53 protein-coding genes and 1 pseudogene (1 of these 54 running past the window's edge) are annotated in these 56,426 nt (G+C 61.8%); 24 read left to right on the top strand and 30 right to left on the bottom strand.

Annotation, left to right across the window (positions count from 1 at the left end; genetic code table 11):
- From HFK74_RS15475 to HFK74_RS15460, 4 genes are all read right to left on the bottom strand, one after another.
- A protein-coding gene (locus HFK74_RS15475; protein ID WP_257230335.1) for an acyl-CoA dehydrogenase family protein crosses the window boundary here: on the bottom strand, positions 1–92 show its beginning. It extends 1,051 nt beyond the left edge of the window; the window shows 92 of its 1,143 coding nt (coding positions 1–92); its start codon is at positions 90–92; its stop codon lies beyond the left edge, outside the window.
- A 33-nt stretch (positions 93–125) separates the two neighbouring features.
- Positions 126–1,271, bottom strand: a complete 1,146-nt coding sequence (locus tag HFK74_RS15470; protein WP_180204267.1) for an acyl-CoA dehydrogenase family protein — start codon at positions 1,269–1,271, stop codon at positions 126–128.
- 149 nt (positions 1,272–1,420) lie between these two features.
- The gene (locus HFK74_RS15465; RefSeq protein ID WP_180204266.1) at positions 1,421–1,918 is read right to left on the bottom strand and encodes an RES family NAD+ phosphorylase; all 498 of its coding nucleotides are present in this window, start codon (positions 1,916–1,918) and stop codon (positions 1,421–1,423) included.
- Positions 1,918–2,493: an antitoxin Xre/MbcA/ParS toxin-binding domain-containing protein gene (locus HFK74_RS15460; RefSeq protein ID WP_180204265.1), complete on the bottom strand. Its 576-nt coding sequence runs from the start codon at positions 2,491–2,493 to the stop codon at positions 1,918–1,920. Before HFK74_RS15460 ends, HFK74_RS15465 begins: the two co-directional genes overlap by 1 nt.
- Positions 2,494–2,641: 148 nt before the next feature.
- On the opposite strand from HFK74_RS15460, the gene gfa reads away from it, so the two are divergent.
- Entirely contained in the window at positions 2,642–3,220 is a 579-nt protein-coding gene (gene gfa / locus HFK74_RS15455) for an S-(hydroxymethyl)glutathione synthase (RefSeq protein WP_180204264.1), read from the top strand.
- A gap of 140 nt (positions 3,221–3,360) precedes the next feature.
- Entirely contained in the window at positions 3,361–4,689 is a 1,329-nt protein-coding gene (locus HFK74_RS15450) for a DUF1214 domain-containing protein (RefSeq protein ID WP_180204263.1), read from the top strand.
- A 366-nt stretch (positions 4,690–5,055) separates the two neighbouring features.
- Here HFK74_RS15450 and HFK74_RS15445 read toward each other — a convergent pair whose 3' ends face one another.
- The 9 genes from HFK74_RS15445 to HFK74_RS15405 form a co-directional block, all read right to left on the bottom strand.
- Complete coding sequence (locus HFK74_RS15445; protein WP_180204262.1) at positions 5,056–5,241, bottom strand: hypothetical protein; 186 nt, start codon at positions 5,239–5,241, stop codon at positions 5,056–5,058.
- Positions 5,242–5,261: 20 nt separating this feature from the next.
- Positions 5,262–5,621 carry a DUF6124 family protein gene (locus HFK74_RS15440; protein ID WP_180204261.1) on the bottom strand — a complete coding sequence of 120 codons (360 nt, stop codon included), beginning with the start codon at positions 5,619–5,621 and terminating at the stop codon, positions 5,262–5,264.
- Positions 5,622–5,850: 229 nt separating this feature from the next.
- The gene (locus tag HFK74_RS33490; RefSeq protein WP_180204260.1) at positions 5,851–6,147 is read right to left on the bottom strand and encodes a LuxR C-terminal-related transcriptional regulator; all 297 of its coding nucleotides are present in this window, start codon (positions 6,145–6,147) and stop codon (positions 5,851–5,853) included.
- Positions 6,148–6,217: 70 nt separating this feature from the next.
- Positions 6,218–7,279 carry an RHS repeat-associated core domain-containing protein gene (locus HFK74_RS15430; RefSeq protein ID WP_180204259.1) on the bottom strand — a complete coding sequence of 354 codons (1,062 nt, stop codon included), beginning with the start codon at positions 7,277–7,279 and terminating at the stop codon, positions 6,218–6,220.
- Positions 7,280–7,394: 115 nt separating this feature from the next.
- On the bottom strand, positions 7,395–7,538 hold the full coding sequence (locus HFK74_RS15425) for a helix-turn-helix transcriptional regulator (RefSeq protein ID WP_180204258.1): 144 nt from the start codon (positions 7,536–7,538) through the stop codon (positions 7,395–7,397).
- A 70-nt stretch (positions 7,539–7,608) separates the two neighbouring features.
- The gene (locus tag HFK74_RS15420) at positions 7,609–8,637 is read right to left on the bottom strand and encodes an RHS repeat-associated core domain-containing protein (RefSeq protein ID WP_180204257.1); all 1,029 of its coding nucleotides are present in this window, start codon (positions 8,635–8,637) and stop codon (positions 7,609–7,611) included.
- A gap of 115 nt (positions 8,638–8,752) precedes the next feature.
- Positions 8,753–11,434 carry a LuxR C-terminal-related transcriptional regulator gene (locus HFK74_RS15415; RefSeq protein ID WP_180204256.1) on the bottom strand — a complete coding sequence of 894 codons (2,682 nt, stop codon included), beginning with the start codon at positions 11,432–11,434 and terminating at the stop codon, positions 8,753–8,755.
- A gap of 341 nt (positions 11,435–11,775) precedes the next feature.
- Entirely contained in the window at positions 11,776–12,918 is a 1,143-nt protein-coding gene (locus tag HFK74_RS15410; protein WP_180204255.1) for an acyl-CoA dehydrogenase family protein, read from the bottom strand.
- A gap of 118 nt (positions 12,919–13,036) precedes the next feature.
- A complete protein-coding gene (locus HFK74_RS15405; RefSeq protein ID WP_180204254.1) occupies positions 13,037–13,726 on the bottom strand; it encodes a TetR/AcrR family transcriptional regulator in 690 nt (229 codons plus the stop codon).
- Positions 13,727–13,919: 193 nt separating this feature from the next.
- On the opposite strand from HFK74_RS15405, the gene HFK74_RS15400 reads away from it, so the two are divergent.
- Complete coding sequence (locus HFK74_RS15400) at positions 13,920–14,363, top strand: thioesterase family protein (RefSeq protein ID WP_180204253.1); 444 nt, start codon at positions 13,920–13,922, stop codon at positions 14,361–14,363.
- Between the two features lie 504 nt (positions 14,364–14,867).
- Here HFK74_RS15400 and HFK74_RS15395 read toward each other — a convergent pair.
- Positions 14,868–15,731, bottom strand: coding sequence for an MBL fold metallo-hydrolase (locus HFK74_RS15395; RefSeq protein ID WP_180204252.1), 864 nt, complete (start codon positions 15,729–15,731; stop codon positions 14,868–14,870).
- A gap of 316 nt (positions 15,732–16,047) precedes the next feature.
- Between HFK74_RS15395 and HFK74_RS15390 the strand changes: the two genes are divergently transcribed.
- On the top strand, positions 16,048–17,370 hold the full coding sequence (locus HFK74_RS15390; RefSeq protein ID WP_180204251.1) for a DUF1329 domain-containing protein: 1,323 nt from the start codon (positions 16,048–16,050) through the stop codon (positions 17,368–17,370).
- On the opposite strand, the gene HFK74_RS15385 is transcribed toward HFK74_RS15390, so the two are convergent.
- The gene (locus tag HFK74_RS15385; protein WP_180204250.1) at positions 17,367–17,993 is read right to left on the bottom strand and encodes a dihydrofolate reductase family protein; all 627 of its coding nucleotides are present in this window, start codon (positions 17,991–17,993) and stop codon (positions 17,367–17,369) included. The two genes, HFK74_RS15390 and HFK74_RS15385, sit on opposite strands and share 4 nt — an antisense overlap.
- 194 nt (positions 17,994–18,187) lie before the next feature.
- On the opposite strand from HFK74_RS15385, the gene yghU reads away from it, so the two are divergent.
- The 10 genes from yghU to HFK74_RS15335 all read left to right on the top strand — a co-directional run bounded on the left by yghU (position 18,188) and on the right by HFK74_RS15335 (position 28,474).
- A complete protein-coding gene (yghU, locus tag HFK74_RS15380; RefSeq protein ID WP_180204249.1) occupies positions 18,188–19,027 on the top strand; it encodes a glutathione-dependent disulfide-bond oxidoreductase in 840 nt (279 codons plus the stop codon).
- 521 nt (positions 19,028–19,548) lie between these two features.
- A complete protein-coding gene (locus HFK74_RS15375) occupies positions 19,549–20,316 on the top strand; it encodes an ABC transporter ATP-binding protein (protein ID WP_180204248.1) in 768 nt (255 codons plus the stop codon).
- A complete protein-coding gene (locus HFK74_RS15370; RefSeq protein ID WP_180204247.1) occupies positions 20,300–21,022 on the top strand; it encodes an ABC transporter ATP-binding protein in 723 nt (240 codons plus the stop codon). Before HFK74_RS15375 ends, HFK74_RS15370 begins: the two co-directional genes overlap by 17 nt.
- Positions 21,023–21,078: 56 nt before the next feature.
- Entirely contained in the window at positions 21,079–22,344 is a 1,266-nt protein-coding gene (locus tag HFK74_RS15365) for an ABC transporter substrate-binding protein (RefSeq protein ID WP_180204246.1), read from the top strand.
- Between the two features lie 21 nt (positions 22,345–22,365).
- Positions 22,366–23,253 (top strand): branched-chain amino acid ABC transporter permease, encoded by an 888-nt coding sequence (locus HFK74_RS15360; protein ID WP_180204245.1) that lies wholly within the window; start codon positions 22,366–22,368, stop codon positions 23,251–23,253.
- Between the two features lie 4 nt (positions 23,254–23,257).
- Positions 23,258–24,241, top strand: a complete 984-nt coding sequence (locus HFK74_RS15355) for a branched-chain amino acid ABC transporter permease (protein WP_180204244.1) — start codon at positions 23,258–23,260, stop codon at positions 24,239–24,241.
- Positions 24,242–24,270: 29 nt separating this feature from the next.
- Positions 24,271–26,235, top strand: coding sequence for an AMP-binding protein (locus HFK74_RS15350; RefSeq protein WP_180204243.1), 1,965 nt, complete (start codon positions 24,271–24,273; stop codon positions 26,233–26,235).
- Positions 26,236–26,237: 2 nt separating this feature from the next.
- Positions 26,238–26,996: a 3-hydroxybutyrate dehydrogenase gene (locus HFK74_RS15345; RefSeq protein ID WP_180204242.1), complete on the top strand. Its 759-nt coding sequence runs from the start codon at positions 26,238–26,240 to the stop codon at positions 26,994–26,996.
- Between the two features lie 5 nt (positions 26,997–27,001).
- On the top strand, positions 27,002–27,763 hold the full coding sequence (locus tag HFK74_RS15340; RefSeq protein ID WP_180204241.1) for a MaoC family dehydratase N-terminal domain-containing protein: 762 nt from the start codon (positions 27,002–27,004) through the stop codon (positions 27,761–27,763).
- A gap of 24 nt (positions 27,764–27,787) precedes the next feature.
- Entirely contained in the window at positions 27,788–28,474 is a 687-nt protein-coding gene (locus tag HFK74_RS15335; protein WP_180204240.1) for a nitroreductase, read from the top strand.
- Between the two features lie 86 nt (positions 28,475–28,560).
- Here HFK74_RS15335 and HFK74_RS15330 read toward each other — a convergent pair whose 3' ends face one another.
- From HFK74_RS15330 to HFK74_RS15290, 9 genes are read right to left on the bottom strand one after another with little or no spacing between them, the layout of a single operon-like run.
- Positions 28,561–29,742, bottom strand: a complete 1,182-nt coding sequence (locus HFK74_RS15330; protein ID WP_180204239.1) for an acyl-CoA dehydrogenase — start codon at positions 29,740–29,742, stop codon at positions 28,561–28,563.
- Positions 29,743–29,776: 34 nt separating this feature from the next.
- A complete protein-coding gene (locus tag HFK74_RS15325) occupies positions 29,777–30,979 on the bottom strand; it encodes a 3-oxoadipyl-CoA thiolase (RefSeq protein ID WP_180204238.1) in 1,203 nt (400 codons plus the stop codon).
- Entirely contained in the window at positions 30,976–32,496 is a 1,521-nt protein-coding gene (locus HFK74_RS15320) for a 3-hydroxyacyl-CoA dehydrogenase (protein WP_180204237.1), read from the bottom strand. Before HFK74_RS15320 ends, HFK74_RS15325 begins: the two co-directional genes overlap by 4 nt.
- A gap of 10 nt (positions 32,497–32,506) precedes the next feature.
- Positions 32,507–33,436 carry an electron transfer flavoprotein subunit alpha/FixB family protein gene (locus HFK74_RS15315; RefSeq protein ID WP_180204236.1) on the bottom strand — a complete coding sequence of 310 codons (930 nt, stop codon included), beginning with the start codon at positions 33,434–33,436 and terminating at the stop codon, positions 32,507–32,509.
- Positions 33,436–34,185: an electron transfer flavoprotein subunit beta/FixA family protein gene (locus HFK74_RS15310; RefSeq protein ID WP_180204235.1), complete on the bottom strand. Its 750-nt coding sequence runs from the start codon at positions 34,183–34,185 to the stop codon at positions 33,436–33,438. Before HFK74_RS15310 ends, HFK74_RS15315 begins: the two co-directional genes overlap by 1 nt.
- A 30-nt stretch (positions 34,186–34,215) precedes the next feature.
- Entirely contained in the window at positions 34,216–35,358 is a 1,143-nt protein-coding gene (locus HFK74_RS15305) for an acyl-CoA dehydrogenase family protein (protein WP_180204234.1), read from the bottom strand.
- A gap of 11 nt (positions 35,359–35,369) precedes the next feature.
- Positions 35,370–36,566, bottom strand: coding sequence for an acyl-CoA dehydrogenase family protein (locus HFK74_RS15300; protein ID WP_180204233.1), 1,197 nt, complete (start codon positions 36,564–36,566; stop codon positions 35,370–35,372).
- 49 nt (positions 36,567–36,615) lie between these two features.
- On the bottom strand, positions 36,616–37,476 hold the full coding sequence (locus HFK74_RS15295) for an enoyl-CoA hydratase/isomerase family protein (protein WP_180204232.1): 861 nt from the start codon (positions 37,474–37,476) through the stop codon (positions 36,616–36,618).
- Positions 37,477–37,527: 51 nt separating this feature from the next.
- Positions 37,528–38,304, bottom strand: coding sequence for an enoyl-CoA hydratase (locus HFK74_RS15290; RefSeq protein WP_180204231.1), 777 nt, complete (start codon positions 38,302–38,304; stop codon positions 37,528–37,530).
- A 229-nt stretch (positions 38,305–38,533) separates the two neighbouring features.
- Here HFK74_RS15290 and HFK74_RS15285 point away from each other — a divergent pair, with 229 nt between their 5' ends.
- From HFK74_RS15285 to HFK74_RS15260, 6 genes are all read left to right on the top strand, one after another.
- Positions 38,534–40,129, top strand: coding sequence for an AMP-binding protein (locus tag HFK74_RS15285; protein ID WP_257230331.1), 1,596 nt, complete (start codon positions 38,534–38,536; stop codon positions 40,127–40,129).
- Between the two features lie 45 nt (positions 40,130–40,174).
- Positions 40,175–40,942 carry an SDR family NAD(P)-dependent oxidoreductase gene (locus HFK74_RS15280; RefSeq protein ID WP_180204229.1) on the top strand — a complete coding sequence of 256 codons (768 nt, stop codon included), beginning with the start codon at positions 40,175–40,177 and terminating at the stop codon, positions 40,940–40,942.
- 31 nt (positions 40,943–40,973) lie between these two features.
- Entirely contained in the window at positions 40,974–41,756 is a 783-nt protein-coding gene (locus tag HFK74_RS15275; protein WP_180204228.1) for an enoyl-CoA hydratase-related protein, read from the top strand.
- 59 nt (positions 41,757–41,815) lie between these two features.
- A complete protein-coding gene (gene aliB / locus HFK74_RS15270; protein WP_032831823.1) occupies positions 41,816–42,955 on the top strand; it encodes a cyclohexanecarboxyl-CoA dehydrogenase in 1,140 nt (379 codons plus the stop codon).
- 73 nt (positions 42,956–43,028) lie between these two features.
- Positions 43,029–43,508, top strand: a complete 480-nt coding sequence (locus tag HFK74_RS15265; RefSeq protein ID WP_008062357.1) for a MarR family winged helix-turn-helix transcriptional regulator — start codon at positions 43,029–43,031, stop codon at positions 43,506–43,508.
- 119 nt (positions 43,509–43,627) lie between these two features.
- Positions 43,628–44,929 (top strand): OprD family porin, encoded by a 1,302-nt coding sequence (locus tag HFK74_RS15260; RefSeq protein WP_180204227.1) that lies wholly within the window; start codon positions 43,628–43,630, stop codon positions 44,927–44,929.
- A gap of 61 nt (positions 44,930–44,990) precedes the next feature.
- Here HFK74_RS15260 and HFK74_RS15255 read toward each other — a convergent pair whose 3' ends face one another.
- The 3 genes from HFK74_RS15255 to HFK74_RS15245 form a co-directional block, all read right to left on the bottom strand.
- Positions 44,991–46,751, bottom strand: a complete 1,761-nt coding sequence (locus HFK74_RS15255; protein ID WP_180204226.1) for a SulP family inorganic anion transporter — start codon at positions 46,749–46,751, stop codon at positions 44,991–44,993.
- Between the two features lie 63 nt (positions 46,752–46,814).
- Complete coding sequence (gene ppk2 / locus HFK74_RS15250) at positions 46,815–47,636, bottom strand: polyphosphate kinase 2 (RefSeq protein ID WP_180204225.1); 822 nt, start codon at positions 47,634–47,636, stop codon at positions 46,815–46,817.
- A gap of 57 nt (positions 47,637–47,693) precedes the next feature.
- Complete coding sequence (locus tag HFK74_RS15245) at positions 47,694–48,356, bottom strand: hypothetical protein (protein WP_180204224.1); 663 nt, start codon at positions 48,354–48,356, stop codon at positions 47,694–47,696.
- Positions 48,357–48,563: 207 nt separating this feature from the next.
- Between HFK74_RS15245 and HFK74_RS15240 the strand changes: the two genes are divergently transcribed.
- Positions 48,564–49,838, top strand: a complete 1,275-nt coding sequence (locus HFK74_RS15240) for a flavohemoglobin expression-modulating QEGLA motif protein (protein WP_180204223.1) — start codon at positions 48,564–48,566, stop codon at positions 49,836–49,838.
- Between the two features lie 268 nt (positions 49,839–50,106).
- Here HFK74_RS15240 and HFK74_RS33425 read toward each other — a convergent pair.
- Both HFK74_RS33425 and HFK74_RS15235 read right to left on the bottom strand, forming a co-directional pair.
- A pseudogene (locus HFK74_RS33425) lies at positions 50,107–50,193 on the bottom strand (outer membrane lipoprotein carrier protein LolA); the annotation flags it as partial.
- Between the two features lie 92 nt (positions 50,194–50,285).
- Entirely contained in the window at positions 50,286–51,503 is a 1,218-nt protein-coding gene (locus HFK74_RS15235; protein ID WP_180204222.1) for a DUF3422 domain-containing protein, read from the bottom strand.
- A gap of 259 nt (positions 51,504–51,762) precedes the next feature.
- Here HFK74_RS15235 and HFK74_RS15230 point away from each other — a divergent pair, with 259 nt between their 5' ends.
- The 3 genes from HFK74_RS15230 (at position 51,763) to HFK74_RS15220 (ending at position 54,635) form a co-directional block, all read left to right on the top strand.
- Entirely contained in the window at positions 51,763–53,343 is a 1,581-nt protein-coding gene (locus HFK74_RS15230) for a sensor domain-containing diguanylate cyclase (protein WP_180204221.1), read from the top strand.
- A 133-nt stretch (positions 53,344–53,476) separates the two neighbouring features.
- Positions 53,477–53,920, top strand: a complete 444-nt coding sequence (locus tag HFK74_RS15225) for a hypothetical protein (RefSeq protein ID WP_180204220.1) — start codon at positions 53,477–53,479, stop codon at positions 53,918–53,920.
- Between the two features lie 130 nt (positions 53,921–54,050).
- Entirely contained in the window at positions 54,051–54,635 is a 585-nt protein-coding gene (locus HFK74_RS15220; protein ID WP_180204219.1) for a hypothetical protein, read from the top strand.
- 72 nt (positions 54,636–54,707) lie between these two features.
- Here HFK74_RS15220 and HFK74_RS15215 read toward each other — a convergent pair whose 3' ends face one another.
- Positions 54,708–55,790 (bottom strand): AI-2E family transporter, encoded by a 1,083-nt coding sequence (locus tag HFK74_RS15215; protein WP_180204218.1) that lies wholly within the window; start codon positions 55,788–55,790, stop codon positions 54,708–54,710.
- Between the last annotated feature and the right edge of the window lie 636 nt (positions 55,791–56,426).

Genomic DNA, 56,426 nt, shown 5'->3' with positions numbered 1-56,426 from the left:
GCATGGAACGGGTTTACTTGCTGCTCCAGGAAGCGGCGGCAGGCGCGTCGAAACTCATCGTGCTCAGTGCTGAACAAGGTACGGGGTATCAGGTATTCCATGGGGGTAGTCCTCTGCAACCTTGATCAGAGCGTGCGCCCGACCAGATCTTTCATGATGTCGTTGGCGCCGCCGGCAATACGCAGGACGCGGTGATCGAGGTAGTGACGCGCAACCGGGTACTCGAGCATGTAGCCATTGCCGCCATGCAGCTGGACGCATTCGTCCACGACCTTGGTGTAGAGGTCCGAGCACCACAATTTGGCCGAGGCTGCCGCTTCAGGGCTGAGGGTGCGGGCCAGGCATTGCTCCATGCAGCGGTCGACGTAGTTCTGCGACACCGCCAATTGCATCTTCAGGTCGGCCAATTTGAAGCGGGTGTTCTGGAAGGCGAAGATCGGCTTGCCGAATACGTTGCGGCCCTTGGTGTACTCGAGCGTGCTGTCGAGCACCGCCTCGGCGCCGGCGACGCTGCTGATGGCGATGGAGAGCCGTTCCCAGGCCAACTCCTTCATCAACTGGATGAAGCCCTGCCCCGCCACGCCGCCCAGCAGGTTTTCCCTGGGCACCCGAACGTTGTCGAAGAACAGCATGGTGGTGTCCTGGGCGTGCAGGCCGACCTTGCGCAATGGCTGGGATCGGCTGAAGCCTGCGCGGTCGGCCTCGACCAGGATCAGCGAGATGTCCTGGGCGCCTTTGCCGGTATTACCGGTCTTGGCGACGACGACCACCAGGTCGCAGTTGGTGCCGTTGGAGATGAACGTCTTGGCGCCGTTGATGACGTACTCGTCACCGTCCAGTACGGCGCGGGTCTTGACCGCTTGCAGGTCGGAGCCGGTATCGGGCTCGGTCATCGCCACCGCGCCGATGGCCTGGCCTGCCGCCATCTTCGGCAGCCAGCTGTGCTTTTGCTGTTCGCTGCCGAAATTCACCAGGTAGCCGGCGACGATGTCATGCACGCCGAAACCGATCAGGCCGGACGCTTGGCCTGCGCGGTAGATTTCCTCGGTGGCGATCATCGAGAAACGCCGATCCAGCCCCAGCCCGCCATAGGCTTCGGGCGTGGTGGCATTGAGCATGCCCAGCGCCCCGGCCCGCTCCCAGATGGACCGCGGGACCCGATGGTCTGTTTCCCACTGTTCGAGGCAGGGAGCACATTCCTGAGCCAGGAAGCGCCGCACGCTGCTGCGAAACGCCTCGTGCTCATGGTCAAACAGGCTGCGCGGTATCATCGGTGGTTCTCTCCTTCGGTCGTCAGTCGGCCACCTTTGAAGGGGCTCTGGATCGATCATAGGAGCAGGTATCGACGATACGCCCCCTCGGGGAGGGGGGGATTGAGCGCAACGCTAGCTGAACACAGGGAGAGTGGGCAGAACCGTTTTCAGGACAACGGCTTGTTAAGGCGCCCATCAAGGGCGAAAGGCTCCTGCAACACCAACTCGTACAATCCGAGAGCCAGTTGCGGGTTCATCGCTAAATTCCAGCTATGCGGCGAAACACTGGAAGGGACCAGCACAAAGGGATGCTGGCGCAACAACTCAGCACCGAACTGTTGCTGGCTGCGGCTGGGGGTACCCGGTACCAGCCAGTTGGAATTGGCAATGCTTTGAGGCTGCACCACAAAGATCTTCGACCGGTCGAGCACGAGGACCTGCGTCAGACGATGGGGCTTGCAATCCAGCGCCTCGAAACCCTTATGCACCGCCACTTCAAGAATGGCCGTAGAAGCATCCAGGGCGGCATAAACGGTGGCCATACCTTTGGGGTTCCAGCGCCCACCCACCTTTTCAGCCCCCACGCCCGAATTCCAGGTGGCGGCATGTTCAGCAGGATCAAGGCGCCAGAAATGAATCTCACCGCTCAAAGGGTCTTTAGCCATCAATAGACCCCGTACTCGATACGCGTCAGAAAGTCAGTCACCAACTCATACCCGACTGAATTTGAAATCAGGTCGATGGGTGTCTCACCATCCAGCCCCCGAGCGGGCTTGACCATCCACTGCTCGGCAAGCTCACGCGAACCCAGCACATCCGTGGCTTTTTCCAGGACCTCGGCATAATTGAGCGCGCGCGTGCTTTGCTCCGGGGTCAACGCTTCATTAGGCGTTTTCAACCGCCGCGCAAGCGTACGATCAGAGGTGCCTACGATCTTCGACAGCACACCGCTTTGCTTGTACACCGTGCTGTTTTCGATCATATCCAGCACCAACTGCAGCGGGAAACCGTGTTTAACGGCCCTGTAGATGTCCATGCGATCATCGCTGGCTTTCCCGGAAAGCAAGACCGCAACCATCGGTGGCACGCGGCTCGAGCGCGCCATTGCCACCCCCGCCGGATGCTCGCCATAAGTAAGGACATTGGCACTAACCTTAGGGGGGCGTGGCTTGACCTTTCTTTCTCGGCTGGCATCTTTGGCAACCTCATCGACTACAACATCTTTCTTCCTGGCGCTCATGGCGACCTCCGTCGCTCCGACATCTGGCATTAACTATAGTGCCAAATGGCAGAAAAGCCTAATCCAGCACAGAGGAACGCTTCGAATGTCGCGCTATGCTTTATCTGGGGGTATTCATCTGGGGGCAGCCTGAACAGGAGGAGCCAGCATGGCCACCTTGAAACTTCACCCTGCACTGGACAACGGTATCCAACCCGCCGCCGCGAACTTCAGCGGTGGCACCCTGCAATGCCTGTGCGCGAGCGACAAGGTCGAGGTCCGGATCGACGCACAAACCCTGCATAACCACGCCTGCGGCTGCAGCAAATGCTGGAAACCGCAAGGCGCGATATTCGCCGTCATCGCCGTGGTTCCCCGGGATAAGGTCAGCGTTACGGCACACGGGGAAAAGCTGGCGATTGTCGACGAAGCCGCCACCATCCAGCGTCACGCCTGCAAGCAGTGCCACGCCCATCTCTTCGGGCGCATCGAGAACAAGGAGCATCCGTTTTACGGCCTGGACTTCGTCCATACCGAGCTCTCTCCCCAGAGCGGTTGGGCGGCGCCGGGCTTTGCCGCGTTCGTGTCCTCCCTCATCGAAACCGGCACACCGCCTGCGCAAATGCCGGCTATCCGTGAGCGCCTGCGTTCGCTCGGCCTTGAGCCCTACGACTGCCTGTCCCCGGATTTGATGGATGCAATGGCCACGCATGTGGCTAAAAAGAAAGGCCTGCTGCGCGAGGCCTGATCGGTCGGTCGCCGCGGTTTCTTCACCAGGCTGCGGCCCGGATGACCACCACTCCAAAGGAGGGGGCGCGCACTACGTCGGATGCAGGCTAACTGGCCATGACCCTGAGGTCATTTCGACTGCATTCGACGGAGATCTTCATGTCCTTGCGTTTACCTTTCACACGGGCCGCGACCGCTGCCTGGCTGATGACGGCCTGTTTACAGGTGCCGGTCGCGCTTGCGCAAACCCCGGTTATCACCGACCAGGCTATCAGCGACGCCTATATCTACCTGTACAGTCGGTTGCTGGTAGCACGTCAGCAGCAGTTGGACTTCAAGGCTGGCATGCAGTGGAACACCTTGAGCCATCACCAGCCCGGCGCGGTGGATTGGCCCAACCCTAACGTGGATGTGGCTTACTCCGAAGCCTGGGTAGCGGTGGACGAGAACAGCTGTACGCTGATTTCGGTGCCCGAGATCCGTGGCCGCTACTACACCGTGCAATTTCTCAACGGCTGGGGCGAGACGCTGGCCAACATCAACGAACGTGTGTTCCCCAAGCATCCGCATGGCGAGTTCGCGGCCTGCCTGCAAGGTTCCAAGGTCAAGTTGCCTGCCAACACCCAGCGAGTCGACCTTGCGGCACGCACGGCGCGGGTCCTGGCGCGCGTCGAGCTGGGCAGCGACTGGAGCGAGGCCGAGCGCTTGCAACACGCCTTCAAGATGCGCCCGACTGGCACGCCACAATTGCCGGAGATTGCGCAGACCCTGATGTTCCCTGGGCAGCAATTGCCCGGCGTAGAGGCGTTCGATTCTGCCACCTTGGCGCTACAGGAGCCTGACCTGAACCCCGGGATGGAACCCTTGCAAGCCAAGGTCCGCGCCATCGCCGCCGCCATCGCCGATCCTTTGGAGCGGGCGCGTATCGACAAATCGATCCGCAGCCACACCTTCGCCGATCTCGCCAAGGCCGCGCCGTTGATCGGCCACGGTCGTGTCAACAATGGCTGGGGTCGCCCTTCCACCTCCGGCACCTACGGCAGCGACTACCTGACCCGTACCCTGGTGAACCATGGCGGTATCTGGGCCAACACCCAGCAAGAAGTGGTCTACTACCGAGGCGGGCTGGACGAAAACGGCAAGCCACTGGAGAGTGCACAAAGCTATTCGATGACCTTCCCCGCCGACCAGTTGCCCGCGTCGATGGTGAATTACTACTGGTCGATCACCGCCACCGACGCCAGGCACTTCCGCGTCCTGCCCAATGCGCAGAACCGCTTTGCGATCAACAGTCACTCGCCGCTGGCCTACAACAAGGACGGCTCCCTGACCCTGCACTTCGCCCCCACAAAACCGCAGGAAGTCGCCGACGGCAACTGGCTGCCCACCTCGCCGGGCCAGAACTATCGCCTGGTCTTGCGCTTCTATGGGGCCAAGGGTGGGGCGACTGCGGGTGAATATTTCCCGCCGGTGATCAAGCATTCCTGATTATCTGCCGGCAGCCACTCTGGACTTCAGGGTGGCTTGCCCATCCCCCCCTACAAGGGTTGGTTACCAAATTGAAACCGGGGATAGACTGACCCGGCGAAACCCCAGCGGGCGAAGTGAATGGCGCGTCCACGCAACGCGCCCTTTCTTCGCTGCGCTGGTGGTTCGCGCTTAAGATCCAGCAGCACTGAGCATTTTGTGGTGAGGGGATTCATCCCCGTTGGACTGCGCAGCAGGCCCTCTTTTGGGGCCGCTTCGCGACCCAACGGGGATAAATCCCCTCGCCACAAGTGGAGTGTCAGGCTAATCAGACGGCTCAATTTGATCCAACACACCCCCAGGCGACCGAGTGGGACGGACATTGGATCAACCCAGGCGGGCCTCCAGAACGACGACAATAAAGATCGTTAGAGCGAACGCAGCACCGATACAGAAAGGCAACAGAAAAGCGCGTGCCATTGAGGGGGCTGGCCTGTCCATTTCTTCGGCCAGCTCAGCCATTTCACGCTGCAACTGCTCAATGTCGGCTTGCCGGGTAGGTTGTGGGGGCATGCTGCAGGTTCCTGTATGGGCTAGCCAGGCGGATCAATCTGATCCAACACCCGATTCGCCGTGATTTCCGCGAGCATCACGCTGTTGGAAATGCCCAGCAGTGCATTGCGCGACCCACCGTCCAGATGATCGACCAACTGGTGCACCATCACATCGACCGAGGCCAGTGTCTCGACCAGATAAACCATCAGGGTTTCGCGCGTGGCTTGCGGGTCGACGGTAAACAACGTGCTGGGTGTTCGCGGCGCGGCCTTGATGTCGGCGGTCGAGGGGAAGTGGTAATCGAGGGCGCGTTCGGCGGCCTTGTTGAGTTTGTTTGAGTCGGGTTCGTAGGGGGATGCTGGATCGGTGTCCGGGGGATTGGGTGTGACCTTGAACATAAGCTAGATCCTTACATGGAGTGCCCCTCTCTCGCGACTAAACGAAAGGGAGGCAACTGTGCGCAGGTTAGTCGACCGGGGATCTAGCAAACCGGCGCGCCCGAAGGCGCCCTGCGCACAGCTACCATCGAGTGCAGGCATGGGAATACCTGACTGATAGAACCTATGCACCTCACTAAACCACCGGGCGACTAAACCCGATCACTGACAATCAGTGACCCGAACAAAGTTACCGAGCAGCCCCAAGGCGCACAAGCCGGCGGATTCTGGCGTACCCGTAGGCAACGGCGCAAGGTCTTGTAGCTTTCAGGAAGTAATCTGTAGGGCGTTTAAACAAGCAATCTTGAGCGCGTTTAAGCAGTGCCCCACTGCTGCTTAACCCCGACTCAATCAACCCATTCTTGCGCGCCCACGACACCTCATCATAACGACTCGAAACCCCCAGCTTGGAGTAAATGTTTTTCAGGTTCCACTTCACCGTTTCCAGCGAGATGTTCAGTGTCAGGGCTATGCGCTTGTTGGCCATTGCAGCGATAGCGCTCAATGGTGCGCTGTTTGTCCAGCGCACAGTCGATTGTGCATCTCGTGGGTAGTCATTACTGTCGGATGTTGTTAGCGGTGTCACTTGGTGGTGGAGGCGCGAAAGGATGGTGTGTTGAATAAGGAGGCAGAAGGTCAGACTGAGCTCTCGTTAATTCCATGATTTTATCTTGAGCCACTTGTTGAGTTTCTGCACCCCAACGCCTAAATTCGCGCTCCCACACTTTCCGTCTAGCACGAGTTTCCGCATCAAGAAGCATAGTATGTTTTTTTAGCTTACGCTCAAACCTTTGAAGTTTGCTTGTTTTTACTGCGGCCAAAGAATTTCTATGGATCACCTCACCAATATTGGTCGATCTATCAATCATTCTCTTGTATCCCCTGAAAGATTCGTATGAGCCGTCCATCACCTCATTGACGGCTTTACTGAATAGATACGTATCAGGGGTAATGCGAGCCTTAGCTGCCGCTTTATTTATTTTTTTAGTGCCACCCAACACTTCTTTAACATACTTTAATGTAGCAACAAAGTTACCATCGATCCTGAATGCATCATTCTGAGCCACTATATTCACGACTCGTTTTAATACGTGCCCCGTTGGATCCGTCCTGTTAATTGGGTCTCCCGCACAATATGCATAAGCATTGATTCCCCCCTTCCCAAATGGACTCCAACTGTCCGGGCTGTTAAACCGCATCAACACAGGGTTGAATTGGCGATAGCCATTACCCAAATGATAATGACCTGTCACCGGATCCGGCCGTTCGCCGTTGAAACCGAGCAGGCTGAGCAAGCCGTTTCCCACAGGGCGGTGGCCGTAAGGTGTGTAGGCGACGGAACGAGGTGGCGTTGCGTCGAGTGCGTTCAACACCGAGCGTTGTTGATCGGTGAGGAGCAAGGTTGTGGCTACGGTGCCACCCTGACGCTGGCGCTGCGCCAACAATTGATTGTCGGATTGAAAGATTGAATGCTGCACCCAGTCCTGGATCTCGGTGGCCAGGCGGTTTTCCTGATAGAAGCGCCCGGTGCTAGCCTGCTCCGCTGGCGTACACACGGCCAGGCGATCCAGTGCGTCGTAGTAGTAGTGGCAGAGCGGGGTTTCGCGGTTGGTTCGCATGGGGGCGGGCTCCCTGAAAGGTCCGTTGCTTCAGGCGACTACTCTCGCGCAATTGGCCCGCGCTGCCTACTAGCAGAACTGATAGTGTTCTGTCTGTGAAACAAGCCTGTAGGCATCACTCAATCAACCCATTCTTGCGCGCCCACGACACCGCGTCATAATGACTCGAAACCCCCAGCTTGGCGTAGATGTTTTTCAGGTTCCACTTCACCGTTTCCAGCGAGATGTTCAGTGTCAGGGCCACAGGTTTGTTGGCCATTGCAGTAAAAGCGCTGAATGTTGCACTGTTTGTCCAGCGAACAATCAATAGCGCGGCTAATTTGCAGCCATTACTTTCGGATGTTCCTAACGGCGTCGGTTGGTTTTGGAGAGGCCGAAGCAATGTTCGCCAAGGCCACTATTCTATCAATACCCATTTGTTTACTTTTACTCTCGACAGCCAAAATATCAGTTGACATCGACTGCATTCTTGCCCACGCTTTATTATTCACTAGATCATAAGTGGACACCCATTCCTTGAATCGAAAATACCTCTCTACCTCTACTGAGATATTAGAGCTAGCGTCCATTACAATATTAGCGTTGGCGGCCTTGGCAATCTGATTCTGATAGGTATTTATGTCCGCTAATTTATCACTCAGGTGCTTGTTGACGGTTTTATTGAAGAGATAGCTCTCAGGAGTCACTTTTTTTTTCGAATTTGCCGCTTTCATTACTGCTTCACTGCCGCCCAATGCTTTATCCATTTTCTTTAAATCACTTATAAACTGAGAACCCGACGGAGTGAGTTTGGCTTTACTTTGCAACGTTTTCACGAGTGCATCCAATACGTGCCCCGTTGGATCCGCCCTGTTGATTGGGTCTCCTGCACAATAGGCATAAGCATTGATTCCCCCCTTCCCAAATGGACTCCAACTGTCCGGGCTGTTAAACCGCATCAGCACGGGGTTGAATTGGCGATAGCCATTACCCAAATGATAATGCCCTGTCACCGGATCCGGCCGTTCGCCGTTGAAACCGAGCAGGCTGAGCAAGCCGTTTCCCACAGGGCGGTGGCCGTAAGGTGTGTAGGCGCGAGAGCGAGGTGGCGTTGCCTCGAGTGCGTTCAACACCGAGCGTTGTTGATCGGTGATGAGCAAGGTTGTTGCTACTGTGCCACCCTGACGCTGGCGCTGCGCCAACAATTGATTGTCGGATTGAAAGATTGAATGCTGCACCCAGTCCTGGATCTCGGTGGCCAGGCGGTTTTCCTGATAGAAGCGCCCGGTGCTAGCCTGCTCCGCTGGCGTACACACGGCCAGGCGATCCAGTGCGTCGTAGTGGTAGCGGCAGAGCGGGGTTTCGCGGTTCGTTCGCATGGGGGCGGGCTCGCTGAAAGGTCCGTTGCTTCAGGCGACTACTCTCGCGCAATTGGCCAGCGCTGCCTACTAGCAGAACTGCTAGTGTTCTGTCTGTGAAACAAGCCTGTAGGCATCACTCAATCAACCCATTCTTGCGCGCCCACGACACCGCGTCATAGCGACTCGAAACTCCCAGCTTGGCGTAGATGTTTTTCAGGTTCCACTTCACCGTTTCCAGCGAGATGTTCAGTGTCAAGGCCACCCGTTTGTTGGCCATCGCCTGGCTGATCAATTCCAGGATCGCCAGCTCCCGTGGCGTGAGCATTGAAGAAGCGCCATTGGCCGCTGATTCGCTGGAACGACCGACGTTTCCAGGACCAAAGCGCTCAAGCAGCCCTTTCAAGTAAACCTCATCCTCACTGGGCAGCGGCTTGCTCGACAGTGCCACGAGCATCTTGCGCAGCACCTCACCTTCGTCGAGGAAGGTGCGCACCAGCCCCAGGCGGCGGCCCAGGGACAAGGCTTCCAGCAAGTGCGCTTGCGCCTGTTCCGGCTGCAGCAGGTCGCCTTTTGCGCACGCCTGGAGCAACTGGCCGGTGACCAACAATTGCCCGCGACTGAACTTCTTCGCGTAGGAGCCCAGGATCGCCAGGGCTGCGAGGGCTTTGTCCGGGTAGTTGGTGGCCAGCAGCAGACGCGCTTGCGCCAGCGCCGCGATCGCCGGGATGTCTGCCTGGAAGCCCGGGGACTCGCGGTGTTTTTCGGCCAGTACCTGCAGTTTGGCGACCCGGTCGGCGGCCAGTTCCTTGTCGTTCTCCAGCAAGGCGATGCGGGCCTGCTCGGCCAGGCAATGCGCCAGGGCGCGATCCTGGTTGATGGTGCGAAAGTGCCGTTCCTGGCGTTCCAGAAAGGCCATGGCCACGGCGGCACTGTCCTGGAGCAGGTCCAGGCGTGCCCGACAGATCGTCGCACGCAGCATGGTGTCGGGCATGGCCCATTGCAGCAGGCCATTGCGGTTGGCGAGGATCTCCCGCGCTTCGTCGGTACGGTCCACCTCGCGGTAGACCTCGGCGAGCGTGGCAGCGCCCAGATAGGCACTGGCGGCACGGTGCCCGTGCACTGACACCGCGCGGGCCAGTTGTGCCGAGCCGATCCGCTCGGCCTCGCGCATCTGGCCGGCCTGCAGGTAACACAGGGTGCGGGCGCCTTCGGCCACCAACGCCATTTCGCCATTGCGCTCGGCTTCCGGGATGGGGTTGTCATCCAGGCACTGCAGCGCTTCCTCGATGCGTCCCGCCGCCAGGTAAGCGATGGTCAGCAGCGCCGGCGCGCCGAAACGCGTTACGGAATAGTCATCCGGCAATGCCTGGAAATCCTTGAGCAAGCCAATGATCGGCTCGGTGCGATCACGCTGCACTTCGATGGCCGCCTGCACCAGCGGCAGTCGATAGGCGACGTCAGCGTGCTGCGCCGCGCCACTGCGATGGAATTGCTCCAGCCACACCTCGGCCTTGGCCGGGCGAGCCGTGAGTGCATAGGCCAGGCACCCGAGAAAGAACAGGCGCGGCCGGGAAAACAGGATGTCCTGTGGCAAGCGATCGAGCAGGCGTAGCAGCGGGCTGAGCTGACTCAGGCTCCAGGTGGCCGGGGCTGCCCTTTCGATCAGTTGCGCAGCGAAATCCAGGTCGCCCGCCAGGGTGGCGTGGCGTACGGCCTCGGCCAGCAGTTTGCGCTCGGCGAACCAGCGGGCGGCCCGATTGTGCAGTTCGGTCAGCGCTGCGCTGTCGCGACGCGCGAGCCGCGTAGCCAGGAAATCACCGAACAGCGCATGAAAGCGGTACCACGGTTGACGGTCATCGGCTTCGACGCGAAAGATCAACAGGTTTTCTTCATCCAGGCGCTTGAGCATGGCTTGCGCCGAGTTGACGCCGGTAATCGCTTGCGCCAGGGAGGCATTGAAGCGCCGGCAAATACTCACGCTTTCCATGAACTGTGCCAACTCGGGCGGCAGATGGGCCATGACGTCTTCGGCCAGGTAGCTCTGCAGGTCGTCGGAACGCCAGCCCATTTCACGCAGGGCACCGCGCGAGTCGGGGTCGCTGCGCAGCAGGATGATCACCAGTTGCAACGTGGCGGGCCAACCACTGGTGAGCTCGTGGATCTGATGGAATTCCTCGGGGCTGAGCTTCAAGGCCGCCAGGCTCTGTTCGAGAAAGGCGCGGGATTCGGCCAGATCGAACGGCAAGGCGGCGCAATCGAGTTCCAGCAACTGCCCGCTCAGGCGCAGCCGGCTGAAACTCAGCGGCGGGCCTACCCGGGACGAGATGACGAAGTGCAGGTTCTCGGGGCTGTGGTCCAGCAGCTTCTGCATGAGCTGATGGGAGCGCGGGTCGCTGACGTGCTGGTAGTCATCGATCACCAGGAACAACTCTTTGTTGATGCTGGCGGCCCCTTCGACGATGGTCGCCACCACCTCGTCGATGAACTCCGGTCGCGCCCCTTCCAGCGGCACACCGCTGTCCAGGACGATGCCAAGACGCTGCAATGCACCGCGTAGATAGGCGAAGAAAATCGGCACGTGCTTGTCATCGGCGCTGAGTGCCAGCCAGGCGACCTCCGCCCCGGAGCGCATCATCACCTGCCGCCACTGGGCCAGCAGCGTGGTCTTGCCGAAACCGGGGCTGCCGGTCACCAGGCCCACGCGGCATTGCGCCATGCCGCGCAGATCCTCGAGCAGGCGTTCGCGCAGGATGGTCTGGGTACCAATGCGCGGTGGAGCGAATTTCGTCGATACGAGCAGCTTGTCGGTATGCATGTCCTGCCTGGTCTCCGATCCCGGCAAATCCGCCGCAACAGCGTGGCGCGCGTTGCACGACGGATCGGCGAGGTGTGGCCACGTTCTGGCGATGGTCGGATTATTTACCCGAACACCGCTAAAAGACAGCGAGTGTCATGGTTGCGCGCAGGATTGTGGCGGGGAAAACAGACAACCCACCCCCCACAATCGAGGGGGGGGGTACCTTGTAGGAGCGAGCCTGCTCGCGATGGACCCGGGAACGCCGCGGGGTGTCAGGCTTCCCGCGTAATCGTTGACGACCATCGCGAGCAGGCTCGCTCCTACAAGGGGCTGGGTACATCCGCAGGTGTCAGGCCGATTCAGAGGGTTCGCGCTACCAGTTCGCGCATGATGTCGTTGGCGCCGCCGTAGATGCGGTTGACGCGGCTGTCCAGGTAATGCCGGGCAACCGGGTACTCGAGCATGTAGCCGTTGCCGCCGTGCAGCTGCACGCACTGATCCACTACCCTGGAATACAGCTCGGTGCACCACAATTTGGCCGCCGCTGCTGCCTGCGGGCTCAGTTCGTGTTGCAGGATGAGTTCCATGCAGCGATCGGTGTAGGTCTGCCCGATGACGATTTCGGTCTTGAGATCCGCCAGCTTGAAGCGCGAATTCTGGAATTCGATGATCGGCGTGCCGAAGGCCTTGCGCTCGCGGGTGTAGGCGATGGTCTGCTCGAGCACCGCCTGGCTTGCGGCAATGGCCAGGATGCCGATGCTCAGGCGCTCCCAGGCCAGCTCCTTCATCAACTGGTAGAACCCCTGGCCTGGCTCGCCCCCCAGGATGTTGGCCTTGGGCACCCGCACGTCCTGGAAGAACAGCATGGTGGTGTCCTGGGCATGCAGGCCGACCTTGCGCAGAGGCTTGGACTTGGTCACGCCGACCCGGTCGGCCTCCACCAGGATCAGCGAGATGTCCCGCGAGCCTTTGCCGGTATTGCCGGTCTTGGCAATCACCACGATGAGGTCGCTGTTGGTGCCATTGGAAATGAACGTCTTGGCCCCGTTGATCACGTAGTCATCGCCGTCGAGCACGGCGCGGGTCTTGACCGCTTGCAGGTCGGAGCCGGTATCGGGTTCAGTCATGGCCACGGCAGAGATGACTTCGCCGCTGGCCATTTTCGGCAGCCATTGCTGTTTCTGTGCTTCGGTGCCGAAGTTGATCAGGTAGCCGGCGCAGATGTCGTGCACGTTGAAGCCGTTCAAGCCGGAAAGCCCGGCGCGGGCCACTTCCTCGACGGCGATCATCGAAAAGCGTCGGTCCAGGCCCAGGCCGCCATATTCCTGCGGGGTCGTGGCGTTGAGCATGCCCAGTTCACCGGCGCGCTCCCAGACCTGCCGGGGAACCCGATGGTCCTCTTCCCACTGTTCATGGAACGGCGTGCATTGCTGCGCGAGAAAACGCTTCACGCTATCGCGGAACGCTTCATGTTCATGATCGAAGAGAGTGCGCGGGATCATTCAATTACCTCCTAAAGATGGGCTCTGGCGATGCACGCCTTTACGCCACCTTAGGACGACTTGCGCCCGCCCTGCCCCCTCGAAGCGGGTAGGCACGTGTTTGTCTGCGTTGGCGACGTCACTGCGCATCTGCCGTCGTCAGCAAGGCATGGAGCATGCGCGCCAGCATGCGCACGGTGTCCTCTTCCAGCAGGTAGTCCGGTTTTTCGATCAGCAGCGCACGGGGCAACGCCGTGACCGCCTGGTAGGCAAGGAAGCCCGCCTTCTCGCGATCACGCACCCGAACCTCGTCGCAAAATCGCTGCACCAGGGCTGGCATGACCTTCGAGATCCAGAAACGCTCCGGCTTGACGATCTCCAGGCGCACCAGCTCGGCGTAGTAAGCGGCCTTGATGCTCAACTGCGAGTCGATTTTCTCCCAGCGATGCAGGGCTGCAAGACCCGTGCGCAACACCAGTTCGATGCCGTCATACAGCGTCGCCGAGGCCGGCAGTGCGTGGATGTCGACGATGATCTGCTGGCGGGTATCGGCGCGGTAATCCTCGAAAATGCCGGCGATCAGCGATTCGATCGTGGGGAAATATTCGTAGATGGAACTGATCGCCACCCCGGAATACTCGGAAAGACGATAGATCGACAGCGCTTCGCGCCCTTCCCGCTCAAGAACGTCGCGCCCGGCTGTTTTCAAGGCTTCGACCAGGGCCACCGAACGTGCCTGCTTCGGTTGCTTGCGCGGCCTGGCCGGCAGTTTGAGCACAATGTCGTCATTGGTGTCCAGGCCAGGAGCGGCCATGTCCGAACTGCGCATATCGACTCCTTCAGAGTGGAATACGTCCACTGCTTTTCGCCATTTTGCACAGGCTATCTGCAGGGCGATCCGCTCGCCCCCCCTCTCTTTGGGGGGAGCCCATGCCGGTGCTGCGCCGATAGCATCCAGCCCTTGAGTGCACAGGAGCAGGCGGATATCCGCGTGCGCCGCATGAAGCAGGAGGCTTGAGGCCATGGGCAAACCCGTACCGCAGGAACGCAACGCCTATCCCTACCTGAGGGACATCACCACCCGCTGGATGGACAACGACGTCTACGGTCACGTCAACAACGTCATCTATTACAGCTGGTTCGACACCGTGGTCAACGGCTGGCTGCTGGAGCAGGACGTGCTCGACTTCGAGCGCAGTCCTGCGGTCGGCCTGGTGGTCGATACCCATTGCAGTTATTTTTCCTCCATCGCTTTCCCCGACCTGGTGCGCGCTGGCCTGCGCGTGGCGAGCCTGGGTAATTCAAGCGTGCGTTATGAAGTCGGGCTGTTCGCCAACGACAACACCGAGGCTTCGGCGCAGGGCCATTTCGTCCACGTCTATGTGGACCGCGTGACGCGCCGGCCAGTGGCGCTACCTGAATCCTTGCGCCGCGCGCTGGAGAGCATCCGCTTCACCGATCACTAAGGGCAGCCCTCCTGCACGGCCGGTCGCGCGGCGTTCATCACCGGCCAGTATCCGATTCGCTCCGGGATGACCACCGTGGGTCCTTGTCGATCGGAAGAACGATAACGCGGTTCACCTGACACACCACAGCGCCTGGTTCACCTGTAGGAGCCAGGCTTGCCGGCGAAGAACGATAACGCGGGTCACCAGACACACCGCGGCGCCTGGTTCGCCAGCAAGCCTGGCTCCTACAAGCGAAGAACGATAACGCGGTTCACCAGACAGACCGCGTTGCCCGGTTCGCCGGCAAGCCTGGCTCCTACAAGCGAAGAACGGTAACGCGGTTCACCAGACAGACCGCGTTGCCCGGTTCGCCGGCAAGCCTGGCTCCTACAAGTGAAGAACGATAACGCGGTGCAGCAGACACACCTCGGCGTCTGGTTCTCCGGCAAGTCGGACCGCCGCACCGCTGGCTCCTACAAGCGAAGAACGATAACGCGGTGCAACAGAGGGCGAGAGAAACCATCAACACTCAAAACGGCTCAACGTGGTGTACGTATCAAACGCCTGATAACGCGAATGTCGATCACGCATGATCTTGATCATCGCAATCTGCGGATCACTGGAGAACACCAGGCGCCCACCGCTGGCCACCAGGTGGTCCAACAACCTTTCTTTCTCCCCCACCAACCCTTCCGGATTGCGATCGTTGGCCGTCGTCACATCCAGGCGCAACCAATGGGTTCCGGGTATCAGGTCGCCGGCAAACACTACTGGCCCGCCGGGCATGGCGATTTCCGGGATCAATTGTCCTGGGGTGTAACCATCGCTGAAGTGGAACTGCCAACCGTCACCGAGCTCATCGCAGCGCGCGTCATCGACCAGCACCAGCCGACCACTGCCCTGCAGCCTGCGCACGATCTGGCGGACGAACAAGGCGCGATCATGGGGATGGTTGTGAAGCGCACGGGACCAATGGCGCTCCCCGGTAATGTAATGTGCAGCAGGAAACAGCAAGCGCGGTGTATTGCCCTCTTCGATCGCCGCACTCAGTTCGGGCGTCAGTTGCGCATGCAAGTGCGTCAACACCACCGCACTGATGTCGCCTTCGGCCAGCCCCTGTTGCGCCAGGCTGTCGAGCAATCCCGGGGGATGTTTCTGGCAGCTGCAGGTCCGCCGCAGCGGCGCCAGCAAGGCACTGGCACCGGCCAGCACCAGGATATTCTTGCCCCCTTGCTGCACCAACAGGCCTCGCGAGGCCAGGTCCACCAGGTTGTCCTGGTCAGGCTTGATCCAGTCAGCCCACAACTGCCGCGGCGTATTGCCGAACATCACGCCACCATCAAGCTTGCGACTGCTACCGGCCAGAGTGGATAAACAACGGTTCACGACAGACACCTCTTCGAATTCGCCCCACCCTTGCAGAACGTGCGGGTTTTATGAGGCCTGAAGGATAATCCGCCTTCACCTCCACGCCCCCACCCGTGTGGAGTGGGTCCCGGACGTCTCACTGGCCAACAGGTTCCACATCCTCGCCAAATCTCTGGCCCTGTCATCAATAGCCAAGCAACTGTCGTCAAATGCGAAGCGCCCCCCGTTCGCAGGCTTTTTAATAGCGCTACAAACTCTGGCAATTGCGCCGACGGATGCAACCGTGGCCTCTGAGTCACGAGTTGCCTGGTACGCCTGGCAGGAGCATAACAAGATGAAATTCGTGAAAAGTCTTCTGGCCGCCATCCCCCTCGTGGGGCTGGCCATCGATGCCCAAGCCTATGTATCGAGCCAGGAAGCCGCCCGGCTGGGCACCAGCCTGACGGGAGTGGGTGCCGAGCAGGCCGGCAATGCCGACGGCTCCATTCCGCCTTACAGCGGTGGCCTGACCACAGCCCCTTCCAGTTTCAAGGCCGGCGACAGCATGCGCCCGGACCCCTTTGCCCACGAAAAACCGCTGCTGGTGATCAACGGCAAGAACGTCGATGCCTACAAAGGCATGCTGACCGCCACCACCGTCGCGTTGGCCCGGCGCTACCCCGGCTTTCGCGTCGACGTGTATCCGACCCACCGCACCGCTTCGTTGCCACAGGCGGTGCTGGACAACAGCCGCACGAATGCCACCAACGCCCGCGCCCTCGACGGCGGAACGGCCATCGACAATGTAATGCCCGGGGTGCCGTTCCCGATCCCGCAGTCGGGCGCCGAAGCCATGTGGAACTTCCTGCTGCGCTACCAGGGCGTCAACATCCATTCCAAGTACGACTCCTGGAGCGTCGACACGGCGGGCGTACCGAGCCTGGCGGTCACCGGCGAGGCCTATGTGTCCTTCCCGATCTACGAGAACATGTCGAAGCCGTTCAGCAGCTCGGACATTTATTATCAGTTGAAGCTGTCCTATACCGGGCCTGCACGCCGAGCTGGCGAGTCGATCATGCTCAAGAACGCCACCAACGCCACCGAGTTTCCTGGCCGTGCCTGGCAGTACCTGCCCGCCCAGCGCCGGGTCAAACAGATTTCGATCCTGGCCTACGACACGCCCAACCCCGGCACCGCCCGTGCACTCGAGTTGTACGACTGGACGCTGGTCGGCAAGCAGGAAATGATCGTGCCCTACAACACCTACAAACTCACCTACGCCCGCGAAGCCAAATCCCTGACCACCCCCGACTTTATTGCCCCGGATTACGTGCGCTGGGAAAAACACCGGGTCTACGTGGTGGAGGGCAATCTCAAGCCCGGCGCCAAGCACATCTACCAGAAGCGCCGCTTTTACCTGGATGAAGATACCTGGGCCGCAGTGGCCTCCGACCAGTACGACACCAGAGGCCAGCTGTATCGTGGCTCCTTCGCGTTCTTCAGCCAGAGCTATGACAAGCAAGTCCCGGATGCCACCCCGTTCATGACGTACGACCTGTCGCGCGGCACCTACAACATCAATGGCGTGGTGGGCCCCCATGGCGGCATCCGCTACATCGAGCCGTTGTCGACGGCGCAGTGGGTGCCGGAGTCCATGGCGGGGACCGGTATTCGCTAGGTTTCAACATCGTTGAACGATCCCGTGCGCACCTCGCCGCTGCGCACGTAACGGCTGATCAACACGCCGCCAGGAGTGCTGGTCGAATGCGCCAACGTGAAGGCGCAAGCTTGTGCGTTGTCATCGAACAGACGCTTACCGTGCCCGAGGACGACGGGAAACGTCATCAGCCGAAGCTCGTCCACCAACCCCGCTGCCAGCAGTTGGCGCACCAGATCGGCGCTGCCCTGGGTCAACAGGTGGGCGCCGTCCTGTTGCTTGAGCGTGCGTATGGCGTCGACGAGGTTGCCCTGCAGTGCATGGCTGTTGTGCCATTCAAGCGTATCGGGGTGATGGGTGGCCACCTGCTTGGGCACGGCGTTGAACAGATCGGCGATGTAGTTGTGCGCCCCGGCGTTTATCTGCGGCCAGTACGCCGCGAATATGTCGTAGGTACGACGCCCCAGCAGCAACTCGAAGGGTTGTGAGAACAGATCCCGTATGGCCTGGCCAGAAACCTCATCCGAGTAAGGCACTATCCAGCCACCGAAACGGAATTGGCCGCTGGTGTCTTCATCCGGCCCGCCGGGTGCTTGAATCACGCCATCAAGGCTGATGAACGCGGCAACGATGAGCTTGCGCATACGCTTCTCCTGATTCGTCCTGGTGAAAGTTCTCGTTCAGGGAACGTCGACCCCAATGCATTCCCTGCCCCATAGTCGAACGAGACGCTGCGAAATCGACAGCAGTTGCTCGTAGCGCTCGCGCGACTTACTGTTTCAACCCTGAGCGATCGTAAGCGGTCAACGCCATCACTACACACTATGGGGTCCATCTCGTGAGCAAAGCGTCTTATGTTCCTCCCAAGGTCTGGAAACACAATGCGCCCTCTGGCGGCGAGTTTGCCAATATCAACCGCCCTGTTGCCGGCCCGACCCATGACAAGACGCTGCCGACAGGCAAGCACCCGTTGCAGCTGTATTCGCTGGCGACGCCCAATGGCGTGAAGGTGACCATCCTGCTGGAAGAACTGTTGGCACTTGGGCATACCGACGCCGAATACGACGCCTGGCTGATCCGCATCGGCGAGGGTGAACAGTTCTCCAGCGGTTTTGTCGAGATCAACCCGAACTCGAAGATCCCGGCGCTGCTGGACCGCAGCGTGGAGCCGCCGATTCGCGTCTTCGAGTCTGGTTCGATCCTGCTCTACCTGGCGGAGAAATTCGGCGAATTCCTGCCCGCCGATCCCGCAGGACGCACCGAAACCCTCAACTGGCTGTTCTGGCAAATGGGTTCGGCGCCCTACCTGGGAGGCGGTTTCGGGCATTTCTACGCCTACGCGCCGGAGAAGTTCGAATACCCGATCAACCGCTTCACGATGGAGACCAAGCGGCAGCTGGACGTCCTCGACCGCCGGCTTGCGCAAAGCCCTTACCTGGCCGGTGACCGTTACACCATCGCCGACATCGCGGTCTGGCCCTGGTACGGCCAGTTGGTGCGCAACAACGTGTACTCGGCTGCCGAGTTTCTATCGGCTCACCAATACACCCACGTACAGCGTTGGGCGCAGGAAATCGCCGATCGGCCTGCGGTCCTCCGTGGCCAGCGCGTCAACCGCACGTGGGGGGACGAGGCAAGCCAGGTGCCTGAACGGCATCAGGCCGCTGATCTGGGCTGAAGACCTGTCCGGCGTTATCGACGCCGGACGCCCCGCAAAAATCAGCACGGCCAGTCGGCGCAAGGTCGACTGGCGTCTTTCATCGTATCGCCTCTCCCCTCCTTTACGGTTACCTGATTGCAGGACCCGACCACTGCGGCCTCACAGTCGAAGCAGTGCGGGCGATGTCGGCTGCATATCGCCCTTCAAACAAGGACAACATATTGACATTAATTATTCGCCGAGCGTATTGTCTGCTCCATCGACAAAGCCTTCACATCACCATAAAAACAATCAGATCCAGTGAGAAAGGTGCTTGTAATGAGACAAACCAAACAAATGACGTCATCCATCCATCCCGTCACATTCCGGATCGACGTCATTAATGACAATATGATGACTCATATCCCTCGTAAATCCCTGCGTGCAGTGCCGGACTGCTCGATCTTTGCGTGCGCGTCCAGCGATCAAGGCTGACCCGTGCACATGCGGCATGTGCACTGTCTAGCCAAGCAAACCATCACCAGGCAGGAAGAACAGCGATGAGCAATGTCATTCTCGAAACCCGGGGGCTGACCAAGGCGTTCAATGGCTTCACGGCCGTGGACTCGGTCGATCTACAAGTGCAGGAGGGGCATATCCATGCCCTGATCGGCCCCAACGGTGCCGGTAAATCCACGGTATTCAACCTGCTGACCCACTTCCTGCCAGCCACCCGCGGCGCGGTGCTGTATCAAGGAAAAGCCATCGGCAAGCTCGCGCCCAACAGGATCGCCCGCCTGGGGCTGGTGCGCTCGTTCCAGATATCGGCGGTGTTCGGCCAGATGAGCGTGCTGGAAAACGTCCGCGTCGCCCTGCAACGGGAGCTCGGCACTTCCTTCCATTTCTGGAAAGCCGCCAACTCCCTCGACCACCTCAACCAGCGCGCCATGCACCTGCTTGAACAAGTCGACCTGCAGGACTTCGCCCTGCACAAGACTGCCGAACTGCCCTACGGGCGCAAGCGCGCACTGGAACTGGCCACGACCCTGGCCCTGGAACCCAAGGTGATGTTGCTCGACGAGCCGACCCAGGGCATGGGTCACGAGGATGTCGAGCGGGTGGTTGAACTGATCCGCAAGGTCGCGGTGGGCCGCACGGTGTTGATGGTCGAGCACAACCTGCGCGTCGTCAGCAGCCTGTGCCATCGCATCACCGTCCTCGCCCGCGGCAGCGTGTTGGCCGAAGGCGACTACGCCAGCGTATCGGCCAACCCGCAGGTACGCGAAGCCTACATGGGCAAGGAGGCTGGGCATGTCTCAATTGCCTGATCCACCACGCGAACAACTGCGCCTGGCCAATGTGCATGCGTTCTACGGCGAGTCGCACATCCTTCACGGCGTCGACATGACGGTCAATCGCGGTGAGCTGGTCACCCTGCTCGGCCGCAACGGCGCCGGCCGCAGCACCATCCTGAAATCGATCATGGGCATGGTCGGCCGCCGCAGCGGCTCGATCTGCATCAACGGCCAGGAGACCGTGAAGACCGCCGCGCACCAGATCGCCCGCCTCGGCGTGGGGTTCTGCCCGGAAGAGCGCGGCATCTTCGCCAGCCTGAACGTGGAAGAGAACCTCATGCTGCCGCCAACCGTGGCCACGGGCGGGATGTCGCTGGAGGAAATCTTCGACATGTTCCCCAACCTCCACGAGCGCCGCAAAAGCCAGGGCACGCGCCTGTCCGGCGGCGAACAGCAGATGCTGGCCATGGCCCGGATCCTGCGCACCGGGGCGAACCTGTTGCTGCTCGACGAGATCACCGAAGGCCTGGCCCCGGTGATCGTCGAGCGCCTGGGCGAAGTGCTGGTGGCGCTCAAGCGCCGGGGCATCACCATCGTCCTGGTGGAGCAGAACTTCCGCTTCGCCGCGCCCCTGGCCGATCGTCATTACCTGATCGAACACGGTCAGGTCGTCGAACACTTCAGCGCCGCGGAACTGGACGGCAAACGCGATCAACTGAACGCCATGCTTGGCGTTTGACCCTGCTGTAAACGACCCATAACAACAATTAGCGCGCTCAAGCCGTGGAGATTCGCATGTCAGCAGCATTCAGTTTCAGTACCGCCCAAATGGCCCGGACGATTACCGCCAGCCTGATTTGCGGCCTGCTCGCCAGCACGGCGCAGGCCAGTATCAGTGACAATGAAATTCGCATCGGCTACCTCGATGACCTCAGCGGCCCCTACAGCGATCTCGCCGGTCCCGGTGGACTGGAAGCCATACGCATGGCCATCGAGGACATGGGCGGCAAGATCGGCCAGGACAAAATCGAGCTGTTTTCCGCCGACCACAAGAACAACGCCGACCTGGGCGCGAACATCAGCCGCGAATGGATCGACCAGCGCAATGTCGACCTGATCGCCGGGCTCAACGCCTCACCGGTGGCCATTGCCGTCACCCGCCTGGTAGAGGAAAAGAAACGCTTTGCCATCGTCTCCACCGCCGCCGCGGCCAGCCTGACCAACGAATATTGCACGCCCAACCACCTGCATTACGTGTACGACACCTACTCGGTCTCCAACGGTGCGGCCAAGGCCATCGTCGCCAGCGGCGGTGACACCTGGTACATGCTCAGCGCCGACTACGCCTTCGGCCACGCCATGGAGGCGCAGGTGTCGAAGGCGGTGGTCGAGAACGGCGGCACAATCATCGGCAAGGCCAACCACCCGTTCCAGACCAGCGATTTTTCCTCGTACATCCTGCAAGCTCAAGCCTCCGGCGCCAAGATCATCGGCCTGGCCAGCGCCGGCTCCGACCTGGTCAATGCCATCTCCACCGCCAAGCAATTCGGCCTGATGGAATCCGGCCAGACCCTGGCCAGCCTCATGGTGTTCATCACCGACATCAAGGCCATCGGCCTGCCGACGGCCCAGGGCACCAAGTTCGTGTCCGGCTGGTACTGGGACATGAACGATGAATCCCGCGCCTGGGCCAAGCGCTACTTCGAGCGCACCCAGCGCATGCCGACCATGGTTCAGGCGGGCATGTACTCCAGCACTTACCAATACCTCAAGGCGGTGCAAGCCACTGGCTCCGACGATCCGCAGACCGTGCGCGAGTACATGATCAAGACCCCGATCAACGACATGTTCACTAAAAACGGTCGGGTTCGGGTCGATGGCCGCATGGTGCATGACATGTACCTGGCCCAGGTCAAGGCACCCGAGGAATCCACGGGTGAGTGGGATCTGTTCAAGATCCTCGGCACGATCCCGGCCGACGAGGCTTTCCTGCCGCTTTCACAAAGCAAGTGCAAGCTGGTGACGGCCGATCAGAAAGTCGCCAGCACGTTACGCCCCTGACCAAGCCTGAGGACGACTGACATGACCATGCTATTCGGGGTACCCCTGGCAGCCCTGTTCGGCCAATTATTGCTCGGCCTGATCAACGGCGCCTTCTATGCGCTGTTGAGCCTGGGCCTGGCGGTGATCTTTGGCCTGCTGCGCATCATCAACTTCGCCCACGGCGCGCAATACATGCTCGGCGCCTTCGCCGCGCTGCTGTTGCTCAAGTACCTGAACGTGAACTATTGGGCAGCGCTGTTCCTGGTGCCGCTGCTGGTCGGCGCCCTGGGCATAGTGATCGAGCGCCTGCTGCTGCGGCGCATCGCGCACCTGGATCATCTCTATGGCCTGCTGCTGACCTTCGGCCTGGCCATGATCATCGAAGGCAGCTTCATCAACCTGTTCGGCGTGTCCGGCAGCAATTACCCGATCCCGCCGGCGCTGCAAGGCGGTTTCAAGCTGGACTTCATGTTCCTGCCGGCCTACCGCGCCTGGGTGCTGGCGGCCGGCCTGGGGATGTGCCTGTTCACCTGGTACGTGATCGAGAAAACGCGCCTGGGCGCCTACCTTCGCGCCGGCACCGAAAAGCCGGCGCTGATGCAGGCTTTCGGGGTCAACGTACCGCTGCTGACCACCCTCACCTACGGCTTCAGCGTGGCCTTGGCAGCCTTCGCCGGCGTGCTGGCAGCGCCGATCTACTCGGTGTCGCCGACCATGGGCTCCAACCTGCTGATAGTGGTGTTCGCCGTGGTGGTCATCGGCGGCATGGGTTCGATCATGGGCGCGATCCTCACCGGGCTCGCCATGGGCTTGATCGAAGGCCTGACCAAGGTGTTCTGGCCCGAATCATCCGGCACTGTAATTTTCCTGGTGATGATCCTGGTACTGCTGGTACGCCCCAACGGTCTGTTCGGAAAGGAGGCGTAAGCCCATGAACACTCAATCTCTGCTGACATTCGCGCAACAGCGCGGGATCCGTGAGCGACGCCAGCTCAACACGCTGTACATCGCCCTGATCGCGATCGGCTTGATCGCTCCCTGGGTCGCTTACCCCGTGTTCCTGATGAAACTGTTGTGCTTCGGCTTGTTTGCCTGCTCGTTCAACCTGCTGCTGGGCTATACCGGCCTGCTGTCCTTCGGGCATGCCGCGTTCCTCGCGGCGGGCGGCTACAGCACCGGTTATCTGTTGAGCCAACACCCGGGCATCGGGCCGGAACTGGCGATCATCGGCGGAACTGCCGCAGCTGCGCTGGTCGGTGCGTTGTTTGGCGCGCTGGCCATTCGCAGGCAGGGCATCTATTTTGCGATGATCACCCTGGCCCTCGCGCAATTGCTGTATTTCCTGTTCCTCAAGGCCCCCTTCACCGGTGGAGAAGACGGCCTGCACGGCATCAGTCGCGGCAAGCTGCTGGGTTTCATCGACCTGGCGGACAACCACGCCATGTACTACTTCGTGCTGGCCGTCACCGTGCTGGGCTTCGCCTTGGTCAGGCGCGTGGTGCACTCGCCTTTCGGGCAGATCCTGCAGGCCATCCGCGAGAACGAAGACCGCGCCACGTCGCTGGGCTACAACGTCACGCGGTATAAATGGCTGGCCTTTGTCATTTCATCGGGCATCGCCGGCCTTGCCGGTTCCACCAAGGCCGTGGTGTTTCAGCTGGCAACCTTGTCGGATGCACACTGGCACATGTCCGGCGAGGTGGTATTGATGACCTTGCTCGGCGGCGTCGGCACCCTGCTCGGCCCTTTTGTCGGCGCCGGTATCGTCATCTCGCTGCAACACCTGCTGGCGCAATCGCCACTGGGTACCTGGGGCACGCCGATCCTTGGCTGCATTTTCGTGCTCTGCGTACTGTGCTTGCGTTCCGGTGTCGTCGGATCGATCAAGCTGCTCGTGAAGAAGAATTTCAAGTGATCCCATTGATCTGCGATAAGGACATGACCATGAACACCTCCGCCGTCTGGACGCCGTCCGCCGATTTCATTGGTCGCACGCGCCTGCATCAGTGGATGCAGACAGTGGGCGAGCCTGACTATGACGCCTTCATCGAGCGCTCCACCAACGATCCGCAATGGTTCGCCAGCGCCCTGGAGCAGGCCCTGGGCATTGTCTGGGACCAGCCCTATCACAGGCCGCTCAATGCCTCGGGCGGCATCAAGCATCCGCGCTGGTACGAGGGCGGCCGACTCAACATCCTGCGCACGGCGCTGGAACGCTGGGCTGTCGACCCCGAGCACGCGCAGAAAGCCGCGTTGATCTGGGAAGGCGAAGACGGCCAGTGCCTTGAAGTGAGCTACGGCGAGCTGGCGCGGCGGGTCAACAACGTCGCCCAGGGCCTGAGCGAACTGGGCGTGGTCAGCGGCGACCGCGTCGCCATCTTCATGCCGATGCTGATCGAGACCGTGGTTGCACTGTTGGCGGTGGTCAAGCTCGGCGCGATCTTCACGCCCGCCTTCTCCGGCTATGGCGCCGAAGCCCTGGCCACGCGCATCGAAGCCTGCGGGGCCAAGCTGCTGATCACCGCCGACGGCTTCATGCGCCGCGGCAGGGTGATCGCCATGAAGGAAGAGGCCGACAAGGCCGCCGAACTGAGCCCGTCCCTGGAAAAAGTCGTGGTGGTGCGACGCCTCGGCCGCGACATCCCCTGGCACCCGACCCGCGACCTGGACTTTGCCACGCTGCTAGCCTGCGACGGCAGCCAGTGCCCGACAGCGGTCATGGACAGCCAGGCACCGATGATGATCATCTACACCTCCGGCACCACCGGCAAGCCCAAGGGCGCGGTGCATACCCACGGCGGATTCCCGCTCAAGGCGGCGCTGGATGTCGGTTTGTGCATGGATGTCGGGCAGAACGACCGGCTGTTCTGGATCACCGACATGGGCTGGCTGACCGGCCCGGTGGTGGTGTTCGGCAGCCTGATCAACGGTGCCTGCGCGGTCATCTATGAAGGCTCGCCGGACTACCCACAGGCAGATCGGGTGTGGAAGCTCGGCGCACGCCACCACGCCACGCACATCGGCGTATCCCCTACCCTCGTCCGCTCGCTGATGCAGCATGGCGAAGCCATTGCCCAAGGTCATGACCTGAGTGCCCTGCGCACCTTCACCTCGACCGGCGAGCCCTGGAACCCGGAGCCCTGGCTGTGGCTATTCAATACCGTAGGCCAGGGCCGTTATCCGATCATCAACTATGCCGGCGGCACCGAGATTGGCGGCGGCATCCTGACCAACGTGCTGATCAAGCCGATCGCCCCGGTGACCTTCAACAGCCGCATGCCGGGCATGGCCGCTGACGTCTGCGATCCCCAGGGCCAACCGGTGCGCCAGGCACTGGGCGAGCTGGTGCTGCGCCAGCCGTGGATCGGCATGACCCAAAGCTTCTGGCAGGAACCACAACGCTATGCAGACTCGTACTTCAACCGTTTCCCTGAAACCTGGGTGCACGGCGACTGGGCGATCATCGATGACGAAGGTTTCTGGACCATCACCGGTCGCTCCGACGACACCCTGAACGTGGCCGGCAAGCGCATCGGCCCCGCCGAAATGGAGTCGATCCTGGTCAGCCACCCCCAGGTGCTGGAGGCCGGAGCCATTGGCGTTCCCGACGAGATCAAGGGTGAAACCCCGGTGTGTTTCGTGGTGCTCCATCCAGGCAGCGAGCCGACCCCCGAGCTGGAAACCGAACTGCTTGGCCTGATCGGCACCCGGCTGGGCAAGGCGATGCGCCCCAAGCATTTGCACTACGTCAGCGAGCTGCCCAAGACCCGCAATGGCAAGGTCATGCGCCGGGTGATTCGCGCCGCTTACCTGGGCCAGGACGCCGGTGACCTGACGTCGATGGAAAATCCCGCCGCCCTTGACGTCATCAGTCGCTGCCACCTGCAACCGGCATCAACGGGAGCCTGAACATGAATCCGACGCAACGTACCGTGGTGGTCACCGGCGCCGCCCAGGGCATCGGCCTGGCGATTGCCCGGGCCTTCGCCGCCCAGGGTGATTTCGTGGCCTTGTGCGACGTCAATCTGGCCGCCGCCGAACAAGCCGCGTGTAGCCTGCCCAACGCCCGCGCCTATGCGCTGGACGTCACCAGCGAGGCGCAGATCGTCGCCTTTCATGAGCAACTGCTGGCGGAGCGCGACGCCGTGGATGTGCTGGTGAACAATGCCGGGTTGCAGCACATCGCGCCCGTGCAGGACTTCCCGCTGAGCCAATGGAACACCCTGTTGGCCGTGATGCTGACGGGGCCGTTCCTGATGTGCAAACACGCCCTGCCGGGCATGCTCGAACAACAGGACGGGCGCATCATCAATATCGCCTCGGTGCACGGCAAACTGGCCTCGCCCTACAAGAGCGCCTACGTCGCCGCCAAACACGGCCTGATCGGCCTGACCCGAACCCTGGCCCTTGAGACCGTGAATCGAGGGATCACCGCCAACGCCATATTGCCCGGCGCCGTGCGCACTGCGCTGGTGGAAAAACAGCTGCCGCAACTGGCGGCCCAGGACCACATCAGCGAAGAGGAAGCGCTGCAACGCCACATCCTGGCGCGCCAACCACTCAAGCGCCTGCTGGAACCCAGCGAGATCGGCGACAGCGCCGTGTACCTCGCCTCCCACGCTGCGCGCGCCATTACCGGCGAGTCGCTTAGCGTGGCCGGCGGCTGGTGACCGGCATGGATCTCACCGCGCTCGCCGGCCACCGGTTCGCGCAATGCCAATGGTCGTTCGAAGCCGAACGCGTTTCGGCCCTGAATCAGGCCATTGGCATGCCCCCGAACTGCAGTCCGCCGCCGACCCTCGCCTACAGCGCCGACATGGACCGGGGCGTGGTCGAGCAGCTGTTCACGTTGACCGGGCTTAAGGCCCATCAACTGCTGCATGGCGAGCAACACTTCCACTATCACCAGGCATTGCAGCCGAGTCACGTCTACCGCAGCAGCGCACACCTGAGCGAGGTCATCAACAAGCCGCGTTTCAGCCTGCTGCACAAGCAAACCCGGTTGTTCGCTGCGGACGGTTCCCTGGCGTGCGAGATGCTCAGTATTTATGTCGCCGTTCCGCAACCGGGCGCGCCCAACGCCGGGCCGACGCTCGATACACACGATTCGCCGGCACGCATCGCCCCCGAGATCAGTCGGGAGCAGATCCAGGCATTTGCCAGCGCCTCAGGGGATCACAACCGCGTCCACCTGGAACCGGCCATTGCGCAGAAGGCCGGGCACCCGGACGTGTTTGCCCAGGGCATGCTCGGGATGGGCTTGCTCGGCAGCCTGCTGCCCGGCTCGCGCCTGCGCCGTTTTGGCGTGCGCTTCCTGTCGCCCATTGCCCTGGGCGATCACCCAAGGCTGTACCTGTCAGGCAGCACCCGCCGCAACCTGATACTGGCCAACGAGAACAATCGCATTCGCCTCAGAGGCTACGCCGAACTCGACTGAACCGCGCATAATCGGAGAAGATCCATGCATGTAGACAACGCCATACGCTCCCGCAAATCGGTCCGCCGCTTCCTGCCCATGGGTATTTCCAGGCCGGTGATCGAACATATCCTCAAGGTGGCCTCCCGGGCGCCCAGCGGCAACAACGTGCAGCCGTGGCATGTCCATGTGCTGACCGGCGATGCCAAGCAGGCGCTGTGTGCCGATATCCTGGCGTCCACCACCCAACCCGGCCAGCATGACCCTGAATACCAGTACTACCCGGACAACTGGTTCGAACCCTATCAGGGCCGGCGTCGCGCCTCCGGTTATGGCCTGTATGAAGCGCTCGGCATCGACCGCAACGACCGGGAGGCCCGCGAGCATCAGAACCTGCGCAACTTTCATTTCTTCGATGCCCCGGTCGGCCTGTTGATCAGCCTCGATCGCCGACTCAATACCGGCAGCTACATCGACCTGGGCATGTTCATCCAGAACATCATGCTCGCCGCTCGCGGCCAGGGCCTGCACACCTGCCCCCAGGCCGCGTTCGCCTGGTATCACAAGATCGTCCGCCGGCATGTGCCCCTGGCGGATGAGGACATCCTGGTCTGTGGCATCGCGCTCGGGCATGAGGACCGCGACGCACCGGAAAACGGCCTGCAGACACAGCGCGAGCCGGTCGCGGCTTTCACCTCCTTCCATGGTTTCACCGAGCACGTGCCGGGGTAAACGGGTAGCCCCAATGAAAAAGGCGATGGTATATGACCATCGCCTTTTTTTGGCTTGTCGCCGGCTTCACACCGGGCAGGCGAGTATCAGAAAAACGCCTGGATTCCGGTCTGCGCGCGACCGAGGATCAACGCATGAACGTCGTGGGTGCCTTCGTAGGTGTTGACCACTTCCAGGTTTACCAGGTGACGGGCCACGCCAAACTCGTCGCTGATGCCATTGCCACCCAACATGTCCCGCGCCAGGCGTGCGATGTCGAGCGACTTGCCGCAGCTGTTGCGCTTCATGATCGAAGTGATTTCAACGGCGGCCGTGCCTTCGTCCTTCATCCGCCCCAAACGCAGGCAACCTTGCAGCGCCAGGGTGATTTCGGTCTGCATGTCCGCCAGCTTCTTCTGGATCAACTGGCTGGCAGCCAGCGGGCGACCGAACTGGTTGCGGTCCAGTACGTACTGGCGCGCGGTGTGCCAGCAGTCCTCGGCCGCGCCCAGTGCGCCCCAGGCGATGCCGTAGCGCGCCGAGTTCAGGCAGGTGAAGGGGCCGCGCAGGCCGCGCACATCCGGAAAGGCGTTCTCTTCCGGGCAGAACACGTTATCCATGACGATTTCGCCGGTAATCGACGCGCGCAGTCCGACCTTGCCGTGGATGACCGGCGCGCTCAGGCCCTGCCAGCCCTTCTCCAGGACGAAGCCGCGAATCTGCCCTTCATCGTCCTTGGCCCAGACCACGAACACGTCGGCGATCGGGCTGTTGGTGATCCACATCTTGCTGCCGGTCAGGCGGTAGCCACCGTCGACTTTGCGCGCCCGGGTGATCATCGAGCCCGGATCGGAGCCATGGTTCGGCTCGGTCAGGCCGAAGCAGCCGATGTAATGACCGCTGGCCAGCTTGGGCAGGTACTTCTGTTTGGTGGCTTCATTGCCGAATTCATTGATCGGCACCATCACCAGGGAGGACTGCACGCTCATCATCGAGCGATAGCCCGAGTCCACGCGCTCGACTTCCCGGGCGATCAGGCCATAACACACATAGTTCAGGCCGCTGCCGCCGTAGGTTTCAGGAATGGTCGCGCCGAGCAGGCCGGTCTCGCCCATCTCGCGAAAGATCGCAGGGTCCGTCTGCTCGTGCCGAAACGCCTCCAGCACCCGAGGCGCCAGCTTGTCGGCGGCGAACTGCTGGGCACTGTCGCGCACCATGCGCTCTTCTTCGCTGAGTTGCTGATCGAGCAGCAGCGGGTCGATCCAGTTGAAGCTTGCCTTGTTGGCCATGGGTCATTCTCCGGTTGGGTTCTTGTAATGTTGGTCAGTCGAGGCGTTCGATCACGCAGGCAATGCCTTGGCCGAGGCCAATGCACAGGCTGACCAGGGCGTAGCGTGCGTTGCTGCGTTCCAGTTGCCGCACCGCGCTGTAGGCCAGGCGAGCGCCGGAAGCACCCAGCGGGTGGCCGATGGCAATGGCCCCGCCGTTGGGGTTCAGGCGCGAATCGTCGAAGGCCACGCCGAGTTGCCGGGCACAGCCGAGCACTTGTGCGGCGAACGCTTCGTTGATTTCGATCAGGTCCATGTCGGCAAGCGTCAAGCCTGCGCGCTGCAAGGCCTTGGTGCAGGCCGGCACCGGGCCCAGGCCCATCAGGCGTGGTTCGACCCCGGCCACGGCGCCGGCGAGGATGCGCGCGCGAGGCCTGAGGTCGACCTTTTCGCCAATGGCCCGCGAGCCAATCAACAGCGCTGCCGCTCCGTCGTTGATGCCCGAAGCGTTGCCCGCGGTGACAACGCCGCCGTTAAACAGCGGTTGCAGGTCCGACAGCGCCTCGAAGTTGCTTTGTGGGCGCGGATGCTCGTCACGGTCGACGATCTTCGGTGGCTGCTTGCGCCCTTGTGGCACTTCGATGGGCAGGATTTCACCGGCCTGGAAGCCATCGCGCACGGACGCGTCGAACAGCGCCTGGCTGCGCGCGGCATAGCGGTCGGCGTCCTCGCGAGAGATGCCCAGTTCACGGGCGACGTTGTCCGCCGTCTGCGGCATTGAATCGGCGCCGAACCCGGACTCTACCTTCGGGTTGGGAAAGCGTGCGCCCAGGGTACTGTCGTACACCTGGAAGTCCCGCGACCAGGCGCTTGGCGCCTTGGCCACCACAAACGGCGCGCGGCTCATGCTCTCGACGCCGCTGGCAATGAACAACTCGCCCTCGCCCGAGCGCACGGCACGCGCAGCATCCAGCACGGCGGCAAGGCCAGAGCCGCACAGGCGATTGACGGTCAAGCCGGCAACGGCCGTCGGCAGCCCGGACAACAGCGCGACATGACGCGCCAGGTTGCGCCCGTCCTCACCGGCCTGACTGCTGCAGCCGGCGATCAGGTCTTCATAGTCGCGCACGTCGAACGGGTTACGCGCCACCAGGGCACACACCACACTGGCCAGCAGGTCATCCGGGCGCACAGCGGCCAGGGCGCCAGCGTGGCGAGCGAAAGGCGAACGCAGGCCATCGTAGATGTAGGCACTCATGCTTGCTCCTCGGGGGTGGTCAGGGGCAGGCCGAGCTGCACACGACGCCGCAACCAGGGGCTGACCCGGTAGCGCGGCTCCTGATACAGCTCATGCAGTCGCTGCAGGATCTGCTGGATCTGCAAAGCACCGTAATGGTCGCCAAAGCCCAGCGGACCATGGGGGTAACCGAGGGCCAACTGCACCGCACGGTCGAGGATCGCGGGCTCGGCGATGCGCCGCTGGGCAATCTCGCAACCCAGGTTGACGATGCCGGCGAGTACGCGCTGGGCGATGAAGCCCGGCGAGTCATTGATGACTTCCACCGGTACACCATCGGCACCCAGGGCCTGGCGTGCCTGGGCCAGCACCTGTGGATCGAGTGCCGGTTGGCGCATCAGCACGCGGCGCGTGTCGAAACCGACAAAGGTCTCCAGCGCCAGGCTGCGTCGCGGCGGCAGTCGCTTGCGGGCGATCACGCTGCTGGCATCCTCGCCCAAAGGCGTAACCAGGCAAATGGCGTGCGCACTCGGTTGATCGCCCTGCTCCAGGACCACGCCGGCAGCGGACAGCACCGCGGCGATCCGCTCGCGCATGGCCGAATCGTCGCAGTCCAGCCAGAACGGTTGGGTGATCACCACTTGCGGCGGCGCCTGCTCTGCTTGCTCGACCACGCTACCGTCCTGGTAGCGATAGAAGCCCTGCCCGGTCTTGCGCCCGAGCAAACCACTGGCCAGACGCGGGGGCACCAGCGCCGATGGGGTGTAGCGCGGGTCCTGGTAAAACTGGGTGTGAATCGACTCCATCACCGCCTGGGAGATGTCCAGGCCGACCAGGTCGAACAGCTCGAACGGCCCCATGCGAAAGCCGAGGCTGTCCTTGAGGATGCGATCGATCTGCGCCGGGGTGGCAATCCCCTCGCCGAGGATACGCAAGGCCTCCGGACCGAAGGCCCGCCCGGCATGGTTGACCAGGAAGCCCGGCGAGTCAGGCGTCGTCGCGGCAAAATGCCCGGCGTGCCCGGCCAGCGCCGCCAGGCGCTGAACCACCTGCGGGTCGGTGAGTTCGCCACGCACCACCTCGACGATTTTCATCAGTGGCACCGGGTTGAAAAAGTGAAACCCGGCCACCCGTTCAGGATGCCGGCAAGCGCTGGCAATCAGGCTCACCGACAAGGATGAAGTGTTGGTCGCCAATACCGCATCGGGCCTGACGACTTGCTCCAGCGCGCGGAACAATGACTGCTTGGCCTCGAGGTTTTCCACGATCGCCTCGATCAACACATCACAATCGGCCAAGGCTTCAAGGCTGATGGCCGGGCGCATGCAAGCCAATGCCGTCGCCAGTACTTCACTGCTCAACTTGCCCTTGGCGGCGGATCGCTCAAGCAACGCGCGATTGGCTTGCAGCGCTTCTTCTGTTGCTTCGCTACGGCTGTCATACAGCAACACCGGAACGCCCGCGGTGGCGAACAACTGGGCGATTCCCCGGCCCATGGCACCGCTGCCGATCACACCGATCTGTCTGAACGTATTCACATGCACCTCCTCAGATTGCCCGTTCCAGCTCCGGCACGGCCTCGAACAGATCCGCCACCAGGCCGTAGTCGGCCACCTGGAAAATCGGCGCCTCTTCGTCCTTGTTGATCGCCACGATCACCTTGGAATCCTTCATGCCGGCCAGATGCTGGATGGCGCCGGAGATGCCCACGGCGATGTACAACTGCGGCGCGACGATCTTGCCGGTCTGGCCGACCTGCATGTCGTTGGGCACGAAGCCGGCATCGACGGCAGCGCGCGACGCCCCCACGCCTGCGCCGAGCTTGTCGGCCAGTGCATAGAGGTGCTTGAAGTTGTCGCCGTTCTGCATGCCACGGCCACCTGACACAACGATCTTCGCCGCGGTCAGCTCCGGACGGTCGGACTTGGCCAGTTCTTCACTGACGAACGCCGACCGGCCGCTGTCGCTGACCAGGCTCAGCGCTTCGATGGCGGCATTGCCCCCTTCGGCGGCAGCGGCGTCGAACCCGGTACTGCGCACAGTGATCACCTTGACGGCGGCAGATGACTGCACCGTCGCGATGGCATTGCCCGCGTAGATCGGACGCTTGAAGGTATCGGCACTTTCGACCGCGATGATCTCCGAGATCTGGTCGACATCCAGTTGCGCGGCAACCCGTGGCAGGATGTTCTTGCCGTTACTGGTGGCAGCGGCGAGGATGTGGCTGTAGCCCTTGCCAAGCTCGGCAACCAGAGGCGCAACGTTTTCCGGCAATTGGTGGGCATAAACAGCGTTGTCGGCCAGCAGCACTTTCGCTACGCCAGCAACCTGCGCCGCCGCTTCAGCCACGGCACCGGCGCCGTGACCTGCGACCAGCAGATGAATGTCGCCACCGATCTGCTGCGCAGCGGTCACGGTATTGAGGGTAGCGGCCGCCAGTGCCGCGTTGGTGTGTTCAGCGATAACCAGGATAGCCATTAGATTACCTTCGCCTCGTTCTTGAGTTTCTCGACCAGTTCGGCCACTGACTTGACCTTGACTCCGGCGCTGCGCGCAGCCGGTGCTTCGACTTTCAGGGTCTGCACGGTGCCAGCGCAGCTCACGCCCAGGGCGCTCGGGGTGAGCACCTCCAGCGGCTTTTTCTTGGCTTTCATGATGTTGGGTAGCGACGCGTAGCGCGGCTCGTTCAGGCGCAGGTCGGTGGTGACGATGGCCGGCAGTTTCAGCGCGACCGTTTGTGCGCCGCCGTCGATTTCGCGGGTCACGGCGACACTGTCGCCGTCGATGGCGACTTTCGACGCGAAGGTGCCCTGCCCGTAGCCACCCAATGCCGCGAGCATCTGGCCGGTCTGGTTGTTGTCGCTGTCGATGGACTGTTTGCCGAGGATCACCAGCCGAGGCTGTTCCTTGTCGACAACCGCTTTCAACAGCTTGGCCACCGCCAGGGAACCCAGGTCTTCACCGGCCTCGACCAGAATGGCACGGTCGGCGCCCAGGGCCAGCGCGGTGCGCAGTTGCTCCTGTGCCGTGCTGCTGCCGATGCTGACGACCACCACCTCGGTGGCAACCCCCTGCTCTTTCAGGCGCACCGCTTCTTCCACGGCGATCTCGCAGAAGGGGTTCATCGCCATCTTGACGTTGGCCAGGTCGACGCCGGACTGGTCAGCCTTGACGCGAACCTTGACGTTGAAATCGACCACGCGCTTTACCGCAACCAGTACTTTCATAGTGTGTTCCCGTGTGAGTGCAGTGATGGGTCAGGCGCTGCGCAGCAGCGCGGCATAGGCCTGCAAATGGTGGTCGTCATCGCCCAACTGGTGGCTGAGCATCACCAGTCTCTTGGCGTGATGGGCCAGGCTGTATTCCCAGGTCATGCCGATGCCGCCGTGCAACTGGATCGCTTGCTCGGCGATCAGGCGGGCGGCGCGCACCACCACGAATTTGGCGGCGGCCAGTTGCCGACTGCGCTCGTCGCTGTCGGCCTGATCGGCCACGCAGGCGGCAAGAATGGCCATCGAGGTGGCCAACTCCAGCTCGCCGCGCATGTCGGCCATGCGGTGCTGCAACACCTGGAACTTGCCGATGGGGGCACCGAACTGCTTGCGCGTCTTGAGGTAGTCGAGGGTCAGGCGAAACGCTTCCTCCATGCCGCCGATGGCTTCGGCGCACTGCCCGGCAATGGCGCGACCCTGCTGATAATGCAAGGCCGGCAACGCCTCGCCGACGTTGCCGAGCAACGCGCCCCGACCCACAAAGACATCGTCGAGGATCAGGTCGCTGGCACGTGGGCCGTCGATGCAGGGGTAATCGAGACGCTGCAAACCGTCCGCCTGGGAATCGACCAGGAACAGGCTGATCCCCTGTTCACCAAGCGCATCGCCGCCTGTACGCGCCGACACCAGGATCAACCCCGCACTGGCCGCGCCGACCACGGCGATCTTGCGCCCGGACAGGCACCAGCCGCCCTCGACCGCGCGTGCCTGGGTCTGCACATCGTGTAGTTGGTAGTGACTTTGCTGTTCTTCCAAAGCCACCGCCAGTTGCAGCGAGCCTGCAGCGACTTGCGGCAACAGGTCTGCCTGCTGGCTGGCATCACCCAGTTGCTGCAGCAGGCCCGCCGCGTGAATCTGCGACTGCAGGAACGGCTCCAGGCACAGGTTGCGACCGAGTTCGGTCATGATCAGCAGGTTGTCCACGCCGCTGCCACCGAAGCCGCCGTGTGCCTGGGCAATCGGCACCGAACACAGGCCCAGTTCGGCCATCTGGTTCCAGAATGCCGGGCTCATGCCGGCTTCGCTGCGGTAGTAGCCCTCGCGGGCTTCGAAGCTGTAGTGATCGCGGGCCAGTCGGGCCACGGTGTCTTGCAGCATCTGCTGCTCGGAGCTGAGTGTGAAGTCCATTGCGTACCTCCTTAAAGCTCAAGAATCATCTTGGCGATGATGTTCTTTTGAATTTCATTGGAGCCGCCGTAGATAGACAGCTTGCGCAGGTTGAAATACTGGCTGGCGGGGGCGGCGCTGTAGTCGCTGTGCAGCGAGGTGCCTGTGAAGTCGTCGTGCAGTTCTGCCTCCACAAAGGGCAACGCCTTGGTGCCCAGCGCCTTGCGCAGCAAGTGGCTGATGGCCTGGCGAATTTCCGATCCCTTGATCTTCAGGATCGAGCTTTCGGCACCGGGCACACCGCCGGCCTGGGCGGCGGCGAGGATGCGCAAGGTGCTCATCTCGATGGCCAGCAGCTGAATCTCCACCTCGGCGACCTGCAGGCGGAACTGCAAATCGTCCAGCAGCGGCAAACCGTTGCGCAGTTCCTGCCGGGCCACCGCCTTGAGGTGCGCCAGTGCCGCCTTGGACTGGCCAACGCCGGCCTGCCCGGTGCGCTCGTGGGTCAGCAGGTATTTGGCGCAGGTCCAGCCCTGGTTCTCTTCGCCCACCAGGTTCTCGACCGGTACGCGGACGTTGTCGAAGAACACTTCGTTGACCTCATGCTCGCCTTCGAGCGTGATGATCGGGCGTACGCTGATGCCGGGGCTGGCCATGTCGATCAGCAGGAAGGAAATACCCCGCTGCTGCTGGGCTTCGCTGTCCGTGCGCACCAGGCAGAAAATCATGTTGGCGTGCTGGCCCAGGGTGGTCCAGGTCTTCTGGCCGTTGACCACATAGTGCTCGCCCTCGCGCACGGCGCGGGTCTTGAGGCTGGCCAGGTCCGAGCCCGCGCCCGGTTCGGAGTAGCCCTGGCACCACCAGTCTTCGCCGCTGAGGATGCGTGGAAGGTAATGCGCCTGCTGCGCCGGGCTGCCGAATTTCATGATCACCGGGGCAACCATGTTGACGCCGAATGAGATCAGGCGCGGCGCGCCGAAGGCGGCGCATTCTTCTTCGAACAGGTGCTTTTGCACCACGCTCCAACCGGTGCCACCAAAGGCCATCGGCCAATTGGCCGCGTACCAGCCGCGCCGCCCGAGAATGCGCTGCCAGCGTTGGTGGTCGTCCTTGCTCAAGCGCTTGCCCAGGCGAACTTTGCTGGCGATGTCTGCGGGCAGCGCGTCACTTAGAAAGGCCCGCACCTCGGCGCGGAACTCAAGCTCGGCGGGTGTGTAATGGATGTCCATGCAAAGTCCTCTATCGATGGTCAGGCCAACCCCGAGGCTGGCCGCAAGTTCAGCCTTGGCGTTGCCTGGCCGCCTGGCGCCGGGCAAAGAAGTCTTCGATCAGCGCCGCGCGCTGGGGCGATGCCATGCATTCGAGAAACAGTGCACGCTCGCGCTGCAGGCCTTCGCTCAATGGCATTTTCGTTGCCGCTTCGACGGCGGCGAGGCAGCGCGGTGCCGAGAATGAATCAACTTGGGTCCGGGTGATTTCGCTGCGTCGGGCCTCAATCAAGGCGCTGGCTTCGGCAGGTGTCGTGGGCATCTCGATCTGGCCGACGCGCCGCACTGGGGCCCGCTCGGCCAAGAGTTGTCGTGCATGTCGCAGGCCTGCGACCAGAGGCTCGTCGTCGAACAGGGCGTCTACCAGACCCAGTCCCAGCGCCTGGCTCGCCTCTATCGGTTCGCCCGTGATGATCATCTCCAGCGCTGTTGCCACGCCCACCAGACGCGGCAAGCGCTGGGTGCCGCCACCACCGGGCAACAGCCCCAGGCGGGTTTCCGGCAAACCGAGCCGGGTGGCGCTGTGGGCAATGCGGTAGTGACAGCCCAGCGCGACTTCCAACCCCCCGCCCAGCACCGAACCGTGCAGCACCGCCAGCGAAGGCTTGTTGCCGTTTTCGATGGCCAGGGTCAGTTCCTGCAGGATCGGCGCCTGGGCCGGCTGGCCGAACTCGCGAATGTCGGCGCCGGCGATAAAGGTCTTGCCCGCGCAATAGAGCATGATCAATTCGACCTGCGCGTCCTGTTCGGCCTCTCTAAAGGCTTCCAGCAACCCGGCGCGCAGGGCGTGGCCAAGGGCATTGACCGGCGGGTTGTCGACCCGGATCAAGGCCACGCCTGCCTCGCGGGTCATTTGCACGACTGAAGTCATCGGACAGTTCCTCTTCTTGTTCTTATGCGGCTTGCCAATCGGTCGCGGTCTTCAGCGATGGGTCCACACCGGCTGGCGCTTCTGGGCGAAGGCCTGCATGCCCTCCTTCTGGTCCTGGCTGGCAAAACTGGCGTGCATCAGGCGCCGCTCGAACTGCACGCCCTCGGCCAGGGTGGTTTCGAAGGCCCGGTTGACCGCTTCCTTATTGAGCTTGACCGCGATGGCCGGGTGAGCGGCGATTTGCGCGGCCACGGCCAGGGCTTCATCCAGCAGGCCGGCCAGGGGCACCACGCGACTGATCAAGCCCAGGCGCTCGGCTTCATCGACGTCCATGAAACGCCCGGTCAGGCACAGGTCCATGGCCTTGGCCTTGCCGATGGCGCGGGTCAGGCGCTGGGTGCCGCCAGCGCCAGGCAAGGTACCGACCTTGACTTCGGGCTGGCCGAACCGGGCGTTGTCGGCGGCGATCACCATGTCGCACATCATCGCCAGCTCGCAGCCACCGCCCAGCGCCAGGCCGGCAACCGCTGCAATCACCGGTTTACGGCAGCGGGTGACCGTCTCCCAGTTGGCCGTGACGAAATCCTCCAGGTACACATCGGCAAAACCCTTGAACTGCAATTCGCTGAGGTCGGCACCGGCGGCGAAGGCTTTGTCGTTGCCGGTAATGACCACCGCACGAATCTGCTCATCGGCTTCGAAAGCCAGCAGCGCCTGGCCCAGTTCAGTCATCAAGGCGTCGTTGAGGGCGTTATGGACCGCCGGGCGATTCAGGCGGATCAGGCCGACGGCGGCACGCTGCTCGACAAGGATGTTCAGGAAAGCCATGTCATCTACCTCTTGTTCTGCGGGAATGCCTTCGAATATATCCACAGAAAAATACAAAGACAACATGTTGACATATTAATTTTGAAAGCCTTATCTTCAGCTCATCGAAAGGGCAACACCAGATCGCCAGATAACAACAACTCAAACCCTTAAGAGTCGATATAAACAAATGAACACCTGGACAGGCACACCCACAGAGCGTCATCCAGAAACGCCCAGCAGTAGTGACATGATCATTACAGATTACTGGGATGCGCAGCTTGCCCGGGGCGCCGACTGCCGCGCTCTGTCGAGTTACCAGAGCGGCGAAGACACCCCCGTCTCGTTTACCTACGGCGAACTGGATGCCTTGGTGACCCGCATGGGCGCCGGCCTGGCCGCCCTGGGCGTGGAAAAAGGCAGCGTGGTGTCCTGCCAACTGCCCAACAGCTGGCAGATGACCGCCCTGTTCCTGGCCTGTGCCCGTATCGGTGCCGTATTCAATCCATTGATGCCGATTTTTCGCGAACGCGAGCTGCGCTTCATGCTCGGCCACGCCCGCAGTCATCTGCTGGTCGTGCCCAAGCTCTTCCGGGGTTTCGATTACGCCAACATGGCCGAGGGCCTGCGCGCTGACTTGCCTGAACTGCGGCAGGTATTGGTGATCGGTGGCGAAGGCGACAACAGCTTCGAACGGCAACTGCTGGACCGGGCATGGGAAAACAATGGCAATACCCAGGCGCTGTTCGCCGAGCTTCGCCCGCAGGCCGATGACATTGTCCAGTTGCTGTTCACCTCTGGCACCACCGGTGAACCCAAGGGCGTGTTGCACACCAGCAAGACCCTGCTGAGCAACATCATTCCCTATGCCGAGCGTCTGGGGCTTGGCCACCAGGACATTGTCTTCATGGCCTCGCCCATGGCCCATCAGACCGGTTTTCTCTACGGCATGCTGATGCCCATCTACCTCGGCGCGGCGGCGGTACTGCAAGACGTGTGGGATGCGCGCACCGCCGTAAAGATCATCGCCGCCGAGCGCCCGACGTTCACGATGGCCTCGACACCCTTCCTCGCCGACCTGATCGAGCTTGCCCCTGGGCACCGCGATGCATTGTCGAGCCTGCGGATTTTTGTCTCGGCCGGCGCGCCGATTCCGGAAAGCCTGGTGGAAAAGGCCGGCAACAGCCTCAACGCGAAAATTGTCTCGGCCTGGGGCATGACCGAAACCGGTGCCTCGACCATGACCCGTCCGCAGGACGATCCCGAGCGGGCCATCTACACCGACGGCCTGTCCCTGCCCCTGGTGGAAGTGCAGGTGGTCGACGATGTCGGCATTGAAGCCCCTGCCGGCAGCGAAGGCCATCTGCAAGTCCGCGGCGCCAGCCTGTTCGTGGGTTACCTCAAGCGTCCCGACCTCTACAGCGTCGACGCCCAGGGTTGGTTCGCCACCGGCGATCTGGCCCGCATGGATGCCCAGGGTTATATCCGCATCACCGGGCGAACCAAGGATGTGGTGATCCGCGGCGGCGAAAACATCCCGGTGGTCGAGGTGGAAAACCTGCTCTACAAGCACCCGGCCATTTCGGCAGTGGCCCTGGTGGGCTGCCCCGACGAGCGGCTTGGCGAGCGGGTCTGCGCCTACGTCACCCTGCATGACGGTTACACGGACCTGCGCCTCGACGAGGCGGTGACTTTCCTGCTCGAACACAACCTGTCGCGCAACTACTTGCCCGAGTACCTGGAAGTGCTGCCTGCCCTGCCCCGCACGCCTTCCGGAAAGATCCAGAAATTCAAGCTGCATGAGCGGGCCGCGAGCATTCGCATCGACCCGGTCAAGCGCCGCTGAACCCTCCCCTCAAATCGCGCAAATCAATAATTGGAGAATGCCCCTATGAAAGGCCTGAATGGAAAAACCGTCATCATCACCGGCGGTGGCGGCGGCATCGGTCGCGCCGTGTGCCTGCGCTTCGCCGCCGAAGGTAGCCTGGTGGCGGTGCTCGATCGCGACAGCAGCGCTGCACAAACCACCGTCGACCTGATCCGCGAAGCCGGTGGCAAGGCCGTTGCCTACGCCGCCGACATCACCGATTACGCCGCCATCACCGACACCGTGGCCGCCATCGAAAAAGACCTGGGCGTGCCGACGGTATTGGTCAACAACGCCGGTTTCGACCGCTTCATGCCGTTCCTCAAGACCGAGCCCAAGCAGTGGGAACAGTTGATTTCGATCAACCTGACCGGCGCCCTGAACATGCACCACGTGGTATTGCCGAAAATGCTCGAGGCCGGTGGCGGCAAAGTCATCAACGTCGCCTCCGATGCCGCCCGCGTCGGTTCCTCGGGCGAGGCCGTGTACGCCGCCTGCAAGGCGGGCCTGGTGGGCTTGAGCAAGACCCTGGCGCGGGAGCTGGCGACCAAGGGCGTTAACGTCAATGTGGTTTGCCCGGGCCCCACCGACACCGCGCTGCTCAAGAGCGTGGCCGACACCTCCAACAACCCGGAAAAACTCCTGGAAGCCTTCAAGAATGCCGTGCCGATGCGTCGCCTCGGCCAGCCGGAAGACTACCCGGGAATCATCGCCCTGCTCGCCAGCGACGATGCCAACTTCATTACCGGTCAAGTGATCAGCGTGTCCGGTGGCCTGACGATGGCTGGCTAAGCCAGACCACACTCAAATGGGAGAGCATGCAATGAACTACGAAGACATCCTGTACCACGAACTCAACGGCGTCGCGACCATCACCATCAACCGCCCCGAGCGCTACAACGCGTTTCGCGGCCAGACTTGCATGGAACTGCTCGACGCGTTCAACCGTGCCGGCTGGAACAAGGAAATCGGCGTCATCGTCTTCACCGGCGCTGGCGACAAGGCCTTCTGCACCGGCGGCGACCAGGGCGCCCATGAAGGCCAGTACGACGGTCGCGGCCTGATCGGCCTGCCGGTCGAAGAACTGCAGAACCTGATCCGCGAAGTGCCCAAGCCGGTGATCGCGCGGGTCAACGGCTTTGCCATCGGTGGCGGGCATGTGCTGCATGTGGTCTGCGACCTGAGCATCGCCTCCGACAAAGCGGTGTTCGGCCAGGTCGGCCCCAAGGTCGGCTCGGTCGACCCGGGTTACGGCACCGCCTACCTGTCGCGCCTGATCGGCGAAAAACGCGCCCGCGAGATCTGGTACCTGTGCCGCAAGTACAGCGCGCAGCAGGCGCTGGACTGGGGCCTGGTCAACGCCGTGGTGCCTCACGAGCAGCTCGATGAAGAAGTACAGAAGTGGTGCGAGGAAATTCTCGAGAAGAGCCCGACCGCGCTGTCCATCGCCAAGCGCTCGTTCAATGCCGACAGCGCCAACATCGGCGGCATCGGCGGCCTCGGCATGCAGGCCCTGAGCCTGTACTACGACACCGAGGAGTCGAAGGAAGGCGTGGCGGCTTTCAAGGAAAAGCGCAAGCCCGAGTTCCGTAAATTCTACAAATGATCCCTGCGCCGGCAGCCATTGCGCTGCCGGCACAGCACCCGAATGGCCTGGAGAGCATCATGAATTTCGCCTTCACAGAACAACAAAATGCCATCCGCGAAAGCGTTGCCCGATTCAGCGCCGACGTCCTCGCCCCCGGTTACCGCCAACGGGATCGCGATGGCCGCATCGAGCGCGAAGTCATTGCCCAAATGGGCGAGATGGGCCTGCTCGGCGGTGAACTGCCGGAAGAATTCGGCGGCAGCGGCCTGGACTGCGTCACCGCCGGCCTGATCATCGAAGAACTGGCCCGTGGCGACTTCAACGTGGCGTACATCCCGCTGCTGACGTCCCTCAACGGCCAGATCATCGCCCACTACGCCGACTCCTCCCTGGCCCGGGAATGGCTGGGTGAAATGACCGCCGGGCGCAAGGTCGCCTGTATCGCCCTGACCGAACCCAGCGGCGGATCGGATGCCGCCAGCCTGCGCCTGAAGGCCGAGCTCAAGGGCGATGTCTATGTGCTCAACGGCGAGAAAACGTCGATTTCCATGGCCGACCAGGCCGACGTCGCCGTGGTCTTCGCCCGCACCGGCACCGTGGAGCAACGCGCCAGCGGTATCAGCGCGTTCCTGGTGCCGATGAACCTGCCCGGCATCAGCACGACCCGCTTCGAGGATGCCGGCGAGCGCGCCATCGGTCGCGGCTCGATTTTTTTCGACAATGTGCAGGTGCCGGTCAACCATCGCCTCGGCGATGAGAACAAGGGCTTCAAGCAAGTCATGCAGGGCTTTGACTACAGCCGTGCCTTGATCGGCCTGCAATGCCTGGCCTTGGCCCAGCAATCGCTGGATGAAACCTGGCAGTGGTTGACCGAGCGCAAGGCCTTCGGCCAGGCCTTGTCTTCGTTCCAGGGTTTGACTCACCCTCTGGCAGAATTGCAGACCTACGTGCATGCTGCCCGCCTGCAGTGTTATTACGCCCTGTGGCTCAAGGATAATAAGCTGCCACACAATGCCGAAGCGGCCATGAACAAGTGGTGGGGCCCGAAACTGGCGTTCGATGTGGTCAAGCAGTGCCTGCTGGCCCATGGGCACACCGGTTACGGCGAGGACCTGCCGTTCGCCCAGCGCTTGCGTGATGTACTTGGCCTGCAAATCGGTGACGGCACCGCGCAGATCATGAAAAATATCATCGCGCGTGAATTTGTCCCCAATTGATGCCCTGCCTGCTCCATCAGGTCGGGCGCTCATATAACCGTGCTCGCCCTGACGGAGCCGATAAGGAACATCAATGAACAATAGCGATACCCGATCCGTACCCAACACGCTGTTTTTCCGGCTGTTCCAGACCGGCAACGTGTTGCAGCGGCAAGTCCAGAAAGAGATGGGCATCAGCACGGTGCAATGGGCCGTGCTCGGCGCCCTGTCCCGTGAACGGTATGAAGGCGGAATCTCGTTCTTTGAATTGACCGAGTACCTGTTCGTCAGTCGCCAGAGCCTGGACGGCGTACTCAAGCGCATGGAGCGCGACAACCATGTGTTGCGCGTGCCGCACCCGGATGACGGACGTGCGCGCCTGGTGCAACTGACCGATACCGGCCGGGCCTTCTGGGACTCGTTGCAGGAACGAATCCAGACGTTTTACCAGCAGGCGTTGAAAGGCTTCAGTTTCGACGACAGCGTCAGCCTGCTGCATTACCTCAACAAGCTGCAAGGCGACATGGTCGCCATATCGCTCGGCGACGAGCCGCAAGACGACGAGGCGCAATAGGCTGATCCCCACCTTCCTGCCCTCGCCGAAGCGTCATTGTTCATGAAACCCTAAACAGCCCCCTTCCCGGGGCTGGCTGAACAACAAAAACAACTCACAGCAGGCAGGAACCTCTCATCATGCGTACAGCCAATCCCGTCACCGGGCATCTGGCCGGGCCGACTCGTGCCCGGTATTCCTTCAAGGCCCCTTGTGTCACTGCGTTACTGCTCGCTTCACAGGCCCATGCAGACATCATTGCCGACAGTCACTTGAGCCTGGAGACACGAAATTTCTACATGAATCGTGATTACCGGGACGCCGGTTTGTTTGACGGCCCGCGTCACGACGGCAAGCCCCAGAGCAAGGCGGAAGACTGGGCGCAAGGCTTCATTTTGCGCGGTAATTCGGGGTTCACCGAGGGCACGATTGGCGTTGGCCTGGATATGCTGGGGCTGGTGGGCGTCAAGCTCGACTCCGGTGGCGGCAGCAGCGGCACTGGCGTGCTGCAGCGCAACCAGCGCACCGGCGAGCCGGTCGACGAGTACAGCTTCCTGGCACCAACTGCCAAGCTCAAGGTCGCCAAGACCCTCGTCTCCCTCGGCAACCATGAACCGGTGATGCCGGTGCTGTTTCGCAATGACACGCGCCTGCTGCCACAGACCTATCGCGGTGGACAGGTGGTCTCCACCGATATCCAGGATCTGAGCCTCACCGCCGGGCAATTTCGCCAGGCGCACCAGCGCGACTCGTCCGACTACGAGGACATGCGCATGGCGGCCGACGGTTCCACCGGTGGCGTGCCCACAGACCGCTTCAACTATGGCGGCTTTACCTACGCCTTCCTGCCCAGCCTCAGCGCCACGATTTATCGTGCCGAGCTCAAGGACAACTACAGCCAGAATGCGGCCAGCCTCTTGTACAAGGCGCCTTTGAGCGAAAGCGTCAACCTGAAGGCCGACGTGCGCTACTTCGGCAGCGATGACGAGGGCCGGACCAACGTCGACAACCGCTACCTGGGTGGTATGTTGACCTTGAGCAGCCGCGGCCACTCCCTGGGCCTGGGCTATCAGAACCAGAATGGCGACACGGGCCTGCCCTACCTGCTGGTGGCCGACCCATGGGCTTTGAACAATGGCACGTACCAGCCTTTCGTGCGGGCCGGGGAAGACTCCTGGCAACTGCGTTACGACTATGACTTTGCCGCTTTGGGCATACCTGGCCTGACCTTGATGACGCGCTACATGCGCGGCGATGACTTCGAGATTCGCGCCGTTGGCGCCAAGGAGTGGGAGCGCAACACCGACATCGGCTACGTGATCCAGGGCGGACCGTTGCGCAACCTGAGCCTGCGCTGGCGCAATGTGACGTATCGCGGCAGTGACACGACCGACGTCGATGAGAATCGACTGATAATCGCCTACACCTTCAAGTTCTGGTAAGTCGCCGGGCAGTCAAGGGCGCCAGCACGTTGGGCTGGCCGCCCTTGAAAGTACGCGCTTCCTATTGCTCGCCATGAGCCGCCAGATAGCTGTCCACCGCCTCGCCTATCGTGGGAAAAAACGCCGATTCGCCAAGCCTTGCGAAAAGGCCGAAGCGCTTGAGTTTGTCCTTGACCGGGTCTTTCATCTCCGCCACGCACAACTTGATACCCGCCGCGTGCAGGGTGTCGTCCAGCTCCGCCAGCATGTCGGCCGAGGTCACGTCGACACTGGTGACCGGTTCCGCGGCCACGACCAACCAACGCACCGGCGTCGGCGAGGCCGCCACGGCGTTCAGCACCCGCTCGTTGAACAGCTCGGCGTTGGCGAAAAACAACGGCGCATCCCAGCGAAACAGGACCAGGCCGGGGATCAGCCGCGCGTGCGGATAACGCTGGATGTCGTGGTAGCCCTTGATCCCTTCGGCTTGCCCCAGCACGGCGGAGTACGGCCGCCAGCCATCCCAGAGGAATTCGATGACGGCGATCACAATGGCCAGGGCGATACCCTCGATCGCACCGAACACGGCGACGCCGATGGTGCAGGCGATCGACAGCCAGAACTCCCAGCGCTGCATACGATAGATGCGACGCAGGTCGGCGACTTCGATCAAGCCGATGGCCGAGGCAATCACCACGGCTGCCAGTGCGCTGTTGGGCAAGTCCTGCAGCAGGTTGGGCGCCACCATCAGCAACACGGCCACCGCCAGTGCGCCGACCACGCCGGTCAACTGGGTCTTGGAGCCGGCAGCTTCGGCTACGGGCGTCCGTGAAGAACTGCTGCTGATGGGAAAACCCTGGAAAAAACCCGCCGCCAGATTGGCAAAGCCCAGCCCCGCCATCTCCTGGTTCGGGTTGACATAGGTTCGGGTGCGCGCCGCGTAGACCCGTGAGAGCACGCTGGTGTCGGCAAACGAGACAAGGGCCACGGCGCAACCGCCGATAATGACCGGGACAATGTCGGCGCGGGTGATCCAGGGGATCGCGAACGCCGGCAAACCTTGTGGCAGCACACCAAGGACCGACACGCCCGCGCCCGTGGCAAGGTCCAGCACACCCACGACGACGGTCGCACCCGCCACGGCGATCAGGATGCCCGGAATTCGCTTGTTGCCTTTGAGCAGCAGGATCACCGCCAGGGTGCCGATGCCCACCATGAAGGTGGTCCAGTTGGCCTTGCCTTCCATCACCCCGGTGACGATGGCCCACAGGTTTCTGATCGGGCCGGCGGACTCGATCGAAAAACCGAACATTTTCGGCAACTGACTGATCAATACCGTCACGGCGATGCCATTCATGTAGCCGTAGCGGATCGGTTTGGAAAGCAGCTCGGTGATGAAGCCCAGGCGTGCGATGCCGGCCAGGATGCACACGGCGCCCGACACGATCGCCATCATGCTCGCCAGGGCGACGGCGCGGTGGGGGTCGCCACCGGACAATGGCAGCACGACGGCGAGGATCACGGCGGCCAGCGAGGAATCCGGCCCCAGAACCAGGATCCGGCTGGGGCCGAACAGTGCATACGCAAGGAGTGGAACAATGGTCGCGTACAAGCCATAGATGCCGGGGACGCCCGATGCCACGGCGTAGGCGATGCCAACGGGCACCAGCATGGTGGTGAGCACCAGGCCGGCCATGATGTCGTGGCGCAACCAGGCTATCTTGTACTCGCGCAGCGTTCGTAGCCCGGGCAGCCAACGGCTCCAGCCGCTGTCGCCGCTGGTATCGCGGCGGGCAATGCGCCCCGGTTCCGGGGTGGGCGGCGAAGCATCCGAATGACTCATGGGACAGGGGTCCTTTAGTGTCCAGCGCCTGACTCTGTTTGAAGTGCCTGCTTGAAGTGCCCGTCAGAATTTTTCGGGAATTCGCCGCAACGGATAATCCGGTTCGCGATAACCGCCGGGCTTCTGCCGCTTGGGCAACACCACCTTCTCACGCGCGACTTCCTCGTAGGGAACGCGACTGAGCAAATCAGAGATGATGTTCAGGCGCGCTCGCCGCTTGTCGTTGGAGTTGGCCACCAGCCAGGGGGCGTGCTCGGTGTCGGTCGTCTGGAACATGTCGTCACGCGCCCGTGAATAGTCATACCAGCGGCTGTATGACTTGAGGTCCATGGGGGAAAGTTTCCAGATCTTGCGTCCATCCTTGATGCGTTCCTCCAGCCGGCGAGTCTGTTCTTCCGGACTGACTTCCAGCCAATACTTGAGCAGGATAATGCCCGAATCGACAATCGCCCGTTCCACGTTGGGCACCGTTTTCAGGAACCCGGCAACCTGCTCCTTGCTGCAGAACCCCATCACCCGCTCCACGCCCGCCCGGTTGTACCAACTGCGATCAAAGATCACCACCTCGCCGGCTGCGGGCAGGTGCGGCAGGTAGCGTTGCAGGTACATCTGGCTTTTTTCCCGATCGGTCGGTGCCGGTAGCGCCACCACGCGAAACACCCGCGGGCTCACGCGTTCGGTCAGTGCCTTGATCGTCCCGCCCTTGCCAGCGCCGTCGCGGCCCTCGAAGACAATGCAGATCTTGATGCCCTTGGCTTTTACCCATTCCTGCAGTTTGACCAGCTCGACGTGCAGCAGGCGCAGTTGCTCAAGGTAATCCTTGTTCTTCAGTTTCAGGCTTTGCGCGGGATAACTTTTAGCGGCTTTCTTTTTGTCCTTTGCCATGACCAAGACCTCAGCAAGACAGGTTGTCGACAGGTAAACAATGGCATTGCCGGCTGCTCAGCCACCGAGCGCGATGATCGCGACGATCAGTACGGCACCAGTGACCGCCAGCGCAACGCCACCTACCCAGGGCTTTGCGCCGGCGTAGCGCGCCAGTATCCAGCCGGCGATGAACAGCACCACCAGCCCGACCAGGTTGGACAGGCGTACGGCAAGCGCTGTCTGGTCGAGCAACAGAAACGGCACCACGAGGGGAAATGTCGAAGCCACCACCAACAGGAAAACCCCGATCGCGCCCCTGATGTCTTCCCAGGTGAGACGCGGCTGTTCCGACGTGTTGGCAAATTTGATCAAACGCAGCCGCAACGACTCCAGCTCTTCGGGGCCGGCCGCCGCGACCAGGCGCGGTGGCAGTGCGTCAGCAATCAGCGCTTGCCCGGTCGCCGCATCCGCTCCGCCGCGCAGGGCGGTGAACAGCGTACGTTTACGCGTGCGCTCGATCAGGCTGCGCAGTAGATACATCACCGCGTCGGCCAGACCCCAGGCCAGGTTGCACCCTAACGCTGCGAACATCATCGTGCGTTCCGCCTCCTGGCCAGAGGTCGCCACGCTGATGGTTCCGGTGAAGGTCATTGCCATGAGCAGGCCAAAGATCACTTCCGTCACACGATCGACCGGATCCAGTACGCGTGCCCGCTTTTGCTCTCCTGTGCCTTGCATGCAGTCATCCTCGCACGGCCGCGTCAACCTGGGGCCCTTTGAGACAGGCCAAGGCAGCGGTCTGTTATCACAGGGCGGTTTCAACAAATTTTCAGTGTAGTTTGAAAAGCCTGTTTCGCTGGCGATTCGAACGTGCGCAATCGCACCGCGGCGCTGCGGCACCGACTAAGCTTTTAGGATTGAACCTGATTTGTCATGGAGATGTGCGTGAGCAGCGCTCCCCTGTCCGAACTCGATGCCGCCCTGCCCGGCCTGGTGCGCAAGATCCGCGTGCTGGATGCCCTAGCCTGGCCGGAGGGGGCCGAGGAAACGTTCCTGGCCCGTTGGCGCGCCGGACAAGCCCGATTGCCCGAGGTCGAGTTGCGCCCACGTGATCACAGCACCGACATTGGCGCGCTCGAAGCCTTTATCGGCCGCTGCGATGAAGGACATCCCGCCGGGCGCCACCTGGCCATGACAGCGCGCAGCTATGCCACGGCCGGGCACATGCTTGGTGCCATCGGCACTCCGGCTTTTACCCAGTACTCGTCTGCGCTGTACCGGCGTCCGGACTTCCACTACGCCAACCTGAACCTGAGCATGCTGGACGCGGCCCACTTTTTCCTCAACACCACCGACGCCCTTCTGGGCGGTACGCGAATTCCGCCAAGCCCGGCGGAGATCCCGGCCGAGGCCTTCGCCGCCTGGATGCAACCGGAACTGGATCGCTTCTTCGGCCCGGGCCGGATCACCGTGGTGCTCGATCCTTCCCTGGCCGCCAAGGCCATCGCCGGGGCGAGCCGCATTCGCCTGCGGGCCAGCGCGCTGTTTTCGCAACTGGACAAGAACCAGCTGTTGCAGCACGAGGCTTTCGTGCATGTCGCCACGGCGCAGAACGGCGCGCTGCAACCGAACCTCAAGAGCCTTGGCCTGGGCGCGCCGCGCACCACCCAGACCCAGGAAGGCATCGCCACCCTGGCCGAGCTGTTCACCGGCAGCATGGACATCAACCGCCTGCGCCGCCTCGCCTTGCGCGTGCTCGCGGTGCAACAGGCGCTCGATGGCGCCGATTTCATCCAGGTGTTCGAAGGTTTCCTCGCTGCCGGCCAGACCCAGGAAGAGTCTTTCCGCTCGACCCAGCGGGTGTTTCGCGGCGCCGACCTGCGTGGCGGTTCGGCGTTCACCAAGGATGCGGCCTACCTGACCGGTTTGCTCGGCGTGCACACCCTGCTGCGCATCGCGATCCGCGACAACCGCCCGGAGCTGGTGGGCTACCTGTTCGCCGGGCGCCTGAGCCTGGGGGACACCGTACGCCTGGCCCCACTCTTCGAGTCCGGCTGGCTCCAGGGCCCGGTCCACCTACCGGCCTGGGCCTCGGACCTGCGCCTGCTCGCCGCCAACCTGGCCTTCTCTGCCTTTATCTCGCGGATCAAGCTGGATGTGCTCGACCTGGACGTGCTCATGGCCTTTGCCGATGCGCATGAAAGCGATGCGAGTGCCTAGAAAAGCCAAAGCAAGGCTACCTTGAAGGCGATCTGACCTTTGCAGATACCCCCAATTCCCTGTGGGAGCCAGCCTGCTGGCGATAGACGTCCAGACAACACGATCATTCAGACAGGGCGCGTTATCGTTGACGACCATCGCCAGCAGGCTGGCTCCCACAATGGGATCGCGGACAGACCTGTAATCAGGTCGGCTTTAAGGCCGCCTCGCTTGTGCTGTTGCTTTGGCTGTTGATTTTCTAGCCCCCTCGAGAGGCCACGATGGGCCGTGTAGGAGCGAGCATGCTCGCGAAAAACCTGAGGGCACCGCGGGGTGTCAGGCTCCCCGCGTCATCGTTGACCTCCATCGCGAGCATGCTCGCTCCTACAGGCTGTTCCAAGTGACTCGCCGTAAGGGCGAAACCCTAGGTGGCCGTTACCGCAGGAATGGATATGTACACCTGAAAGATCAATGCTCTTTAACCTTCTTGATATGAAGAATGATCCACGCAAGAATCCCGATCGCAAGCGGCGCCATGGCCAGCATGGCCTCGCGCGGGGTCAGCGCCACACCGAGCACATGCAGCCCCGAGTAACCCAGCTTGAGCAGACTCAGCAGGTAGTAACTGATGGCAATGATCGACAGGCCTTCCACAGCGCGCTGGATCTTGATCTGGGCATCGGCGCGGGCGTTCAGGCTTTTGAGGATTTCCGAGTTCTGTTCTTCCATTTCCACCTGGACCCGCGCCTGCAACAGGTCGCCCAGGTTGGCCACGCTTTCGGCCAGATGCTCCAGTCGCTGCTCGGTGGCCGTGCAATACCTGACGGTAGGTTTGAAGCGGCGTTCGATAAACACGCCCAGGCGCTGGCAATCACCGACGTGACTTTCCCGCAACTCACCCAGGCGCTCGAACACCAATTGCGCATAGGCCTGGGTGGCACTGAAGCGGTGGCGGGTCTTCGCGGTACTGCTGACCACCTGGGCCGACAGGTTGGAGATATCCGCCAGCAGGGCCTTGGCATGACTGCCGGCGGGGTCGGCGTTGCGTTCGGAAAGGGTGACCAGGGTCTTGTCGAAAACATCGAGCTGCGCGCTCAACTCCTTGGCCATGGTCAAGGATAACGAGGCCATCATCCGGTAAGTCTCGATTTCCAGGAGGCGGCGTATCATCCGGCCCTGGCGGTACGCGTTCAGGCGCCGATTGATGAACAATAGGTGGTTGTTGCCATCCTCGCTGATACGAAAATCGCTCCAGACCACGGCATCGCCACCCCCCACGCACGAACCGCACGGGTCCTTGAAACCGTAGCGCGAGAGATCCAGCTGCGCTTCACCACGCACCACGATCTGCACCGAACTGATCAGCGTCGGCAAATACGCCTGGATTTTTCGCGCCAACACGTCGGGCAGCTCCGTCCAGGCCAACTCATCGCAGGAGGACGTGACCACCAGGGTCAGGGTGAAAAACTCGGCATGGCGCTCCCATTTCAGCGCGTGGCCATCGAGCCGGGTAATGCCTTGGGCGGCGTGCAGATCGAGGGAGTCAAGGCAGCAGCCTTGAAGAAAGGTATTGCACACCTGCTCGCTGCCGAGGAAAGCCAGGTGAAACACATGGGCCGGCTCATCGAAATACAGTGATGGGCGCGCGTGCAGTTCGTTGTGCAGGCTTTGTCGTAACGGGTGCATGGAGTGTGGCCATCTTGGAGTTGTTTTTGGCGCTTGCGATAAATGCCAGGTCTTTGCGGGCATGATCGACTGCTATTGTGAGTGGGACTGGTCGATGCACCCACGAGTCACCAATTTTCGTGCGATCTCAGCCAGCGGGTTGCGGAACGCAAGTGCGCACCCAAGTGTCATTTGTAGTAACCCAGGCTGCCCATCGGCGAGCCTGGCCGCCTGAAAATGGCGAGCGGCGTGCTCAGACCGCTCGCAAAAGGAGATGTTGATGCCCGGACGCAAGCAGCCACCACCCAGGGGGGATGGCGACGTTGAACCTGTCTCTTCGACAACCGTGCGCGCGGGCGCTGTGTTCCGCCTCACGGTGAGCTTCATGCTGGTGGTAGTCGTGGCGTTTCTCGCGGTTGAGGGTTGGCGGACCTGGCGCGATTATCGATCAGCCTTCGACGCTGCCCGCGACTCCGTGACGAACCTGGCGCGAGCCACGGCGCAACATGCCGAAGATGCCATCCGGCAAGTGGATGTACTGACCGCCGCGCTTGGGGAACGGGTGGAAGGCGACGGTTTGCAGAACATCAACGTGCCGCGCATTCACAAGCTGCTGGTCCAGCAATCGAAAATAATGCCGCAACTGCATGGCCTGTTCATCTATGGCGCGGACGGGCAATGGATCGTGACGGACAAGGAGACCACGCCGGAGCCGGCGAACAACGCCGACCGCGATTACTTCCAGTATCACCGCACCCATGACGATAAGAACGTGCGCATCGGTGCGGTGGTCAAGAGCCGATCCACCAACGACCTGATCATCCCCATCTCCCGCCGCTTGAACCATCTGGATGGCACCTTCGCCGGCGTGCTCCTCGGGACGATCAAGGTCAGCTACTTCGTCGACTATTACGGCGACTTCAAGATCGATGGCAAGGGCGCCCTGGTCCTGGCCATGCGCGACGGGACCATCCTGGTTCGGCGACCCTTCATAGCCTCCGTCGTGGGTAAAAGCCTGGCGGACAGCGAGATTTTCAAGCGTTATCTACCCAACGCCAGCCAAGGCATCGCCGAGGTCAAGGCCGTGGTGGACGACACCGAACGCCTGTATGGCTACCGGGCGTTGGCCACCTACCCGCTGGTGGTGGAAGCCGGGCTTTCTCGAGAATCCATCATCGCCCCCTGGCGTCGGGATCTACTGAAAACCGGGTGGGTACTGGTGGTCCTGATCGGGGTGCTCGCGGTGTTCGGACTCATCGTCTTGAGCCAGTTGCGCCAGAGAATGGTGACGGAAAGAAAATTGCGGCACGCGCACCAGGCCATGCACGAGATGGCGTTGACCGACAGCCTGACGGGCCTGGGCAATCGTCGACGCCTGGACACTGCGCTGCTGGAAGAGATTCGCCTGGCTGCGCGCCAGGGCTCCACGCTGTCACTGATCATGCTCGACGTCGATTACTTCAAGCGCTACAACGACAGTTATGGGCACGCTGCCGGCGACGATTGCCTGGGCGCGGTCGGGGCAGCGATCCAGAAGGCAGTCAAACGACCCGGGGACCTGGCCGTCAGGTATGGTGGAGAGGAGTTCACGGTGCTGTTGCCCAACACCGATGGCGCAGGCGCCGCACAGGTCGCCGAAGAGATTCTGCAAGCCATTCGAGCACTGGGCATCGAGCATTGCGCCCATCCCTTGGGCAGGGTCACGGCCAGTGCGGGCATCACCACCCGCCGCCCGAGCTTCGAGGACGTGACGCCGGCCACCTTGATCAAAGACGCTGACGCCCTGCTCTACGTGGCCAAACGACAAGGACGCAATCGCTGGTGCTGCGCCAGCGAGTCGAGTGAAAGTCGTCCACTGTAGGCACGAGTGCTCTCTTGAAAATCCTTACCAGCAAACTGGACGGACCTTGAGTGCCATCCAGTCTGCTACGCTTTTCATTCCCCGAATGGATTCGGGCAATCATTGCCAAAAGCTGTTTTCGAGGGGATGGAATGTGAAAGGCCAATTACTGGGGGTCGCTGCAACGATCGTTATCATCGGTACCGCTGTCTATGGATTCAACAACTGGAAAGAGCAGCAGAGTCAGCGCCAGGAAGCGGTATGTGCGTTAGCGCGCCAGCACCTCAAGGACCTGGAAGTACAGGCGCGGGCCCTGGCCGCCGGGTTGTCGGTCGAGGCCTATGCCGAAGCCGAGAAGGCCGAGGCCGGTAAACTGGTTTCGGCGCTGGATACCGCGAAGAACGAAGCCGAGGTCGATGCCGTGATCGATCAGCATTCTGCTGCCATCGAAGCGCAGATCCATGCTGAAGATGCGGAGGTCAAGTCCCGGGGCGAGCAAAAGTTCCTCGGTCAGGAACGCAAGGAACAGAAAATCACCACCGACATAAAACAGGAAATCCAGCGTGCCGAGAAGGCTGTTGCCGATGACTGTGAATAGTCTGTAGCGAAATTTTTTTAAATGCGCATGCTAATCAAAATGACTAACGCGTTCTAGACTCCACTACGGCAGGTTCATTCAAGCTCCGCGTCCCTGACATAAAGCCAATAAAAAACCAGGAAATCCAGCCTTGAAAACTTCGACTATCGGTGTTGTGGGGAGTCTGCTGGTCTCGGGCGCGGTTTCAGCCACAGGGATTGCTCCTGTCCTGGATCTTGATTTCACCAGAACCGCCATGGAAACCTTGAAAAAGCGCGGGATCGACGACGCGTGCATCATTGCCGCCCCAAACCCTGGCACGTTCACTTACTGCCGGGAAGGCTCTTCGACACTCTGGCAGTACCAGACCCTGGACCTGGTGCAACAGGCCAGGCTGCTCAATGAAGGAACACCGGCTTCGAAGGACCATGGGCAAATCACTGTCGCGCAAGTTGATAGCGCTGCCTGCGACATAGAGCACCCGGTAACGGTGGCCGGACCGACTACCTTTGCCACCCTGCTCCTCAGCCTGGCGAGCCTGTTCCTGTTGATCGGCTTTCGCTATACCTACCTGGCAGTCATGCGCGGGCGCTACCAACCGGTCGCCTATTCGGATCCGCGCCTGCCGCGCTTGATCAACCCCCTGTCAGCGCACCCCTCGACCATTAAGGCGCTGGGGGCTTTCGGGATCGCCGCCACGTTGGCCCTTGTCTACTGCGGCTACCTCGGGCTCTGAACCAGGAACCGCCAACTGCAGGCCGGTCCCTGTACGCTCGATCCTGCGGATGAGGCGCTAACGCCTCTGCTCCTATACCGTCGGCGGCGACGGATCCTGCACCCACTGCCAGAACAGCTGATACCCGACCGCCAGCACCACCGGGCCGATGAACAGGCCAAGGATGCCGCCGGTGACCATCCCGCCCAGGGCTCCGATCAATATCACCGGCATTGGCACGTCGACGCCGCGCCCCAGCAACAAGGGCTTGAGCACGTTGTCCACCAGGCCCGCGACGAAGACGTAGATGGCGAACACGATGGTCGCAGTGCTGGCCCCTTCGGTGGCGAACACATAGGCTATGACCGGCACCGTCACCAGGGTTGCTGGCAACTGCATGATGCCCAGCAGCAGCACCGCCAATGCCAGCAACCCGGCACCGGGAACGCCCTTGAACACAAACCCGAGCCCCACCAGCAGCATCTGGATGAACGCGATACCGACCACCCCGAGCGCCACGGCGCGGATGGTTGCGGTACACAAGGTGGCCACCTGGGGGCCTTTTTCCGGCCCGCTGATCCGCGAGGCGATCTGCACCGAGGCGCGACTACCCGCTTCGCCGTAGGCCATGAAGATCCCGGCAATGATCAGCGCGAAAATAAACATCAGGAAACCCATGCCGACGCCGGCCAGCTTGCCCAGCAACGACAGGCTGAGATCCTTGATCTGCGGTATGTACTTCGCCGTCAGGCCCGGTAGGTCGGTGGCTGCCTGCAGCCACAGCGCCGACAATGGTTTACCCACCAGCGGCCATGTGGCGACGGAATCGGCCGGTGGCGGAATGCGGATGCCCTCGTCCCGGACCACGGTCATGGCGTTTTCGACCGAATCGGCAATCGAGGTGCCCAGCAGGTAGATCGGCACCATGAGGATGATGATGGCCACCAGCACGATCAGCGTCGCAATGCGCCCTTCTTTGCGCCCCAGCGGGCCCCGGAGCCGTTCTTGCAACGGGTAAAGCGTGATCGCCAGGATGATCGACCACAGCATCAGGTCGCGAAACGGACGGAAAATTTCGAAGCAGAACAGCACCAGTACGACAATCAGTCCAGCGCGAATCAATGTATCGAGCAACCCGCGGGACAAGGCCTTCTCTGACAGCGGCATGGGTACCATGGATGTCTCCTGGCAGTTCACTGTGAAGGTGAGTAATCGGTTAGCCCAGCATAGACGCTGATTTCGAGGTGCGAGGGGTCAATGCGGGAGTTGGCTTGTCGGGGCGCCTCATTGCTTTCGGATGCACCTGATCTACTGTGGGAGCTGGCTTGCCAGCGATGGCGGCCTGACAGCCGACCAATCCCTCGCGGCTGTACCCGATCTATTGTGGGAGCTGGCTTGCCAGCGAAGGCGGCCTGATAGCCGACCTATTATTTGTTGTCGGAGTACATATCCATTCCTGCGGTAACGACCACTTAGGGTTTCGCTTTTACAGCGAGTCACTTGGAAGAGCCCCAAGTAACCAAGGGCTCTTGCCCCTGGCGTTCGNNGCTCCGTGGGCCCGCCGCGATGGGGCAAGAAAATCAAAAGCCAGATCAAGATCAAACGCCAAAGCGAGGCGGCCTTAAAGCCGACCTGATTGCAGGTTTGTGCGCGTTCCCACTGTAGGAGCCAGGCTTGCCGGCGAAGAACGATAACGCGGTGCATCAGAGACACCGCAGCGCCTGGTTCGCCGGCAAGTCGGATCGCCGCACCGCTGGCTCCTACAAGGGGAATGCGTACGGCTCCCGATCAGGTCGGCTTTAAGGCCGCCTC

This window comes from Pseudomonas sp. SbOxS1, assembly GCF_013416725.1.
In the GTDB taxonomy this organism is placed as follows: Bacteria; Pseudomonadota; Gammaproteobacteria; order Pseudomonadales; family Pseudomonadaceae; genus Aquipseudomonas.
This window is presented reverse-complemented; position numbering and strand designations above follow the sequence as displayed.

What these genes read in the sequence shown, in the direction of transcription:
- HFK74_RS15275 (WP_180204228.1), top strand. Translation starts at nt 40,974, where the DNA reads ATGAACTACGAAGACATCCTGTACCACGAACTCAACGGCGTCGCGACC.
- HFK74_RS15440 (WP_180204261.1), bottom strand. Translation starts at nt 5,621, where the DNA reads ATGTTCAAGGTCACACCCAATCCCCCGGACACCGATCCAGCATCCCCC.
- HFK74_RS15415 (WP_180204256.1), bottom strand. Translation starts at nt 11,434, where the DNA reads ATGCATACCGACAAGCTGCTCGTATCGACGAAATTCGCTCCACCGCGC.
- HFK74_RS15315 (WP_180204236.1), bottom strand. Translation starts at nt 33,436, where the DNA reads ATGGCTATCCTGGTTATCGCTGAACACACCAACGCGGCACTGGCGGCC.
- HFK74_RS15405 (WP_180204254.1), bottom strand. Translation starts at nt 13,726, where the DNA reads ATGCGCAGTTCGGACATGGCCGCTCCTGGCCTGGACACCAATGACGAC.
- HFK74_RS15420 (WP_180204257.1), bottom strand. Translation starts at nt 8,637, where the DNA reads ATGCGAACGAACCGCGAAACCCCGCTCTGCCGCTACCACTACGACGCA.
- HFK74_RS15300 (WP_180204233.1), bottom strand. Translation starts at nt 36,566, where the DNA reads ATGGACATCCATTACACACCCGCCGAGCTTGAGTTCCGCGCCGAGGTG.
- HFK74_RS15345 (WP_180204242.1), top strand. Translation starts at nt 26,238, where the DNA reads ATGAATCCGACGCAACGTACCGTGGTGGTCACCGGCGCCGCCCAGGGC.
- HFK74_RS15465 (WP_180204266.1), bottom strand. Translation starts at nt 1,918, where the DNA reads ATGGCTAAAGACCCTTTGAGCGGTGAGATTCATTTCTGGCGCCTTGAT.
- HFK74_RS15280 (WP_180204229.1), top strand. Translation starts at nt 40,175, where the DNA reads ATGAAAGGCCTGAATGGAAAAACCGTCATCATCACCGGCGGTGGCGGC.
- HFK74_RS15350 (WP_180204243.1), top strand. Translation starts at nt 24,271, where the DNA reads ATGAACACCTCCGCCGTCTGGACGCCGTCCGCCGATTTCATTGGTCGC.
- HFK74_RS15445 (WP_180204262.1), bottom strand. Translation starts at nt 5,241, where the DNA reads ATGCCCCCACAACCTACCCGGCAAGCCGACATTGAGCAGTTGCAGCGT.
- HFK74_RS15325 (WP_180204238.1), bottom strand. Translation starts at nt 30,979, where the DNA reads ATGAGTGCCTACATCTACGATGGCCTGCGTTCGCCTTTCGCTCGCCAC.
- HFK74_RS15460 (WP_180204265.1), bottom strand. Translation starts at nt 2,493, where the DNA reads ATGAGCGCCAGGAAGAAAGATGTTGTAGTCGATGAGGTTGCCAAAGAT.
- HFK74_RS15375 (WP_180204248.1), top strand. Translation starts at nt 19,549, where the DNA reads ATGAGCAATGTCATTCTCGAAACCCGGGGGCTGACCAAGGCGTTCAAT.
- HFK74_RS15255 (WP_180204226.1), bottom strand. Translation starts at nt 46,751, where the DNA reads ATGAGTCATTCGGATGCTTCGCCGCCCACCCCGGAACCGGGGCGCATT.
- ppk2 (WP_180204225.1), bottom strand. Translation starts at nt 47,636, where the DNA reads ATGGCAAAGGACAAAAAGAAAGCCGCTAAAAGTTATCCCGCGCAAAGC.
- HFK74_RS15290 (WP_180204231.1), bottom strand. Translation starts at nt 38,304, where the DNA reads ATGGCTTTCCTGAACATCCTTGTCGAGCAGCGTGCCGCCGTCGGCCTG.
- HFK74_RS15330 (WP_180204239.1), bottom strand. Translation starts at nt 29,742, where the DNA reads ATGGCCAACAAGGCAAGCTTCAACTGGATCGACCCGCTGCTGCTCGAT.
- HFK74_RS15355 (WP_180204244.1), top strand. Translation starts at nt 23,258, where the DNA reads ATGAACACTCAATCTCTGCTGACATTCGCGCAACAGCGCGGGATCCGT.
- HFK74_RS15360 (WP_180204245.1), top strand. Translation starts at nt 22,366, where the DNA reads ATGACCATGCTATTCGGGGTACCCCTGGCAGCCCTGTTCGGCCAATTA.
- HFK74_RS15410 (WP_180204255.1), bottom strand. Translation starts at nt 12,918, where the DNA reads ATGATCCCGCGCACTCTCTTCGATCATGAACATGAAGCGTTCCGCGAT.
- HFK74_RS15285 (WP_257230331.1), top strand. Translation starts at nt 38,534, where the DNA reads ATGATCATTACAGATTACTGGGATGCGCAGCTTGCCCGGGGCGCCGAC.
- HFK74_RS15305 (WP_180204234.1), bottom strand. Translation starts at nt 35,358, where the DNA reads ATGGACTTCACACTCAGCTCCGAGCAGCAGATGCTGCAAGACACCGTG.
- HFK74_RS15235 (WP_180204222.1), bottom strand. Translation starts at nt 51,503, where the DNA reads ATGCACCCGTTACGACAAAGCCTGCACAACGAACTGCACGCGCGCCCA.
- HFK74_RS15335 (WP_180204240.1), top strand. Translation starts at nt 27,788, where the DNA reads ATGCATGTAGACAACGCCATACGCTCCCGCAAATCGGTCCGCCGCTTC.
- HFK74_RS15385 (WP_180204250.1), bottom strand. Translation starts at nt 17,993, where the DNA reads ATGCGCAAGCTCATCGTTGCCGCGTTCATCAGCCTTGATGGCGTGATT.
- HFK74_RS15430 (WP_180204259.1), bottom strand. Translation starts at nt 7,279, where the DNA reads ATGCGAACCAACCGCGAAACCCCGCTCTGCCACTACTACTACGACGCA.
- HFK74_RS15230 (WP_180204221.1), top strand. Translation starts at nt 51,763, where the DNA reads ATGCCCGGACGCAAGCAGCCACCACCCAGGGGGGATGGCGACGTTGAA.
- gfa (WP_180204264.1), top strand. Translation starts at nt 2,642, where the DNA reads ATGGCCACCTTGAAACTTCACCCTGCACTGGACAACGGTATCCAACCC.
- HFK74_RS33490 (WP_180204260.1), bottom strand. Translation starts at nt 6,147, where the DNA reads ATGGCCAACAAGCGCATAGCCCTGACACTGAACATCTCGCTGGAAACG.
- HFK74_RS15470 (WP_180204267.1), bottom strand. Translation starts at nt 1,271, where the DNA reads ATGATACCGCGCAGCCTGTTTGACCATGAGCACGAGGCGTTTCGCAGC.
- HFK74_RS15370 (WP_180204247.1), top strand. Translation starts at nt 20,300, where the DNA reads ATGTCTCAATTGCCTGATCCACCACGCGAACAACTGCGCCTGGCCAAT.
- HFK74_RS15425 (WP_180204258.1), bottom strand. Translation starts at nt 7,538, where the DNA reads ATGGCCAACAAACCTGTGGCCCTGACACTGAACATCTCGCTGGAAACG.
- HFK74_RS15245 (WP_180204224.1), bottom strand. Translation starts at nt 48,356, where the DNA reads ATGCAAGGCACAGGAGAGCAAAAGCGGGCACGCGTACTGGATCCGGTC.
- HFK74_RS15215 (WP_180204218.1), bottom strand. Translation starts at nt 55,790, where the DNA reads ATGGTACCCATGCCGCTGTCAGAGAAGGCCTTGTCCCGCGGGTTGCTC.
- HFK74_RS15295 (WP_180204232.1), bottom strand. Translation starts at nt 37,476, where the DNA reads ATGACTTCAGTCGTGCAAATGACCCGCGAGGCAGGCGTGGCCTTGATC.
- HFK74_RS15340 (WP_180204241.1), top strand. Translation starts at nt 27,002, where the DNA reads ATGGATCTCACCGCGCTCGCCGGCCACCGGTTCGCGCAATGCCAATGG.
- HFK74_RS15260 (WP_180204227.1), top strand. Translation starts at nt 43,628, where the DNA reads ATGCGTACAGCCAATCCCGTCACCGGGCATCTGGCCGGGCCGACTCGT.
- HFK74_RS15400 (WP_180204253.1), top strand. Translation starts at nt 13,920, where the DNA reads ATGGGCAAACCCGTACCGCAGGAACGCAACGCCTATCCCTACCTGAGG.
- aliB (WP_032831823.1), top strand. Translation starts at nt 41,816, where the DNA reads ATGAATTTCGCCTTCACAGAACAACAAAATGCCATCCGCGAAAGCGTT.
- HFK74_RS15265 (WP_008062357.1), top strand. Translation starts at nt 43,029, where the DNA reads ATGAACAATAGCGATACCCGATCCGTACCCAACACGCTGTTTTTCCGG.
- HFK74_RS15365 (WP_180204246.1), top strand. Translation starts at nt 21,079, where the DNA reads ATGTCAGCAGCATTCAGTTTCAGTACCGCCCAAATGGCCCGGACGATT.
- HFK74_RS15450 (WP_180204263.1), top strand. Translation starts at nt 3,361, where the DNA reads ATGTCCTTGCGTTTACCTTTCACACGGGCCGCGACCGCTGCCTGGCTG.
- HFK74_RS15310 (WP_180204235.1), bottom strand. Translation starts at nt 34,185, where the DNA reads ATGAAAGTACTGGTTGCGGTAAAGCGCGTGGTCGATTTCAACGTCAAG.
- HFK74_RS15390 (WP_180204251.1), top strand. Translation starts at nt 16,048, where the DNA reads ATGAAATTCGTGAAAAGTCTTCTGGCCGCCATCCCCCTCGTGGGGCTG.